Annotated in this window: 58 protein-coding genes (2 of these 58 cut by a window edge); 31 read left to right on the top strand and 27 right to left on the bottom strand. The window is 40.8% G+C overall.

What is annotated here, in order from left to right; all coding sequences use genetic code 11:
- The 6 genes from ACE3G9_RS00545 to ACE3G9_RS00520 all read right to left on the bottom strand — a co-directional run.
- Nucleotides 1-273, bottom strand: the start of a protein-coding gene (locus ACE3G9_RS00545; protein ID WP_449218143.1) for an ATP-grasp fold amidoligase family protein. The gene continues 615 nt to the left of window position 1, outside the view; 273 of the gene's 888 nt are visible here — the first part of the coding sequence; the start codon lies at nucleotides 271-273; the stop codon falls past the left edge of the window.
- Nucleotides 257-1,468, bottom strand: coding sequence for an oligosaccharide flippase family protein (locus ACE3G9_RS00540; protein ID WP_449218142.1), 1,212 nt, complete (start codon nucleotides 1,466-1,468; stop codon nucleotides 257-259). Before ACE3G9_RS00540 ends, ACE3G9_RS00545 begins: the two co-directional genes overlap by 17 nt.
- A 288-nt stretch (nucleotides 1,469-1,756) precedes the next feature.
- Nucleotides 1,757-2,755: an NAD-dependent epimerase gene (locus ACE3G9_RS00535; RefSeq protein WP_449218141.1), complete on the bottom strand. Its 999-nt coding sequence runs from the start codon at nucleotides 2,753-2,755 to the stop codon at nucleotides 1,757-1,759.
- Between the two features lie 617 nt (nucleotides 2,756-3,372).
- Nucleotides 3,373-4,527 carry an aminotransferase-like domain-containing protein gene (locus tag ACE3G9_RS00530; protein ID WP_417880921.1) on the bottom strand — a complete coding sequence of 385 codons (1,155 nt, stop codon included), beginning with the start codon at nucleotides 4,525-4,527 and terminating at the stop codon, nucleotides 3,373-3,375.
- A gap of 136 nt (nucleotides 4,528-4,663) precedes the next feature.
- Entirely contained in the window at nucleotides 4,664-5,113 is a 450-nt protein-coding gene (locus ACE3G9_RS00525) for a DoxX family protein (RefSeq protein WP_449218140.1), read from the bottom strand.
- Nucleotides 5,114-5,171: 58 nt separating this feature from the next.
- Nucleotides 5,172-5,951, bottom strand: coding sequence for a dioxygenase family protein (locus ACE3G9_RS00520; RefSeq protein WP_449218139.1), 780 nt, complete (start codon nucleotides 5,949-5,951; stop codon nucleotides 5,172-5,174).
- Between the two features lie 133 nt (nucleotides 5,952-6,084).
- Here ACE3G9_RS00520 and ACE3G9_RS00515 point away from each other — a divergent pair, with 133 nt between their 5' ends.
- The 3 genes from ACE3G9_RS00515 to ACE3G9_RS00505 all read left to right on the top strand — a co-directional run bounded on the left by ACE3G9_RS00515 (nucleotide 6,085) and on the right by ACE3G9_RS00505 (nucleotide 8,076).
- The gene (locus tag ACE3G9_RS00515) at nucleotides 6,085-6,978 is read left to right on the top strand and encodes a LysR family transcriptional regulator (RefSeq protein WP_449218138.1); all 894 of its coding nucleotides are present in this window, start codon (nucleotides 6,085-6,087) and stop codon (nucleotides 6,976-6,978) included.
- Between the two features lie 151 nt (nucleotides 6,979-7,129).
- Entirely contained in the window at nucleotides 7,130-7,540 is a 411-nt protein-coding gene (locus ACE3G9_RS00510) for a ribosome recycling factor family protein (RefSeq protein ID WP_449218137.1), read from the top strand.
- 203 nt (nucleotides 7,541-7,743) lie between these two features.
- Nucleotides 7,744-8,076, top strand: coding sequence for a hypothetical protein (locus ACE3G9_RS00505; RefSeq protein ID WP_449218136.1), 333 nt, complete (start codon nucleotides 7,744-7,746; stop codon nucleotides 8,074-8,076).
- Nucleotides 8,077-8,318: 242 nt separating this feature from the next.
- On the opposite strand, the gene ACE3G9_RS00500 is transcribed toward ACE3G9_RS00505, so the two are convergent.
- A complete protein-coding gene (locus tag ACE3G9_RS00500) occupies nucleotides 8,319-9,512 on the bottom strand; it encodes a DEAD/DEAH box helicase (protein ID WP_449218135.1) in 1,194 nt (397 codons plus the stop codon).
- A 358-nt stretch (nucleotides 9,513-9,870) separates the two neighbouring features.
- Here ACE3G9_RS00500 and katG point away from each other — a divergent pair, with 358 nt between their 5' ends.
- On the top strand, nucleotides 9,871-12,093 hold the full coding sequence (gene katG, locus ACE3G9_RS00495) for a catalase/peroxidase HPI (protein WP_449218134.1): 2,223 nt from the start codon (nucleotides 9,871-9,873) through the stop codon (nucleotides 12,091-12,093).
- Between the two features lie 104 nt (nucleotides 12,094-12,197).
- On the opposite strand, the gene ACE3G9_RS00490 is transcribed toward katG, so the two are convergent.
- Both ACE3G9_RS00490 and ACE3G9_RS00485 read right to left on the bottom strand, forming a co-directional pair.
- The gene (locus ACE3G9_RS00490; protein ID WP_449218133.1) at nucleotides 12,198-12,995 is read right to left on the bottom strand and encodes a Cof-type HAD-IIB family hydrolase; all 798 of its coding nucleotides are present in this window, start codon (nucleotides 12,993-12,995) and stop codon (nucleotides 12,198-12,200) included.
- 37 nt (nucleotides 12,996-13,032) lie between these two features.
- Complete coding sequence (locus ACE3G9_RS00485) at nucleotides 13,033-14,226, bottom strand: YcbX family protein (RefSeq protein WP_449218132.1); 1,194 nt, start codon at nucleotides 14,224-14,226, stop codon at nucleotides 13,033-13,035.
- Between the two features lie 213 nt (nucleotides 14,227-14,439).
- Here ACE3G9_RS00485 and pyrC point away from each other — a divergent pair, with 213 nt between their 5' ends.
- Nucleotides 14,440-15,468 carry a dihydroorotase gene (gene pyrC / locus ACE3G9_RS00480; RefSeq protein ID WP_449218131.1) on the top strand — a complete coding sequence of 343 codons (1,029 nt, stop codon included), beginning with the start codon at nucleotides 14,440-14,442 and terminating at the stop codon, nucleotides 15,466-15,468.
- 108 nt (nucleotides 15,469-15,576) lie between these two features.
- On the opposite strand, the gene ACE3G9_RS00475 is transcribed toward pyrC, so the two are convergent.
- The 4 genes from ACE3G9_RS00475 to ACE3G9_RS00460 all read right to left on the bottom strand — a co-directional run bounded on the left by ACE3G9_RS00475 (nucleotide 15,577) and on the right by ACE3G9_RS00460 (nucleotide 19,197).
- Nucleotides 15,577-16,302 carry an amino acid ABC transporter ATP-binding protein gene (locus ACE3G9_RS00475; RefSeq protein ID WP_449218402.1) on the bottom strand — a complete coding sequence of 242 codons (726 nt, stop codon included), beginning with the start codon at nucleotides 16,300-16,302 and terminating at the stop codon, nucleotides 15,577-15,579.
- A gap of 58 nt (nucleotides 16,303-16,360) precedes the next feature.
- Nucleotides 16,361-17,308 carry an amino acid ABC transporter permease gene (locus ACE3G9_RS00470; RefSeq protein WP_417880932.1) on the bottom strand — a complete coding sequence of 316 codons (948 nt, stop codon included), beginning with the start codon at nucleotides 17,306-17,308 and terminating at the stop codon, nucleotides 16,361-16,363.
- A gap of 86 nt (nucleotides 17,309-17,394) precedes the next feature.
- Nucleotides 17,395-18,189, bottom strand: coding sequence for a transporter substrate-binding domain-containing protein (locus ACE3G9_RS00465; RefSeq protein ID WP_449218130.1), 795 nt, complete (start codon nucleotides 18,187-18,189; stop codon nucleotides 17,395-17,397).
- 132 nt (nucleotides 18,190-18,321) lie between these two features.
- The gene (locus tag ACE3G9_RS00460; RefSeq protein ID WP_449218129.1) at nucleotides 18,322-19,197 is read right to left on the bottom strand and encodes a LysR family transcriptional regulator; all 876 of its coding nucleotides are present in this window, start codon (nucleotides 19,195-19,197) and stop codon (nucleotides 18,322-18,324) included.
- Between the two features lie 157 nt (nucleotides 19,198-19,354).
- Between ACE3G9_RS00460 and ACE3G9_RS00455 the strand changes: the two genes are divergently transcribed.
- Nucleotides 19,355-20,191, top strand: a complete 837-nt coding sequence (locus ACE3G9_RS00455; RefSeq protein WP_449218128.1) for a bifunctional allantoicase/(S)-ureidoglycine aminohydrolase — start codon at nucleotides 19,355-19,357, stop codon at nucleotides 20,189-20,191.
- Between the two features lie 254 nt (nucleotides 20,192-20,445).
- On the opposite strand, the gene ACE3G9_RS00450 is transcribed toward ACE3G9_RS00455, so the two are convergent.
- The 5 genes from ACE3G9_RS00450 to ACE3G9_RS00430 all read right to left on the bottom strand — a co-directional run bounded on the left by ACE3G9_RS00450 (nucleotide 20,446) and on the right by ACE3G9_RS00430 (nucleotide 25,772).
- Nucleotides 20,446-21,891, bottom strand: coding sequence for a sensor histidine kinase (locus ACE3G9_RS00450; protein WP_449218127.1), 1,446 nt, complete (start codon nucleotides 21,889-21,891; stop codon nucleotides 20,446-20,448).
- Entirely contained in the window at nucleotides 21,891-22,568 is a 678-nt protein-coding gene (locus ACE3G9_RS00445) for a response regulator transcription factor (RefSeq protein WP_449218126.1), read from the bottom strand. The genes ACE3G9_RS00450 and ACE3G9_RS00445 overlap by 1 nt, the downstream gene beginning before the upstream one ends.
- A 46-nt stretch (nucleotides 22,569-22,614) precedes the next feature.
- Nucleotides 22,615-22,956: a diacylglycerol kinase gene (locus tag ACE3G9_RS00440; RefSeq protein ID WP_449218125.1), complete on the bottom strand. Its 342-nt coding sequence runs from the start codon at nucleotides 22,954-22,956 to the stop codon at nucleotides 22,615-22,617.
- A gap of 62 nt (nucleotides 22,957-23,018) precedes the next feature.
- On the bottom strand, nucleotides 23,019-24,665 hold the full coding sequence (locus ACE3G9_RS00435; RefSeq protein WP_449218124.1) for a phosphoethanolamine transferase: 1,647 nt from the start codon (nucleotides 24,663-24,665) through the stop codon (nucleotides 23,019-23,021).
- Between the two features lie 54 nt (nucleotides 24,666-24,719).
- Nucleotides 24,720-25,772, bottom strand: a complete 1,053-nt coding sequence (locus ACE3G9_RS00430; protein ID WP_449218123.1) for a glycosyltransferase family 9 protein — start codon at nucleotides 25,770-25,772, stop codon at nucleotides 24,720-24,722.
- A gap of 274 nt (nucleotides 25,773-26,046) precedes the next feature.
- Here ACE3G9_RS00430 and ACE3G9_RS00425 point away from each other — a divergent pair, with 274 nt between their 5' ends.
- The 12 genes from ACE3G9_RS00425 to ACE3G9_RS00370 all read left to right on the top strand — a co-directional run bounded on the left by ACE3G9_RS00425 (nucleotide 26,047) and on the right by ACE3G9_RS00370 (nucleotide 37,457).
- The gene (locus ACE3G9_RS00425) at nucleotides 26,047-26,835 is read left to right on the top strand and encodes a ferredoxin--NADP reductase (protein WP_449218122.1); all 789 of its coding nucleotides are present in this window, start codon (nucleotides 26,047-26,049) and stop codon (nucleotides 26,833-26,835) included.
- Between the two features lie 413 nt (nucleotides 26,836-27,248).
- A complete protein-coding gene (gene pstS, locus ACE3G9_RS00420; RefSeq protein ID WP_449218121.1) occupies nucleotides 27,249-28,292 on the top strand; it encodes a phosphate ABC transporter substrate-binding protein PstS in 1,044 nt (347 codons plus the stop codon).
- 240 nt (nucleotides 28,293-28,532) lie between these two features.
- Complete coding sequence (gene pstC / locus ACE3G9_RS00415; protein ID WP_449218120.1) at nucleotides 28,533-29,489, top strand: phosphate ABC transporter permease subunit PstC; 957 nt, start codon at nucleotides 28,533-28,535, stop codon at nucleotides 29,487-29,489.
- On the top strand, nucleotides 29,489-30,376 hold the full coding sequence (gene pstA, locus ACE3G9_RS00410; RefSeq protein WP_449218119.1) for a phosphate ABC transporter permease PstA: 888 nt from the start codon (nucleotides 29,489-29,491) through the stop codon (nucleotides 30,374-30,376). Before pstC (ACE3G9_RS00415) ends, pstA (ACE3G9_RS00410) begins: the two co-directional genes overlap by 1 nt.
- An 82-nt stretch (nucleotides 30,377-30,458) precedes the next feature.
- Nucleotides 30,459-31,256: a phosphate ABC transporter ATP-binding protein PstB gene (gene pstB / locus ACE3G9_RS00405; protein ID WP_449218401.1), complete on the top strand. Its 798-nt coding sequence runs from the start codon at nucleotides 30,459-30,461 to the stop codon at nucleotides 31,254-31,256.
- 251 nt (nucleotides 31,257-31,507) lie between these two features.
- The gene (locus ACE3G9_RS00400; protein ID WP_449218118.1) at nucleotides 31,508-32,329 is read left to right on the top strand and encodes a phosphate ABC transporter substrate-binding protein; all 822 of its coding nucleotides are present in this window, start codon (nucleotides 31,508-31,510) and stop codon (nucleotides 32,327-32,329) included.
- Nucleotides 32,330-32,488: 159 nt separating this feature from the next.
- Nucleotides 32,489-33,454, top strand: a complete 966-nt coding sequence (gene pstC, locus ACE3G9_RS00395) for a phosphate ABC transporter permease subunit PstC (RefSeq protein ID WP_417880943.1) — start codon at nucleotides 32,489-32,491, stop codon at nucleotides 33,452-33,454.
- A 5-nt stretch (nucleotides 33,455-33,459) separates the two neighbouring features.
- Nucleotides 33,460-34,341 carry a phosphate ABC transporter permease PstA gene (gene pstA / locus ACE3G9_RS00390; protein ID WP_449218117.1) on the top strand — a complete coding sequence of 294 codons (882 nt, stop codon included), beginning with the start codon at nucleotides 33,460-33,462 and terminating at the stop codon, nucleotides 34,339-34,341.
- Nucleotides 34,342-34,432: 91 nt separating this feature from the next.
- Complete coding sequence (pstB, locus tag ACE3G9_RS00385; protein WP_449218116.1) at nucleotides 34,433-35,182, top strand: phosphate ABC transporter ATP-binding protein PstB; 750 nt, start codon at nucleotides 34,433-34,435, stop codon at nucleotides 35,180-35,182.
- 610 nt (nucleotides 35,183-35,792) lie between these two features.
- Nucleotides 35,793-36,260: a Panacea domain-containing protein gene (locus ACE3G9_RS00380; RefSeq protein ID WP_449218115.1), complete on the top strand. Its 468-nt coding sequence runs from the start codon at nucleotides 35,793-35,795 to the stop codon at nucleotides 36,258-36,260.
- Nucleotides 36,251-36,472 (top strand): hypothetical protein, encoded by a 222-nt coding sequence (locus ACE3G9_RS00375; RefSeq protein ID WP_449218114.1) that lies wholly within the window; start codon nucleotides 36,251-36,253, stop codon nucleotides 36,470-36,472. Before ACE3G9_RS00380 ends, ACE3G9_RS00375 begins: the two co-directional genes overlap by 10 nt.
- A gap of 16 nt (nucleotides 36,473-36,488) precedes the next feature.
- Nucleotides 36,489-37,457: a RelA/SpoT domain-containing protein gene (locus tag ACE3G9_RS00370; RefSeq protein WP_449218400.1), complete on the top strand. Its 969-nt coding sequence runs from the start codon at nucleotides 36,489-36,491 to the stop codon at nucleotides 37,455-37,457.
- 411 nt (nucleotides 37,458-37,868) lie between these two features.
- On the opposite strand, the gene ACE3G9_RS00365 is transcribed toward ACE3G9_RS00370, so the two are convergent.
- The 3 genes from ACE3G9_RS00365 to narQ form a co-directional block, all read right to left on the bottom strand.
- Nucleotides 37,869-38,567, bottom strand: a complete 699-nt coding sequence (locus ACE3G9_RS00365) for a riboflavin synthase subunit alpha (RefSeq protein ID WP_449218113.1) — start codon at nucleotides 38,565-38,567, stop codon at nucleotides 37,869-37,871.
- A gap of 74 nt (nucleotides 38,568-38,641) precedes the next feature.
- Complete coding sequence (locus tag ACE3G9_RS00360; protein WP_417880947.1) at nucleotides 38,642-39,277, bottom strand: response regulator; 636 nt, start codon at nucleotides 39,275-39,277, stop codon at nucleotides 38,642-38,644.
- A gap of 285 nt (nucleotides 39,278-39,562) precedes the next feature.
- On the bottom strand, nucleotides 39,563-41,305 hold the full coding sequence (gene narQ / locus ACE3G9_RS00355; protein WP_449218112.1) for a nitrate/nitrite two-component system sensor histidine kinase NarQ: 1,743 nt from the start codon (nucleotides 41,303-41,305) through the stop codon (nucleotides 39,563-39,565).
- 242 nt (nucleotides 41,306-41,547) lie between these two features.
- On the opposite strand from narQ, the gene napF reads away from it, so the two are divergent.
- From napF to ACE3G9_RS00320, 7 genes are all read left to right on the top strand, one after another.
- Entirely contained in the window at nucleotides 41,548-42,033 is a 486-nt protein-coding gene (napF, locus tag ACE3G9_RS00350) for a ferredoxin-type protein NapF (RefSeq protein ID WP_417880949.1), read from the top strand.
- A gap of 44 nt (nucleotides 42,034-42,077) precedes the next feature.
- Nucleotides 42,078-42,353 (top strand): chaperone NapD, encoded by a 276-nt coding sequence (locus tag ACE3G9_RS00345; RefSeq protein WP_449218111.1) that lies wholly within the window; start codon nucleotides 42,078-42,080, stop codon nucleotides 42,351-42,353.
- 62 nt (nucleotides 42,354-42,415) lie between these two features.
- Nucleotides 42,416-44,908: a periplasmic nitrate reductase subunit alpha gene (gene napA / locus ACE3G9_RS00340; protein WP_417880951.1), complete on the top strand. Its 2,493-nt coding sequence runs from the start codon at nucleotides 42,416-42,418 to the stop codon at nucleotides 44,906-44,908.
- A gap of 74 nt (nucleotides 44,909-44,982) precedes the next feature.
- Nucleotides 44,983-45,462 (top strand): nitrate reductase cytochrome c-type subunit, encoded by a 480-nt coding sequence (locus ACE3G9_RS00335; RefSeq protein ID WP_417880952.1) that lies wholly within the window; start codon nucleotides 44,983-44,985, stop codon nucleotides 45,460-45,462.
- A 69-nt stretch (nucleotides 45,463-45,531) separates the two neighbouring features.
- Nucleotides 45,532-46,107: a NapC/NirT family cytochrome c gene (locus tag ACE3G9_RS00330; RefSeq protein WP_417880953.1), complete on the top strand. Its 576-nt coding sequence runs from the start codon at nucleotides 45,532-45,534 to the stop codon at nucleotides 46,105-46,107.
- A gap of 27 nt (nucleotides 46,108-46,134) precedes the next feature.
- Nucleotides 46,135-46,272, top strand: a complete 138-nt coding sequence (locus ACE3G9_RS00325; RefSeq protein WP_083962801.1) for a TIGR02808 family protein — start codon at nucleotides 46,135-46,137, stop codon at nucleotides 46,270-46,272.
- A 252-nt stretch (nucleotides 46,273-46,524) separates the two neighbouring features.
- Entirely contained in the window at nucleotides 46,525-47,280 is a 756-nt protein-coding gene (locus ACE3G9_RS00320; RefSeq protein ID WP_417880954.1) for an SDR family NAD(P)-dependent oxidoreductase, read from the top strand.
- A 250-nt stretch (nucleotides 47,281-47,530) separates the two neighbouring features.
- On the opposite strand, the gene ACE3G9_RS00315 is transcribed toward ACE3G9_RS00320, so the two are convergent.
- Complete coding sequence (locus ACE3G9_RS00315) at nucleotides 47,531-48,064, bottom strand: glutathione peroxidase (protein ID WP_449218110.1); 534 nt, start codon at nucleotides 48,062-48,064, stop codon at nucleotides 47,531-47,533.
- Between the two features lie 191 nt (nucleotides 48,065-48,255).
- Here ACE3G9_RS00315 and nirB point away from each other — a divergent pair, with 191 nt between their 5' ends.
- From nirB to cobA, 4 genes are all read left to right on the top strand, one after another.
- On the top strand, nucleotides 48,256-50,838 hold the full coding sequence (gene nirB / locus ACE3G9_RS00310; RefSeq protein ID WP_449218109.1) for a nitrite reductase large subunit NirB: 2,583 nt from the start codon (nucleotides 48,256-48,258) through the stop codon (nucleotides 50,836-50,838).
- Nucleotides 50,838-51,200 carry a nitrite reductase small subunit NirD gene (gene nirD / locus ACE3G9_RS00305; protein ID WP_417880957.1) on the top strand — a complete coding sequence of 121 codons (363 nt, stop codon included), beginning with the start codon at nucleotides 50,838-50,840 and terminating at the stop codon, nucleotides 51,198-51,200. Before nirB ends, nirD begins: the two co-directional genes overlap by 1 nt.
- Nucleotides 51,201-51,365: 165 nt before the next feature.
- Complete coding sequence (gene nirC, locus ACE3G9_RS00300; RefSeq protein WP_417880958.1) at nucleotides 51,366-52,181, top strand: nitrite transporter NirC; 816 nt, start codon at nucleotides 51,366-51,368, stop codon at nucleotides 52,179-52,181.
- Nucleotides 52,182-52,314: 133 nt separating this feature from the next.
- Nucleotides 52,315-53,070 (top strand): uroporphyrinogen-III C-methyltransferase, encoded by a 756-nt coding sequence (cobA, locus tag ACE3G9_RS00295; protein WP_449218108.1) that lies wholly within the window; start codon nucleotides 52,315-52,317, stop codon nucleotides 53,068-53,070.
- A 13-nt stretch (nucleotides 53,071-53,083) separates the two neighbouring features.
- On the opposite strand, the gene ACE3G9_RS00290 is transcribed toward cobA, so the two are convergent.
- The 3 genes from ACE3G9_RS00290 to ACE3G9_RS00280 are packed head-to-tail and all read right to left on the bottom strand — an operon-like array spanning nucleotide 53,084 to nucleotide 54,259.
- On the bottom strand, nucleotides 53,084-53,356 hold the full coding sequence (locus tag ACE3G9_RS00290) for a GIY-YIG nuclease family protein (protein ID WP_449218107.1): 273 nt from the start codon (nucleotides 53,354-53,356) through the stop codon (nucleotides 53,084-53,086).
- Nucleotides 53,357-53,359: 3 nt separating this feature from the next.
- Nucleotides 53,360-54,016 carry a YceH family protein gene (locus ACE3G9_RS00285; RefSeq protein WP_417880961.1) on the bottom strand — a complete coding sequence of 219 codons (657 nt, stop codon included), beginning with the start codon at nucleotides 54,014-54,016 and terminating at the stop codon, nucleotides 53,360-53,362.
- Between the two features lie 33 nt (nucleotides 54,017-54,049).
- Nucleotides 54,050-54,259, bottom strand: coding sequence for a hypothetical protein (locus ACE3G9_RS00280; RefSeq protein ID WP_449218106.1), 210 nt, complete (start codon nucleotides 54,257-54,259; stop codon nucleotides 54,050-54,052).
- 562 nt (nucleotides 54,260-54,821) lie between these two features.
- Here ACE3G9_RS00280 and ACE3G9_RS00275 point away from each other — a divergent pair.
- Complete coding sequence (locus ACE3G9_RS00275) at nucleotides 54,822-55,145, top strand: DUF496 family protein (protein WP_417880963.1); 324 nt, start codon at nucleotides 54,822-54,824, stop codon at nucleotides 55,143-55,145.
- Nucleotides 55,146-55,253: 108 nt separating this feature from the next.
- Nucleotides 55,254-55,901 carry a DUF2057 family protein gene (locus tag ACE3G9_RS00270; protein ID WP_449218105.1) on the top strand — a complete coding sequence of 216 codons (648 nt, stop codon included), beginning with the start codon at nucleotides 55,254-55,256 and terminating at the stop codon, nucleotides 55,899-55,901.
- A gap of 149 nt (nucleotides 55,902-56,050) precedes the next feature.
- Here ACE3G9_RS00270 and ACE3G9_RS00265 read toward each other — a convergent pair whose 3' ends face one another.
- Nucleotides 56,051-57,379: a DEAD/DEAH box helicase gene (locus ACE3G9_RS00265; RefSeq protein ID WP_449218104.1), complete on the bottom strand. Its 1,329-nt coding sequence runs from the start codon at nucleotides 57,377-57,379 to the stop codon at nucleotides 56,051-56,053.
- Nucleotides 57,380-57,490: 111 nt separating this feature from the next.
- Nucleotides 57,491-57,671, bottom strand: the 3' end of a protein-coding gene (gene cra / locus ACE3G9_RS00260) for a catabolite repressor/activator (protein ID WP_417880966.1). The gene runs 815 nt beyond the window's last position; only the last 181 of its 996 coding nucleotides appear in the window; its start codon lies off the right edge, out of view; it ends in the stop codon at nucleotides 57,491-57,493.

The raw sequence follows: 57,671 nt of genomic DNA, 5'->3' as shown, positions 1-57,671 counted from the left end.
ATCATTAGTCAAATCAACACTGATGCTTTCTCCCGTATATAATGTTGGGATAACAATTTTAGAGCTAACTAACTTTTCAACGTGATCTTTTACAAGAATTTTATCCGCATACTGCGAGAACTTAGATGCATTTGAGTATTTTTTTCTATGAAGAACTTTCTCGTTATAAGTTTTAGGTCTAGAAATTTTTGGAATATAATTGTTAGCAAGAATAAACCTTTTAGCAAAAGCTAGACTTCTATATGTTTTAAATCTTCTAAGATAACTTTTCATTATAAATTCTTTTATAGCTCAATGTATAATTAAAAAACAAAATTGCTCTAGCAGTAAGCAATCCTAAAGCACAACCTATAACCGAAAATTTATAGATGAGAAAAAATACGATTACAGCTGACAGTATCGATGTTTTAATCGCTATATTTCGATATTCAACATCTAGGTTATTAGGCAAAAAATAACCAACACTAAAGGAGTTCGAGATTGCAACAAAGATCAAGCTAGTTGAAATTACTTTTATATATATATCACTCTCTAAGCTCACACCTAGAATAAATTTGATCAGGTCGGAACCAAAGAAAAACAATATTAACACACAAGGAATGACGATTAATAAATTCAAAAAAAGAGTAGGTTTAAATCCATTTTTGTTTCTTGAGGTAATTGGATATATTGATTTCGCGACAACATTTTGCAACATAAATATCACACCACATACTTTTAATGATATTGCAAAGTTCGCAAATTCTAACTTGTCCGCATAATTACCTAATAACATTAGTGGAATAGCATTATATAAATTGGGGACTAATAAACCAATGAATACGCTTAATCCATCATTAACTGTTCTTTTGATATTATTTAAAGAAAACAATTTAATCTGATAGCGACTTCTCAGAAAAAACAGCAATAATATAGAGGTAATAAAGATGGGAGTGGTTGTGAAAAGTACAAGAAGGAAGAAATCATCTTTACTTTTTATAAAAACAACAATTGCTATAAGAAGTAGGATCTTATTAGAAATCGATGCAATCGATAGATATTTGGTTAGTGCTGCTCCTTGGAAAAACCAAGCGGAAGTCAGAAGATATCCAAAAATATAAAGAAAAAGAGGGATCAAATACCATATAGAGTTAAATACATTTACAACATATAACGAGGAAAATAAAAAGAACACTCCAGATAAAACAAACCGCAACCCTTGATAATCAGCATAAGCTGTTTCTAAAGATAATTTATTTGCTCTATTTTTTGCAGCCACTCTAACACCTGAATATTGGACACCATAATCAATGATTGTATGACCAAATGTAAGCATTGTTACAAATAAAAGGTATTGTCCATACAACTCTAAACCAATAGCTCTTGTGATAATTGGCATAGTTATAATAGGTATCAACATGCCCAGAAAGTCAATTGCTCCTAGGCTAAGAACATTTGATAGAAGTTCTTTTTTATTTTTTTTTAACATTCATTTACCGATTATAAACCAACTGTATTTTTAAAATGAAGAGCCCACACTATTAATTACTTAATTTCAATTCATATTAGTGCTAATTTTTTGAACATAGGAATTTTCCATGATACTGATCTCTATATGAACAACAAGTAAATATAGTTTGTAATGTTCAATGATAATTGACCGCGACTTTAGACCTCATTCAATATAATCGAACGCTTGTATTAGAACCATCCTTGGGTAGTCTTTAGCTACCATTATAATCTACAATACTTGACACTAAATTTTTCATTTCATACCTTAATAAAACTCTCTAAACCACTCCACAAACTCACTCACACCTTCTTTCACATCCACTTTAGGTTGATAACCTGTCGCGTCAAACAATGCACTGGTATCGGCATAAGTTTGGTAAACATCACCAGGCTGCATAGGCATGAAGTTTTTCTTCGCCTCAATACCAAGTGACTCTTCTAATGCTTTGATGTAATCCATTAACTGGACAGGCTGACCATTACCAATATTATAAACTGCATAAGGCGCAGAACTGGTTGCTGGAGAACCTTCTTCAACTGTCCAATCTTTATTCTTCGTTGGAACTACATCTTGGATTCGGATCACACCTTCTACAATATCGTCGATGTAGGTGAAATCACGGCTCATGTCACCATTGTTGTAGATATCAATGGTCTCGCCTTTTACGATCTTATGGGTGAATTTCAATAGCGCCATATCGGGACGTCCCCATGGACCATACACAGTAAAAAAGCGTAATCCGGTGGTTGGAACATCATAAAGGTGGGAATAAGTGTGCGCCATCAACTCATTAGATTTTTTGGTTGCAGCGTATAAAGAGATAGGGTGGTCAACCGAATCATCGGTACTAAAAGGCACTTTACCATTTAGGCCATAGACTGAGCTTGAAGATGCATAAACAAGATGACCAACTTTATTATGTCGACACCCTTCTAAAATGTTTAGGTGTCCAATAAGGTTACTATCCGCGTATGCTAGTGGGTTATCTAATGAATAACGCACACCGGCTTGTGCAGCTAGATGAATAACGCGGTCAAATTGCTCTTTGGTAAACAATTCAGGAATAGCCTCTCTATCCGCGATATCTAATTTAAGGAAGGTAAAAAGAGGATGCTTAATGCGGTCTAAACGTGCGTACTTTAAGTTGATATCATAATAATCATTAATGTTATCTACCCCGATAACTTCATGACCTTGTTCAGTTAAGCGCTCAACAACCGCACTGCCAATAAATCCGGCTGCCCCGGTCACTAAATATTTCATTCGCGTATCATCCAATTTATAAAATCCATCTCATTGTCATTGAACTGACAACAAAACCTTAATTTAAAACACTATCATTCTTTATAGGCCCAATAGGCCCATACAAAAACTCACTTTTTTTAACCTCAACAGCTTGTTGCTACCTTTTAGGCACGCTACCGCCCAAGGCCTACATAGGAGGCCCTGTAAATTTATCGACATTGGGCGCGCTAGTGTTTCAATAACAAACAGTAACGGCAGTGCATTCACAATGTTTTAAACGGTGTAATGTTACAAAAAAACTGTTTTTAACCACCCCTACTGAAACCATGATCAAAGTGAATAATGACACGGTGGTAAGTGGGTAAAATCAGTCAATTATCGCTCAATAATTACACAACTTTTATTAATAAAATCAATGGTTTCATTACATTTTATTGTGACATCTATCACAGCACAACAAGTCTGAATAAAAACACGACTTAATTCAATAATAATATCATTTTTCATCTCTGAAATGATACATTTTGGTTAATGATTTTCTATATCGAATTTGCATACAAAATAAAAAAAGCCAAGAACGTTACTCAATTCTTGGCTTTCAATTTGAAATCATAGTGGACGATTCAATCTAAATTTTATTGACACTCTGCTTGAATTACCGCTACTAAGCGATCAACCGCCACCACTAATTCTTCTACCGTCGCATTAGTAAAGTTCAAACGAAGTGCTGGTGTCACTTTTTCACCTTGTTTATAAAATACCGAACTTGGTACTACAGCCACTTTGTTTTTCAATGCCGCTTTCGCCAAAGCAAAATCATCGCATTCTGGTAAGGTTAACCAAATAAACATGCCACCTTCTACCGGATTAAAGTGGCAACCTTGTGGCAATTTAGCGGTGAGTTGTTCTGCTAAACACAAGTAACGTTCTTGATAAATTTTACGCAACGTTTCTAAGTGGGCTGGAAAATCTTGATGATTTAACAAATCAAGCAACACCGCTTGCATTGGAATGCTTGAATGCAAATCAGCGCATTGCTTCACTTTTACAAGCGGTGCAATCCATTCAGCTTTACCGGTGACTACGCCCATTCGCATCCCTGGTGCGGCAATTTTAGAATAAGAACGCAATACTAATGCACTTTCAGGGCAGAAACTAGACACAAGAGGCAACATCTCACCCATAAAACGTAACTCACGATATGGCACATCTTCCACCAGCGTCACATTATATTGTTGACACAATCGCGCCACTTTTTGACGAACGTCTAAGCTCCACGATACGCCGGTCGGGTTATGAAAATCTGGCACTGCATAAAATAATTTTGGCGCTTGTTCAGCAAAACACGCTTCCAGTTCAACAAGGTTTGGGCCATCTGCTTGTTGTGACACGCTGATCACATTCGCTTGTGCTAAACCAAATACTTGCAACGCCCCTAGGTAGCTTGGCGCTTCCATCACGACTTTGTCATTTGGATTAACAAACGCACGCGCGATTAAATCCAGCGCTTGTTGAGAACCCGTACAAACTAGCGATTCATGATGTTCAGGAAGTTGAAATTGCGTACGGAAATAATCAAGTAGTGGGCCATAACCGGCCGTTTGACCATATTGAAATAAAGCCGGTTTTTGCGGTAATGAGGTTAACGATTCATCCATTAAGGCTATTGGAAAAGTATTGCCATCTGGTAATCCACCAGCCAAAGAAATGACGCCTTCCGCTTGAGCGTCCATTAAAATTTCACGAATATAAGAAGGTTGGATTTGTTGTAATGCTTGAGTAATTTCCATTTTACTGCTCAGACTATGATTAGATTGATCTATTGTACGCTTTCTTTGATTATCGACAATATTGTAAACATAAAAAATGCCCAGTTATTACACTGAGCATTCTTCTTTATGTGACAAATCACCACATATTATTCTGTTATGACTGGCCTTTGAATTTATCAGCAAGTAATTTATCGACGCCGAAACAACCAGAGCCCGATACCGCTAGCGATACCGCCATTGCTAATAATGCTAGTCCGAACTCGTAGCCACCATTTGCCAAGAACAAGCCATTCGGTAAGTGTACGCTGACTATTGCTACTACCATAGTAAACGCAACCACAATGGCTGCAGGGCGAGTGAACAAACCAAGCAATAAGAATAAGCCACCGAAAAACTCGCCAGAGCCCGCTAAGAATGCCATGAGTTCACCAGGGTTTAAGCCTAGTGACGCCATAAATTGACCAGTACCGGAAAGGCCACCACCGCCAAACCAACCGAATAATTTTTGTGAGCCATGCGCCATCAAAATGATACCAATAGGCACTCGTAACATTAAAGGCGCTAGGCTTGCTTGAGAGTGTAAAATTCGTTGTAAAACTGACATGAAAAATTCCTTAAAAATAAAATGTGTTAAATAGACCCAAGTGACTTGGGTATAAAACTTATTGCCACAAATAGGATTCCATTGATAAAGCGTGATGCTGGATCCCACCTTTAATCACTGAAAACTCATCACGACTGTTACTCGCGCCTAGCGCCACTAACAATGGTAGATAATGCTCATGGGTTGGATGGGCTCGAAAAAAGTTCGGTTGCAAATTTGGCGCATTAAGTAATGATTGCGCACGACGTTCTGTCATTTGAAAGCGAACCCATTGTTCAAACTCCACCACATAATCCGCCGCTTGCTTTGAATCGACGACGGAATCACGTAAATTGTGAGTAATCGAGCCCGATCCTATCACTGCGATACCTTGCTCACGTAAACAACCTAACTGCTTGCCTAAGTGATATATATCGTCACCAGATGCATGCGAATTAATAGAAACTTGAATGACTGGAATATTCGCGTTTGGCACCAAATGCATCAACGGTACCCAAACACCATGGTCTAACCCGCGCTGAGCTTGTTGCTGAACCTGAAACCCTTCCCTCTCAAGTAAACGATGAATCGCATTAGCCAATTCAGGCGATCCTTGAGCTGGGTATTCCAATTGATATAACTCCGTTGGAAAGCCTCCGAAATCATGAATGGTTTGCGGCGATTTATCTGACGTTACGCCTGTAAAACCATTAGTAACCCAGTGCGCAGAAACGACAACTATCGCCTTGACTTCATCAAATACTGATTGATGTTGTTCAAGTAAATCACGTGCATGGCTTTGCTCAATGGCAAACATTGGAGAGCCGTGACCAACAAACATTACCGGTGCTAATTTCACTTTCTCTCCTCCATTACTCATTCATAATCTGATGGAATGAAGTTTGCGCCTGTTGCGTTTATTTGACAATATCGTTAATAATGAACACATTGTTCAATAATATTTTACAGTGTAATCGCAAGGATTGAGCAACATGGATAAACTCAATTTAATGAACAGCTTCGTTCATGTGGCTGAAAAAGGTTCCTACACCGCTGCTGCACAGCATTTAGGCAAGACAAAATCCTTGATGAGTACTCATATCACTCAGCTTGAAACCCTCTTAGAAGTTCGGTTGATTCAGCGCTCAACACGCGGATTACAACTGACGGGTGCAGGTAAAGCCTATTACGAACAAGCGAAACGGATACTCGATGATATTTCGATGGTAGAAGTAGGCTTAAGGCGCGATCAGCAACAGATTGGTGGGCGACTACGCATTAGCGCGCCAACCACTTTTGGCGAATGTGTCCTCATGCCGTTTATTGCGCAATTTATTCAAACGCATCCGGATATTAATATTGATGTGGTGCTCAATGATCGCTTTGTTGATCTGGTATCAGAAGGCTACGATTTAGCGATTAGAATCGGTCATCTACCTGATTCTGACCTCATTGCCGTTCCGGTTGGTCACATGTCACTTAAAGTCTGTGCATCCAAGGCATTTATTGAACATTTCGGCGAGCCAAAAACGCCGCAAGATCTTTCCAACCTACCAGCGGTGTATGACAGTAATAATAAAAGCTCCAAACTGAGACAGTGCTACAAAGCTGGTGAAACTTTTAGCTTTCCAATCCAACATTCCGTCTCGGTGAACAATGCTCTTGCCTCGGCTTATCTAGCGGTTCATGCCAATGTTTTTACCATTAGCCCAGACTTTGCGGTTGATCCTTTTATTGAATCAGGACGGCTACAAATATTACTACCCAACTATGATTTTGGTGCCTACCCTATCAATGCGGTTTATAGCCATCGCAAATACTTACAACAAAAGATCAATGTGTTTAATCAGGCTTTAAAAGCTTATATGACGACAGAATGTCATTAATCTATTAACCAATTCAATAAACCTTAAGTTACACTGAGGTTTCAGATAGGAAACGTTGGCGGAAAATAATATGGATATGAGCGTTGGGGAGGTAGTCTATCTACAAGCTGCTGCCAAACTCAGCATAATACAAACACAATAAGCGAATCCGATGGCGAATAAGAAAACTCAGTCCGAACTTCCCTGTATTGCCCTCCCTTCGTTGATACATCGCATCGGCGGAGAAAACTGCAAATACGCAAAAGCCATCGCCGCACAATATCAATGTGAGTTAAAACGCATTCGTCGCTCGCGTAATTGGCAAATCACTGGCAACTCAGCGAACTTAGCCCATCTACTCACCGCACTACAAGCTGAACAAAGCCAAGGATTTGATTATTTAATCAGTAATCTAAATACAGGTTTACTTGCTCTCAACGATAAGTCGGAATCAAAAGCAGAACAATTAGCATCACTGATCGCTCAACAACCGGATATCACGTTAAATGAGCTCATGGCAGCCACCAACTGCACTATGATTGAAGCGAGAGTGGCAAGGTTTAATTCACAGGATTTCGAATGATGATAATACGCCCCTATCAACCGGAAGAGCCTAAATAACCCCTGTCATCCCAGCCGAGCATTACCTTATCTTGTCATCCCAGCCGAGCATTAGCGAGAGCAGGGATCTACTCACAGCATACCGAATCATTATTGCCATTAAGTCTACAACACATGATTAATCGATCCCCGATGTCGCCTAGGCTCCTCGAGGATGACGGTGGAATGTCATTTCAATTAGGCCGAGCATTAGCGAGAGCAGGGATCTACTCACAGTATACCGAATCATTATTACCATTAAGTCTACAACACATGATTAATCGATCCCCGATGTCGCCTAGGCTCCTCGAGGATGACGGTGGAATGTCATTTCAATTAGGCCGAGCATTAGCGAGAGCAGGGATCTACTCACAGCATACCGAATCATTATTACCATTAAGTCTACAACACATGATTAATCGATCCCCGATGTCGCCTAGGCTCCTCGAGGATGACGGTGGAATGTCATTTCAATTAGGCCGAACATTAGCTTATCCTGCCATCCCAGCCAAGCATTAGCTTATCTTGTCATCCCAGCCGAACATTACCTTATCTTGTCATCCCAGCCGAGCATTAGCGAGAGCAGGGATCTACTCACAGCATACCGAATCATTATTGCCATTAAGTCTACAACACATGATTAATCGATCCCCGATGTCGCCTAGGCTCCTCGAGGATGACAGCCTAATTGAATGAGTAACGTGCGGTAGGAGATCCTGAACCACGCTCCTTCGTCGCTATTCAGGATGACAGGTTTTCTATTATTCTTGCCTTTCGCGCTTATGCTTAGGCACATAATTTAAAATAGAAATTGGCACCGGTTTTCTAGGTTCAAAGCCTTCAATTACGCGACGTTCAATCAAATGCCCTAATCGACTTTCGATCATACATAAGTTCTTAAAGTCATCTTTCGACAATAAACCCACCGCTTCACCTTGAGCACCAGCACGACCAGTTCGACCAATGCGATGCACGTATTCATCCGCCGGATACGGCAAATCATAGTTAATCACGCAAGGCAGGCCTTCAATATCAATCCCGCGCGCTGCAACGCCCGTTGCCACCAAATACTTCACTTTGCCTTGCTTAAATTCATCTAATACGCGATCACGAGAAGCTTGATTGCGGCCACTGTGAATTGCCTCTGCTGCAATGCCACGTTTTTCTAATTGAGAAACCAACTTCGCCGCGCCATGTTTTGTGCCAATAAAAATCAACACTTGAGACCAATCTCGCTCTGTCAATAAGTGGCTCAATAAGGCTGACTTTTTATCTTTATCAACCGTTATTAAGTACTGGTTGATTGAGTCTTTCGAGGCTTGATGCTTGGCGATCACGATTTCTTCAGGATCGCTTATTGCCGTGCGGGCTAATTCTCGAACTGGATTAGACAAGGTTGCCGAGAATAATAGGTACTGAATGTTTTCCGGTAGGCGCGCTAAAATCTTATTAATGTCTTCAATAAACCCCATGTCTAACATGCGGTCGGCTTCATCTAGCACTAACATTTCAACTTCATCAAAATGTACAGAATGTTGGCCGTATAAATCAATCAAACGACCTGGAGTGGCGACCAAAATATCAACCCCATCAATTAATGCTTGTTTCTGTGGTGCGTAGTCAACACCACCGTACATGGCTAACGAGGTTAAATTAAGGTGTTTGCTATAAGCTTGAATATTTTCATTCACTTGAATAGCAAGTTCACGAGTAGGGACTAGAATTAAGGCTCGAATACGCTTTTTACGTTGAGTTTGACCACCGCTTAATCGCTGCAATATTGGCAAGACAAAACTGGCCGTTTTACCCGTACCGGTTTGCGCCGCGGCAATTAAGTTTTTTCCATCAAGGATGATAGGAATGGCTTTGCGTTGAATTTCTGTTGGTTTTTCATAACCTTGATCAGCAACCGCTTGCAGGATGGAAGGGCTTAATTCCAATGTAGAAAATGGCATCGAATATCTCAAAACGTTAAATAGATGTCTTATTGTAACTAATTTATGCCTAAGCTGTTTAAGGTTTTAGACTATTTTTTCAAGATAAGAGCAATGCTCGGTTTTATGTAATTAGTTATGCCACTCTTTTATCTCACGGCAATAAAGGATTGGATGATAGCTCTGAATTCTGCATCTTGAAGTGACTTGGGTATATAGAAGATCACTCATGCACTATCTTATAAGATTAGGATAACACCTCTGCATCTATATGAAATTTCCTATATGTGATATCGGTAATTCCGATTGGTAACGAATCACGATCAAGCGTAACTTGAATTGAACGCAACCATAATTCAAATCGACAGGGAGACACCTTATGTCTAGTGAATCGAAATGCCCTTTCCACAATAGCAACAGTGCAAATAATAACAATAATGTAAATAATAGCGGTAATACTGCTGCTACCGGTACTCAAAACAAGGATTGGTGGCCAAATCAACTTGACCTTTCCGTTCTTCATCAACAAGGACAAAAATCTGACCCAATGGACCCAGATTTTGACTACGAAAAAGAATTTCTAAGCCTTGACCTTAAAGCCGTTAAGAAAGATTTGCATGATTTAATGACCGATTCTCAAGATTGGTGGCCAGCCGATTTCGGCCATTATGGTCCTCTATTTATTCGTATGGCGTGGCACAGTGCAGGCACTTACCGTGTACAAGATGGTCGCGGTGGCGGCGGTACTGGTCAACAACGTTTCGCGCCACTAAACAGTTGGCCAGATAACGTGAACCTAGATAAAGCGCGCCGCTTAATTTGGCCTATTAAACAAAAATACGGCAAAAAAATCTCATGGGCTGATTTATTCATCCTAACGGGTAACGTGGCTCTAGAGTCTATGGGCTTCAAAACTTACGGTTTTGCAGGTGGTCGTAAAGATGTTTGGGAACCAGAGCAAGATGTTTATTGGGGTAAAGAAACCGAATGGTTAACCGATGACCAACGTTACTCTGGCGACCGTGAGTTAGATGATCCTCTAGCGGCAGTACAAATGGGCTTAATCTACGTCAATCCAGAAGGCCCAGGTGGCAAGCCAGATCCACTCCTTGCCGCACAAGATATTCGCGATACCTTTGCTCGTATGGCAATGAATGATGAAGAAACGGTTGCTCTGATTGCGGGTGGTCACACATTCGGTAAAACTCACGGTGCAGGTGATGCGGCCAATGTTGGTGCCGATCCAGAAGCGGCTGATATTGAACAACAAGGTTTAGGCTGGCATAACCAATTCGGTACAGGTAAAGCAGGCGATGCGATTGGTTCTGGCCTTGAAGTTACGTGGACACAAACCCCAACGAAATGGAGCTACTACTTCCTAGAAAATTTATTCAACTATGAGTGGGATTTAGTGAAGAGCCCAGCAGGCGCTTGGCAGTGGGTTGCAAAAACGGATGATGACAGTGTACCAGATGCATTTGAAGCCGGTAAGAAGCATAAACCCACTATGCTAACGACGGATTTATCACTACGTTTTGATCCTGAATATGAAAAAATCTCACGTCGATTCCTAAAAAATCCTCTTGAGTTCCAAGAAGCTTTTGCTCGTGCTTGGTTCAAATTGACTCACCGCGATATGGGACCAAAAGCTCGATACCTAGGTCAAGAAGTACCGGCTGAAGATTTAATTTGGCAAGATCCAATTCCAGAGGTCAAACACCCTCTGATTGATAAATCTGACCAAGCTGAATTGAAGAAGAACATTCTGGATTCTGGCTTATCCATATCGGAGCTTGCCTCAACTGCATGGGCTGCTGCTTCCACTTTCCGTGGATCAGATATGCGTGGTGGTGTGAATGGTGCGCGTATTCGTCTTGCTCCACAAAAAGATTGGGAAGCAAACCAACCACAACAAACAGCGAAAGTGATTGCGACACTAGAAACAATCCAAGCAGAGTTCAACCAAGCTCAATCGGGTGACAAAGAGGTCTCTATTGCAGACTTAATTGTATTAGCAGGTAACGTAGCCGTTGAGCAAGCCGCTAAAAATGCAGGCTTTGATGTTGAAGTACCATTTACTCCTGGCCGTGCTGATGCAACCCAAGAGCAAACTGAAGTGGATTCTTTTGAATACCTAAAACCACTGACTGATGGTTTCCGTAACTACAACAGCGGTAAGACAAAAGCGCCAGCCGAGTTCTTATTAGTCGATAAAGCACAGCTACTAACACTAACGGCACCAGAAATGACAGTACTTGTTGGCGGTCTACGTATGTTAGGCACTAACCACCAGCAAACTGACTACGGTGTGTTTACGGATAAGAAAGAAACATTAAGCAATGACTTCTTTGTTAATCTGCTAGATATGGGCACTGAATGGAAAGCCGTTGGCGATGAGAAGGAAATCTACCAAGGTACAGACCGTAAGACTGGTGAAACCAAGTGGCAAGCTACTCGCGCTGATCTAGTATTCGGTTCAAACTCTCAACTTCGTGCGATTGCTGAAGTATACGCATCAAATGATGCCAAAGAGAAGTTCGTTAAAGACTTTGTGAAAACATGGACTAAAGTAATGGAACTGGATCGCTTTGATCTTAAATAGTCTACTTTAAGTTAACCTACACAAGTAAAGTAACTTAAGTATCAATCCCCAATTCATTTAACATGAGTTGGGGATTTTCCTATGCTTAAGGAATTTAATCGTTGCTATCTAACTAAGCCTTCGATCACTTGTATTACCCCAGCCTCTCTATTACTTGGAGCAGTAAAACGAGCATATTTTTTAATGCCTTCATGAGCATTTTCAACCGCATATGAGTAATAACTTTGTTGCAGCATCTCAACGTCGTTGAAGTAGTCTCCAAAACTCATGGTTTGTTCATAACTAAAACCGAGTGTCTTTTGTAGGTGCTGAATGGCTGCGCCTTTTGATGCTTTGGCATTCATCACATCCAGCCAAATTTTACCGCTAACGACCACCTGATGAGTGTCACCAAAATGCTTATCGATAGTGGGTAATACTAATTCTTCCGTGCCATCAAAATGACAAATCGCGACTTTGATAAAATCATCGTCTACGGTTAAAACATCTTCTACGGATTCACGACGGTGGTAATATTTAGCGAATTCTTTTAAGGCTTGTGGATCTTGCGTTTCAGTATAAGCGGAACGTTTCCCACATAACACTAGGTGCACACCGTCAATGCTTCTGGCAACTTGAACAATCGCTTCCACTTCAGAACGTTCGATAGTGCAGCTATACAACTCTTGCCCTTTATGCATCACTAAGGTGCCGTTTTCAGCAATAAAAAACATACGATCTTTTAGTGGAGCAAAGGTTTCCACTAGGCTGTAATACTGGCGGCCAGAAGCGGCGGCAAACATAATTCCGTTGGCTTCTAACTTTTCGTAAATTTCATAAAACTTAGGGTCTAGCTGGCTATTTTCATCCAGCAAGGTGCCATCCATATCGGAGGCGATAAACTTAATATCTGGTTGGGTCATAAACCTCTCACTTGAGTATAAAACCGGGAACGAACAATTAGCTTACTAGCTCAACATCGGACTTCGGTACACAGCAACATGCTAATACTTTGCCTTCGTCAATTTCGCCGGGAAATAATGCTGGCATGTCTGGTTGATCGACCTTGCCAGATTCCAATGTCATTTTACAGCTACCACAAAAGCCAGAACGACAACTATTAGCAACGGGAACTCCCGCTTTTTCAGCTTGCTCGAGTAAAGTCGATTGGTTATCCCCTTCAAATAAATTGCCATCAATACTAATGGTCACTTTTTTTACTGGCTCTACTTCAACGACATCTTGGCTGGTATCGGCATAGAATTCTTTTTGTTTGGTTTCCAGTACTTCAACCACATCACCGGCGCGGATCATGCCTTCATTTTTTGCCACTACATTTTGACCAAAGAAAATGCCGCCAGTTTCATCAGCACGGAATTGAGATAAGGTATTAAGCGGCTCGTTCTTTTCGCTGCGCATGGCTGTTTTTGGGTTCACCGTCGTCAACACGCAACGCATGCAAGGTTTGACGATTTCAAACTCGACTTCGCCAATTCGAATGCGTTTCCAGCCATCTTCAGCAAACGCTTCGGTATCAGAAACCACAATGCTAGGACGAAATTGTGCCATCGAATGTTGCACTGGGCCACGTTCATTTAATTCATTAAGAGAAGCTTGGCTGATCAGCAATAATGGATAGCCATCGGCAAAGCTGACATTGGTTTGAATTTTTTCACGATGACGATTGGATTGCTCACCAGTAAACAGTAGTTGAACCGGTTTGCCAATAATAAAGCTAAACCATTGATTGGCTTTTTCATGGGTACTATAAGAGGTAAAAGTGTCCGACCAAACGGTGCACTCCACTTCTGCCATATCGAATTCTTCAAAACGCAGCACTAATGGTTCTTTCGCTTCTGGATAAGTCAGTACCAAACCGTTTGGATGCAACGCTGCTTTTACTCTCACCATTTGATGATGTTCGCGTGCCGTCACCATACGGCCAGTCGAATCGGCCACCATAAAGCGACGATCAAAACTTAGACCTTGTTTTTCAACCCATGCTGATGACAACTCAATACCGGTGATAGACTTCACTGGGTAAACATTAATCGCATCCAATATCGCATCTTGGATTGGCTCTAATCCTAATGTGGCTTCTATTTTAGCGAGTTTTTTCTCTAATTCAGACTTCCCGCACTCCGACTGACTCATCACTTTTCCCTTTTTTAAATCTACTTAGTTAAAGAATATCAGAATTAACCTTACCTCGATAAGTTATATACCCAAGTCACTTCAAGATACAGAATTCACTTGGATATACATACAGAAAATAGGATGAAAAAAAGCAAACTTTACTCTATCATTGCGCCCCATACGAAAGCGTTTGCTTTTTTAAATTGCAACTGATTAATGAGGTGGGAAACCATGACAACTTTGACCATTACACGCCCGGATGATTGGCACGTTCACCTACGCGATGGTGACGCCCTAGCCAATACCGTGAAAGATATTAGCCGCTATAATGGTCGTGCGTTAATCATGCCAAACACCGTTCCACCCGTTACCAACCTACAAATGGCGCTTGATTATCGTGAACGCATCATGGCGCATAACCACAGCGACACATTTGAACCGCTAATGACGCTGTATCTCACTGATAACACCACACCTGAAGATATCCGCGAAGCTCATGCCTCTGGCAAAGTTGTGGCTTGTAAGCTCTACCCTGCTGGCGCGACGACTAACTCAGATTCAGGCGTAACGGACGCTAAGAAAATCTACCCAATCTTAGAAGCAATGGCAGAAGTCGGTATGCTGCTGCTGATTCACGGCGAAGTAACCACTCACGATGTTGATATCTTCGACCGTGAAAAGACTTTCTTAGAGACTGTGCTTGCACCAATCGTTAATGACTTCCCACATCTTAACATCGTGTTAGAGCACATCACGACTCGTGAAGCGGTTGAGTTTGTTAACAAGACTGGTGATAACGTTGCGGCAACCATTACTGCTCACCACTTATTATTTAATCGCAACCACATGTTAGTGGGTGGTATTCGTCCTCACTTCTATTGCTTACCAATTTTAAAGCGTGGTAGCCATCAACAAGCTTTGATTGAAGCGGCAACGTCTGGTTCGAAAAAATTCTTCTTAGGTACTGACTCGGCACCACACGCACAAGGTAAAAAAGAAACCGCTTGTGGCTGTGCTGGCTCTTACACGGCTCACGCTGCGATTGAATTGTATGCTGAAGTATTTGATAAGGAAGGCAAACTAGAAAACTTAGAAGCCTTTACGAGTCACAATGGCCCAGATTTTTACGGCATTGCTCGTAATAGCGATAGCATCACGCTTGAAAAGTCAGCTTGGGATGTGCCGGCAACCATGCCGTTTGGTGAAGACGTTGTCGTGCCAATTCGCGCGAATGAGCAAATCGAATGGCAAGTTAAGTAACGTTATATCTAGATAAATTAAAATGACCCTTTAAAGTTGAACAACCAACCTTGAGGGTCCGTTCAATTGTTCAACTATTCAGGGTCTATACCCAAGTAACTTCAGTAATTAAAGCAACATCGACAAAAACTGCTGCAGTCTTGGATGTTCTGGATTATCGAAAAAGTCATCCGGGCTAGCATCAACCAATAACTCACCATCTTGCATGAACAACACTCGGTCAGCCACTTCGCGAGCAAAGCCCATTTCGTGAGTCACGACGACCATCGTCATCCCTTCATTGGCTAAGCTTTTCATTACCTCTAATACTTCGCCTACCATTTCAGGATCTAGCGCAGAAGTGGGCTCATCAAACAACATAATATGAGGGTTCATCGCTAATGCTCGAGCAATCGCCACACGTTGTTGTTGTCCACCCGATAAATGGTTTGGATAATTACTCATACGCTCAGCAAGACCAACTTTAGCCATTAACGCTTTAGCATCCGCTTCAACCTCTTTGCGTTTGCGCTTTGATACCACCATCGGCGCTAACATGACATTTTCAAGTGCTGTCTTATGTGGAAACAAGTTGAAGCTCTGAAATACCATGCCAACATTTTCACGTAAGGTATTAATATTGGTTGAACGTGCGTACATATCAACACCATCAATCACTATCGAGCCGTCACTAATCGTCTCAAGCTGATTAATAGCACGTAAAAATGTCGATTTCCCTGAACCCGATGGCCCAACAATCACCACAACTTCGCCACGCTTGACAGTTGCGGAAACATTTTTTAATGCATGACATCCATTTGGGTACACTTTGTTGATCTTTTCAGCCACGATCATCGGCTCGCCCTGCGCTGTTGTTGGTACAGATGACTGAGACGACTGGCTTTGATTAGAATTAATCACTGACTGATAACCTCTTTTCTAATGCTTGAATGCCCCAAGATAAACTGCCTGTTAGCAATAAATATAATAACGCGACAGTGATCCACACCTCAAATGGTGCAAACGTACCACTGACGACTTCTCGACCTGCTTTAGTCAAATCAGTAATTGCAATCACAGAGACCAAAGAAGAATCTTTAATCAGGTTAATAAACTGCCCTGCTAATGGTGGAAGGACTTGTTTAAACGCTTGAGGCAAGATGACATACGTCATTGATTGTGGATAGGTCATACCCAATGAACGTGATGCTTCCATTTGACCTTTGTGAATCCCTTGAATACCTGCACGGATAATTTCAGCTACATAAGAAGCGGTAAACATCGAGAGCGCCACGACACCGGAAGTAAAACGATCAAGGTCGAGTACTGTTCCGATAAAGAAATACACAATAAAGATTTGAACTAATAATGGCGTACCACGGATCAATTCAATATAACTCACGGCAAGTTTACGTAATGCGATATTGCTAGAAAGCCTCATTAAGGCAAGGAACATCCCTATCACAATCGCAAAGACTAACGAGATCACAGACAGCTGTATGGTAACAATCACACCTTTGCTTAAAGTGCCCAGCTTCCATTGCTTCTTTTCAGCCAAAGTATCGCCTTCAAACACTAAATCGCCGGCAGCCACTTTAAGGTGTTTAAATTGTGATAAATCCATCAATTCGTCACCGGAAACCGATTGTAGAATTAATGTTCCTTCAGCATTTTCAACGATATCACCATCAAGCGGAGCATTGATGACCTCTGGTTGAGTATCAATGATATAAGGAACAACGCGTTCCCAATTCCAATTGTAATTAATTCTAGACGTCGATAAATAGACGAGAGTAAAAAGCGCCGCAATAATGCCGACAAAAACAAGATTCCAAAAAACCGTATTGGGTTTAGACTGCATAGTAATCCTTTGAATAACAACGTAAAAGACAGATACAAAAACAGCCAGAAGATAGCGTTCACTATTTCTGGCTGTTATACAGTTTCTTACTGAACTTTATCTAACCAAGAAGCAGACTTAAACCATTTGTCGTAAATGCGATCATAAGTACCATCGCCTTTAATTTGATTTAAGTAGTTATTCAAGAAGTTAAGGAAATCAGGATCACCTTGACGAACCGCAAAGCCTAGAGGCTCAAAAGTAAATGGCTTATCTAGGTGAACCACTTCACCTTTATGTTGCGCGGTATAAATAGCATTAAATGGTAGGTCATAAACAAAGGCATCGGCTTTACCATTAGACACTTCAAGGGCTGCATCTGCCGTCGTTTCAAACTTGTTTTGTTTCGCATTTGGTAAGAAGCGGTCAGCCGCAATAATACCGGTCGTGCCGAGTTTAGTCGCAATAGTATATTTTTCGTCATTCAGATCACGGTAGCTAGTAATGTTACCAGCATGCTTAGCATTTAAAAGAATACTTTGACCAATCACCACGTAAGGTTGGGTAAAGTTAACCTGCATATTACGCTTAGCCGTAATGGTCATGCCACCCATGATGACATCACATTTATTGGTTAGAAGGGCTGGGATAATGCCATCCCAAGACGTGTTTACCGGTGTGAATTTTACATCGATTGCTTTTGCGAGCATTTTGCCTAAATCCACATCAAAGCCAATAAACTCACCATTTTTAGCTTTCATTTCAAAAGGCATATAACCCGCATCAAAACAAACACGAAGCTCACCTGATTTGGTAATATTTTGCAAAGTGGTATCAGCTAGCGTTGAAGTAGCCGTAAATAAAGTGGCTGAAAGCACAACCGCTTGAAGTAATTTTTTCATAAAACATCCGTATCATGATTATATTTATCGCCGCATCCCGCAGCCTATCGAAAAGACAAAACGTGTCTTTCTTAATTCATTTATAACAAAGTTGTCATTTACATTAAACCGTTAATTCAATCACAAGCAAGATCAAAAGCTCGAATTTCGAGAATAAATCCCATCACAAGCGTCGATTAATTTATCGACTAACAACTTACTTTGCTGACTCAGTAGCGTCTGCGCATGCAGGATTAACTCCAATGGTGGCACATCTGGCAAGTCATCTTTTGCATTTAAAACTTGATGCAGCGGTGTCACTAGGCGTGTAGGTAGTAATGAAACACCAAGGCCGGCTTCTACTGCGCAGCCTACCCCAGACAGGCTACTCGTGATGTAAGACATTCTCCAACGTTTACCTAGTGAATCAAAAGTATGTGCCATTTCACTGCGATACAACCCGGTACTTGGCAAACCCACCAACGGCACGGTAGCCTTTTGTAAATTATTAAACCCTTTCCCGTCGATCCAACTTAATGGTTCTTGCCATTTAGTAATTCCTTCGGCTTGACCGGGGCGATGTTTAACAAGTGCTATATCCAATTCATTATTTTGAAACTGCGTCCAAATTTCGCTACACATGCCACTTTTCACCTCCAAGCGTACTTCGGGAAAGGCTTGAGAAAATAGCGATAATGTCGGGACTAATTCGTGAGTGGCAAAATCTTCCGGCACGCCAAGTTTAATTGGTCTTTGCTCTGCTGTGCTCACAGTTTCTGCAATCGCTTCTTCCATCATGGTGAGAATTCGACGAGCATGGCTCACGATGCGTTCACCTTCTATTGTTGGCGTGGCGTAGCGTTTTTTACGTACTAGCAATTCACAATCAAGTTGTGCTTCGAGCTTGCGGATCTGCTGACTAATCGTCGATTGAGTTAAGTGAGTACTGTCGGCGGCACGAGTAAAACTTCCGGTATCCACCACCGCAACTAAGCTTCGTAATAACACAGGATCTAACATTGTATTCATATTTCATCTCACTCACTGATTCGCCGGATTCACTTACCACTCTAAACTAGTGGATAATCCACTAATAGCAATTAAATTATTTAATTTTTAAATTACAAATGTAAAGCGCATAATAAATCTATATTTCGTTTTCTCTCTTGTATGAAGGACCACAAGAATGACCAATAAACACACCTATTACTCTCCACAGGGAGGCTTACCACCTCAGACCCAACTATTGTCTGATCGTGCGGTACTGACCGATGCTTATGCCATTATTCCAAAAGGCGTATATAGCGATATCGTGACCAGCTTTTTACCATTTTGGGAAGGCATGCGTATGTGGGTGATCGCTCGTCCACTTAGCGGATTTTCAGAAACTTTTTCTCAATATATTGTCGAAATTGAAGCCGGTGGTGGCTCTAATAAACCTGAACTCGACCCAGCAGCTCAAGGGGTATTGTTTGTGGTTGCCGGTGAAATGGAACTGACTATCGAAGGTGAAAAGCACCATATGGCCGAAGGCGGTTATGCTTATCTGCCACCAAAATGCAATTGGACGGTACACAACAAGGGAAATGAACCTGTACGTTTCCATTGGGTACGTAAAGCGTATCAATACGTAGAAGGGTTAGATGCACCTGAAGCATTTGTGACCAATGAAAACGACATCGAGCCGATTCCGATGCCTGAAACCGATGATGCGTGGGCGACAACACGCTTTGTTGATTCAACCGATATGCGCCACGATATGCACGTGAATATTGTGACATTCCAACCAGGTGGCGTGATCCCATTTGATGAAACTCACGTTATGGAACATGGCTTATATGTTCTAGAAGGCAAAGCGGTTTATCACTTAAACCAACAATGGGTTGAAGTAGAAGCTGGCGATTTCATGTGGCTGCGTGCTTTCTGCCCTCAATCTTGTTATGCCGGTGGCCCTGGCCCGTTCCGCTACTTGCTGTATAAAGACGTCAACCGTCACATGCCATTTATTCGTCCGACTAATTAATTGGTTAGCAACAGACATAAAAAAACCTAGCTCACTTTATAGGCGAGCTAGGTTTCTTTCGTTATATATCACTTATGTCATGTACAGCTGCTGTTATGTAGTATTCCCAAAATAATTGACGTTGTCGGGAGGCGACAAGTAAATGAACGCCGTCAACAAAGCTCTAGCTTCAAGTACGATGGGTATAGGGGGCTACATAATAGAGCCTGATTAGTATCGGCTTTTTCAGCATAAATAAAAACAGAAGATTTACCTTAAGTTTCTTTCCTTATTTCCGCTCTATGACCTTCAATCCCTTGGACTCTAAAACAAATTTCACCACCTTGGTAGGCAACGTCAATTTGATAACCATTTAACCGACATAGGTTATTCACAATCGACAACCCTAGGCCATAACGATCATTAGACGTTCTGGATTGATCGGCTTGATACATTGGTTCCAATAGGTGTGCAATATCTTGTTCAGTCAATATCGTGTGTACTTGATTTCGAACTTCTAACACTACCTCTGCTTGTACTGGTATTAACGATACCGTGACTTGAGAGCCTTCTGGACTATAAAATAATGCGTTATCAATTAAATTCTGCAATATCGTATGTAATGAAAATGAATCACCAATTATCAAAGGCTTATCAATCAATATTTGAATGCGGTTATCGACATCAGAAAACTTAAAAGCCAACTCTTCTATCACTTCATTAACCAACTGGTATAAATCGATCGCTTCTAATTCAATCTGAATGGTCGCTGATGATGCCTTTTGTAATAACAATAAGTTATCAACTATTTTCTTCATTCTTTGGGCGATTTTAAACATATCTTGTTTATAAGTTGCCCCTATTCGCTCATCTTCAGGGTAGCGAATATAAATCTCACTCAAACTCATAATTTCTGCAATTGGCGTTTTCAGTTCATGAGCAATATCGCCTGTTAAGCGCTTTTCGTTCTGTAAAAATACTTGGTTCGCCTTAATAAAAGCATTCAATTCTTGGCGAATAGGTTCGATTTCATCAAACTGCAAATCAGGCTCAGGAATTTCTGTTACCGAACTTTGGTCAATGCCAATTTGTTTAATTTGAGCATTCATGGTTTGTAGTGGTTTCAAGCCTTTATCAACGATACGTATCGCAATATAACGCATCACTACGATAGACATAAAAAATGTCACGACCAACAAAATATCAATCAATACCAACATGCTCTCTGAAGAATGGTTGGACTGATATAAGGCGAAGTAAGCAGGATGTTCATGGCTGACCGACAGTTGTTCAGATTCAGGTAAAAAATAGGAAAGAAATGCTCTTCCCTCTTCCCCATTTGGCAAGGTGACATCGAGTAGTTGATTGGTATTTAACGGTAGGGTTAACTTAATAAGGTTTATCTTTGGATACTCTTCCAATGACTTTGAGCGTTTAAAACTTCGACTATTAGACCAAAACTGATAAAAGTGAGCATCTTCGTCTTCTTGAAATTCAGAGAGGTGGTCATCATCAAAACTTAAGCGATCACCCGAAACCTTAACAAGAGATTTCATATAATTTGCTTTATTGACGAGAGATTTATCAAATTGCTTATCTACCCAACTATCGATACTTAAATCAATCGATAAATAGACCGCAAAAATGATGATACCAAATACCCAAGAAATTGAATTGACTAAATTTCGCTTAATTGAGGATGTCTGTGATTGCTTATACATTAAGAGGTCTCTTCGACAAAATAGCCAAAGCCACGCTTATTTTTAACGGGTAGTACACCACCTAGTGCTCTGACTTTTTTTCGTACTGAAGACAAGTGAGATTCAATGGTATTTTTCGATAGATAATCAAAGTTTCCCACCACAGATTCACTGATCTTCTCAACGTTGACTACCCGCCCTTTGGCAGAAAATAAACATTCTATAATTTTAAACTCATTGCGCGTCAGTTCGATCTCTTGCTCTTGATAGCAAAATCTCTTCGTTTCAAGATCGAGACAAAAACCTCCGACTTGATGACGGTTTCCTTGTTGTAATAGTTGGCCTCTACGTAACAAAGCTAAAATTCGGGCATGTAATTCTTCAAAGGAAAATGGCTTGGTTAAGTAGTCATCTGCCCCCTGCATTAGACCATCAATTTTATCCTGAGGTAGTGTCTTGGCGGATAAGATCAGAACCTTAGTTTGAACCCCTTGCTGGCGTAGAGATCGCAAAATACTCATGCCATCAACATTCGGAAGCATTAGATCTAGGACAATCACATCATACTGCTGGTTCAAGGCCATGGTTAAACCAACGGAACCATCACCCGTTTCATTAACGGTAAAACCAAGATTGTTTAATCCAACACTCAATCCGCGACGCAATGCTTCAGAGTCTTCAATGATCAATACTTTCATTTTTGCTACTCTCTGCTCAAATTCGATCTAGTCTGTATTCATGCCATTAAAATAGCGGGTAAACAATCACACCCCACACCATGGCAGACATAATCATGCTTAAGGTGACGACGGCTGAACCAACATTTTTCGCCACACCAGATAACGTGTGATATTCCAAACCCACTCGATCAACAACCGCTTCAATAGCGGTATTGACCATTTCCGCAAATAGCACAAACATCATAGATAAAATTAAGCATACCGATTGCACTGCGCTAACATCAAGGTAGCAAGCCAAAACAGTTAATGGAATGAATAAGACTAACTCTTGCTGAAATGCAGCCTCATTTTTTATCATCCACTTCAAACCATTAAAACTGTGCTTTAACGTAAAAATGATACGCATAATCCCAGTTCGTTTTACGACAACTTTTTCATTCATCTTTTTTTGGGCCACTCTATTCAATTTTATACGTGACAGTTAGAAAATAAATCTAAGTCTGCTTGTTTAGCTTTTGTTTCTACACCATACAACCCAATCAAACTATGAAAAAAGTTATCATGTGTATAGCGAGATTTCTGAGCTTCCTCTGCTATACAAGACTTATCAACCTGCTTTTGTTTTGCATATTGTTCAGGCAGCCATAACAACCAAGGAACGGTTTTCTGTTCTTTTGGTGCAATAGCATAAGGCGTACCATGTAAATATAAGCCATTTTCACCGAGTGACTCACCATGATCAGACACATACATCATCGACACATTATAGTCTTGCGCATAACTCTGTAGTTGTTTGATCACCTGCGCTAAGAAGAAGTCAGTATATACCAGAGTATTGTCATACACATTGGTAATTTCTTGATCGGTACATTGTTCAATATCTTTTCTATTGCACCATGGGGCAAACTTCGCAAGCCTTGCCGGAAAACGCTGAAAATAAGTGGGGCCATGACTGCCAATCGCATGTAAAACGATCAACTTATCTTTATGATCTTTTTCAATAAATTGCTGAGAAGATTTTAGCATCACCTCATCAAAACAAGTGTTTCCGTCGCATAATGCGTCATCTTTAGTCGGGTCGGTCTTAATTAACTGAGTATTATGAGCAACGCCTTTGTCTCCACCATCATTATCAACCCACAATGTTTCCACCCCTGCCTTGGCAATAATATCGACCGCATTATCTTGTGCATTCGCTTTCGCTTTATTGTAACCAGTGCGATTCATATTCGAAAACATGCAAGGTACCGATAGTGCAGTATAAGTGCCGCATGACGACACATCTTTAAATGAAATCAAACCAAGATCTTTAGTGTATGGCTGCGTGTCGCGAGAATAACCATTATCCGCAAAGTTCATTGCACGGGCCGTTTCCCCTAATACCATTACCACTAAGGTTGGCTTGCCATTTTTTGTTGGCAGCAATTTGGCATCATCGCCTAATGACGTATATGGCAAGGGTTGAGTTAAATAATTACGCTTAATGTACTTATACGTATCATACACATGCGCAGGAATTATCATCTTATTAAGGTAACGGTTATTTCTCCCAACGGAGGCATAATCTTTATAAGTGGTGATCGCAATGATGGTAATAAAAACAATTGAAACCAATATTAATATCACTCGGCTCACTAACTCACGGAAAACCGATGAATGAAATTCGACCTTAACCCAGACAAGTAACATGGTAGGAATCAAGCCAAAAATCAAAAAGTAAAATACTGACCGAATATTAAAATAAAACAAAGCTTCTGATACATTTGTTTCGACAATATTTTCAATCATTGAGGTATCAAATAGTATGTGAAACTCTTGCACCGCATAAAAAGCTATCGCCGAGCTTAAAAACAGAAAACCGTACCAAGGCTTAAGGATGAATGGTAGTGTTAAAATTGAAAAAATAACAATAAAAGCAAAGAAAAGCACAAAAGGTCCAGTATAGGGGAACCAAATATCTGGAACATTTTTACCAAGTGCAAAAACTTTTGATGTGATTGGGTAATTTAGAATAAATCCAAAATAGAAAGAGACGACAAGAATAAAAGTACTTGTTTTCACCTTAGGACGAAACGCATTATCAAAAGTAAATAATCGAAATATAAAAGACGTCATTGAAAAACCTTGTTTAAGCCACAAATATGAATAGAAACCTGAATGACCGCACGACTATTGAGCTATTACTGGTAAATGCTCAGTAACATCCGTGTGATACCAATCATAAAGATTTAAAGACCGTCCATTTATGACACCATAAGTTTCTAAACTTGTATGAGTAAACAAGCCAATACAATTTACACCTGCAGCATCCGCCAAATGCAAAGGCCCTGTATCACAAGAAATAAAGGTATCTACATTTTTCAAAAAACTGGCAAGCAAGCGCAAATTATTGTTTTGATATATTAGTGATTGATTAGACAGTGGCTGATTAATATCACTGCTCAAGATTTCGACCCATTGAATAGGTTCTATGGACTCTTCTTCGAATTTAATTAATATGTTTTTCCATTGTTGATCGGATAATTGTTTTTTCCCTCTGGCTCCTCGGAAAAAGGCAACCAATCTTTTATTTCCATCATAAATTAAAGATCTGTCTTTCATACCTAGCAACTCTTCACTCTCACTAAAAACCAACTTATGGCACACATTGGTCAATTCTTCATTCGTTATGTTTTTAATAAGAAATAGTTTATTAAATGCCATATGTGAAAATTCAAAATCACTTTTAAATGTATGCGTAAAACATATATTTCTATTTTCACTATGAGATGAAATTTTGTTTTTAGCTGGTAACACTGATGCGATAAAACTATCTTCAGAAGAAGAGTAAGGAATTAACATCAAATCCATGTTTTTTTGTCTTAACGACTTTATTAACTTTAAACATGACACTACTTTCGAAAATGAGAAGTTAGAAACCAAAATTTCATCTATGCCGATATTTTCAAAAATAGATTTCTGCCATGATTGAGATAGTAGCAAAGTGATTTTGGCATCAGGATAGGCAGATCTTATTTGTTTAATAAAAGGAATTAAAAATAAAATGTTGCCGATTCTTTTGTTATTTCTGATTATCAATATTGAACTCACCTCTTCCTTTTGTAAGAGGCGAGATTGATTTTGGCTGCTATTCAGAAACCATCGATACAATAATGGCTCTAGTGTTGCCATCTTACGTCGACGATATCGATCAAAATTCCGTAACCATGTTTTAATGCTCATACAGTACCTACTTCAATTCTCTTCATTAACCACGACTTTAAAGGGTCAAACTGAAGATTGACTGAAGATGCACTGAAACTTAGCGCAAGATAAAGTCACAACAGATTTGCCAATCTATTAGAATCACTATGATCATATTCAATTTGTCTTGCCTAAAGCTTGTTTTATTCTTGCTGAAACTCGCACCTTGAAGTGACTTGGGTATATACTGAAAGTGTATGCTGGAATTGTTAATTTTTATCTTAAATACCCAAGAATAAACAAGGAGATGCAGATGAAAGAAGTACCACTCGGATTTGTTACTAGTACTATTATCAAACGGATAGATTGGGCAAAACATTTATTTTCTCTTCGCGTGCAAGCCCCTATCAATGCCTTTCCTACTCTGGCTTTCACTGCGGGTCAATTCAGCAAACTTGCCGTACTCAATGAACAAGGTGAATGGGTAAGACGCGCCTATTCAATGGTCAATAAACCTTGCTTAAGTGGTGATAAAATTGAGTTGGAGTTTTTAGTCATCGAAATTCCAAATGGTCAACTTACCCCATTACTTGAACACAAACAGGTTGGCGATGAGGTACTCGTCGGCACTCTTCCTGCTGGCTTTATGACGATTGATGAAGTACCTGAAGGGCCGAAAGATTTATGGATGTTATCAACTGGCACTGGCATCGGGCCATACTTATCGATTTTAGAAGAAGTTGAACAATGCCAGCGTTTTGAGCATTTAATTTTAGTGCACGCGGTACGTACCAAGGAAGAGTTGGTTTATAAAGAAAAGATCATGGAACTGATGAAAACGTATCAGGGTAAGTTACGTTATGTGCCGATTGTCTCTCGAGAAGAGGTCTCTGGTGCCTTATCTGGGCGAATTCCACAAAGGTTGCAAGATGGCTCACTTGCTAAAGCTGCGCACGTAGAACCAAGTATAGAAAGCAGTTTCTTCTATTTATGTGGCAACCCAAACATGGTGCATGACACAAGGGATTGCTTGCAGCAAATGGGTTATAAAAAACACCTACGTCGGGAAGCTGGCCAATTTAGCTTTGAGAACTACTGGTAATTAAAGCCCCACCTATCGCCTACTTAACTGGTCTTCTTATTATCTCAGTAATGCACTTGGGTGTGTTATTCATTGTCATTCAGCGTGATCAAAGTATTAACTCACCCATAGTCAAACAATGATTTTTCATCCCTATATACACTACTTATAAATCATCAATATTTAATTGTTACAAATATTTCCAATGTTAACACTTGGAAATTTCGATTTTAAAAGAAGAAACACGCTCTATCACCTAAATTCCCGCCCTCACAAAATAAAAATATTAACCTATATATCAGAAGGTTAAAAAAGCCCCCACCTAATCAACAAAAGAAAAAATAAAAATACCCCACACTGTCACACAAATGAAATGTAGGCGAGTTAACTTACCAAATGAAAACACATTTACTTACAATTTTTAGGATAAAAAAATGAAGAAGTACGCTTTTCTTTTAGCCTCTCTTGCGGTTGTTTCTACCTCTGGCATGGCAGCGACAACGATCAACGGTGCTGGTGCAACATTTCCTTACCCTGTTTACGCTGATTGGGCAAAGGCTTACAACCAAGAAACGGGTGTTAAGCTGAACTATCAATCTATTGGTTCTGGCGGTGGCATTAAACAAATTGAAGCAAAAACTGTCGACTTCGGTGCATCGGACGCGCCTTTAACAAAAGAAGAACTGGATCAAAATGGCTTAGTTCAATTTCCAGCGGTAATGGGCTCTATCGTTCCAGTTATTAATGTGAAAGGTATTGCAGCTGGTCAGCTTAAACTGTCAGGTGAAGCTTTAGCAGACATTTACCTAGGTAAAGTTAAGTACTGGGATGACGCTGAACTAAAAGCATTGAATGATGATATTCAACTTCCCCACCAAATGATTGTTTCTGTTCACCGTTCAGACGGTTCAGGCACAACATTCAACTTCACTGATTATCTCAACCGTGCAAGCAAATCTTGGGCTGACCAAGTAGGCATGGGTAAAGAAGTGGCATGGCCTAAACTGGCAACTAACCTAGGCGGCAAAGGTAATGCTGGCGTTGCTAACCTAGTAAAACGTACTCCAGGTGCTATTGGTTATGTTGAATACGCTTATGCAGAGCAAAACGACCTAATTTACACACAAATGAAAAATAAAGACGGCAATTTCGTTAAGCCAGAACTTACTGCATTCCAAGCAGCAGCTGCGAATGCAGATTGGGCGAACGCTCCAGGCTTCAGACTCATGCTAAACGACCAACCTGGCGCACAGTCATGGCCAATGACAGCAGCAACATTCATCTTGATGCACAAAGAACAAGCTAATCCAGAAACGGCTAAAGAAGTACTTAAGTTCTTCAAGTGGGGTTACGAGCACGGCGATATGGCTACGAAATTGGGTTACATTCCAATGCCAGAAAGCGTAGTAGATATGGTTGAGACTATGTGGTCTACCGATATCAAAGACTCAAAAGGCACACAAGTTTTCACTAAATAAGTGAAGCAAAAAGAATAGGGAGGTGCTATCTAATGGCTAAGCACCTTTCATTGTTTACGAGCCACTCATCGTTAACAAGAAATCATTATTTGACAACGGGTTAGGTTTCCAATTGCTCAGATTTTAAGCTGTTAAGTTAACCAAACACGGAAATCAGTAATACCGATACCTTTTTCATTGGATGCTGCAGTGTCTAATGAAAAAGGTATTTGATTTCATTACATACATCAGGATATCACTTTGAGCGTTTTATCTTCTACTTCGGCAGCGCCATCAAGACGATTATCTCACTTAGGTGCAGATAAACTATTCCAAAAGCTCAGCTTTGCAAGTGCATTGCTGATCACTGTACTTATGGTGGCGTTATTTGCTTCATTAGTTGGTGGGGCATTACCGGCCATCTCTGAATACGGTTTCAGTTTTATTACTAGTACTCACTGGGATCCGGTTCAATCTCTTTTTGGAGCGGCGAACGCACTTTATGGCACCATCGTTTCTGCCCTCATTGCAGTATTACTTGCGACGCCTATTGGCATCGCGATTGCAATTTCTTTATCAGAATTAATGCCAAAATGGCTAGCAAAACCGATTAGTATTGCTATTGAGTTGCTTGCTGCGGTACCTAGTATTATCTACGGTATGTGGGGCTTATTTGTTTTTGCACCTTGGTTTTCTGAACATGTGCAAATGTGGTTACTGGAAAATATCAGCCCACTTCCAGTCATTGGCGTGTTATTTGAAGGTCCACCGATCGGCTTAGGCTTGCTCACTTCGGGCATCATCTTAGCGATTATGATTTTACCGATCTTAACTTCACTGATTAAAGATGCACTGACAACGGTACCAAATGTATTACGTGAATCGTCTTATGGCATTGGTGCACATTCTTGTGAAGTGATTTTGAAAGTCTTACTCCCTTCCATTAAAAGCTCAATCTTAGGTGCTTTCATCTTGTCATTAGGTCGTGCTTTAGGCGAAACCATGGCCATCACTTTTGTGATCGGCGGTTCACAAGATATCAACGCCTCATTGTTTATGCCTGCTACTTCAATTTCGGCCACGATTGCAGAGCAATTTAATGAAGCGACAAACCCTATGCACTTGGCATCGCTTTTAGAACTCGGTCTCGTCTTGTTCTTAGTTACTTTTATAGTGATGGGTTATGCCCGTATTCAGCTTAGAAAAGGAGCGAAATAATGACTCATTCTCCCTCCATGTCTCGAGCCAAGTGGCGCACAGTCAAAAGTAAAGTGTTCCGGACCTTATGCTACGCCGCAACTGGTGTAGGCTTATTGATTTTGGCTGTCATTTTATACAGTTTATTAAGTAAAGGTTTACACGGGCTGCATTGGACAACCTTTACCGAATCCATGCCAAGCCCTGGCAGTGAAGGCGGCTTAGCTAACGCCATCGTCGGCAGCTTAATGATCAGCTTAGTCGGTATTGCTATTGCAATTCCGGTTGGTCTGCTCGCTGGCACTTGGTTGTCGGAATATGGTAAGGACTCAAAACTTGCCGATACTATTCGCTTTTTAAACGGCATGTTAATGAGTTCCCCTTCTATTTTGATTGGTCTATTCATTTACGAAATTTTTGTGCAACCATTTGGTGGATTTTCGGGTTGGGCGGGTTCTATCGCACTTGCAATCATCGCGCTGCCTATGATCATTTCTACAACAGAAGAGATGTTGAAATTGGTGCCGAAAACCATTCGTGAAGCTGGTGCAGGCATCGGGTTACCGAAATGGAGAGTGACGTTATCGCTCAGTTATCGCAGTGTGGGTGCAGGTATTTTAACTGGCATTTTATTGTCATTTTCTCGCATTTGTGGCGAAACCGCTCCTTTGCTCTTTACCGCATTAAATAATACCTTTATGTCATTTGATATGAATGGGCCGATAGCGAACTTGCCTGTCACCATTTATCGCTTGGCAATGAGTCCTTATGACACATGGAATAATTTAGCCTGGACTGGTGCGTTGATCGTCACGGTTACTATTTTATGCCTAAACATTATTTCTCGATTTTTACCGGCTTGGTTAGCGAAATTTACCCAACGTAAAAACCTAAAGCAAAACGGATAAACCCATTATGAATGCAACCACTCAAGTTAAAGTTAGTCAATTTCCGAACAAAACGGCCGTATCTGACCGTAACATAATTACAATGAATACCACTATGACCAACAATAAAGAAGTGACATCACGCAGCAAGCGCATGGATATTCAAGGCTTAAACTTTTTTTATGGCAAAGGGAAGCAAGCGTTATTTGACATTAACTTGTCCATTTATAACAAGCAAGTCACCGCAATTATTGGCGCGTCAGGTTGTGGTAAGTCAACTCTACTTCGCACCATGAACCGTATTTATAACTTATACGATGAACAATACGCGGAAGGCAAAATTTTACTCGATGATGAAAACATTCTCGCCAGCGGTATCGACCGTTACGGCTTACGCAGCAAAGTTGGTATGATTTTCCAAAAACCCACGCCATTTCCAATGAGCATTTATGAAAATATTGCGTTTGGTATTCGTTTAAATGAAAAGCTATCGAAAGCAGAAATGGATACGCGAGTACAAGATGCATTAGAGCACGCTCGTTTATGGAAAGAAGTAAAAAATAAACTGCACGTAGATGCAATGGGCCTATCGGGTGGTCAACAGCAACGTTTATGTATTGCACGAACCATAGCGTTAAAACCAGAAGTGATCTTGATGGACGAACCGACTTCTGCACTTGACCCTATTGCTACTCAAGGCATCGAGAAGCTGATCACCAAACTCCGCAAATCATTTACTCTCGTGATCGTGACGCACAACATGCAACAAGCGAAGCGAATTTCTGATTTTACCGCTTTCATGCACTTGGGTAAATTGATCGAATTTGGTGAAACCGAGCAAATTTTCATCCAGCCCAAACAAACCATGACAGCAGAATACATTGGTGGTGAATTCGGCTAACCATTATCCTAATCTGCTATTGAAGCGGTTGTTAACTTAAGGCTACCGCTTCAAATTCAGAAGATTTGTCGTTCGACACTCTATTTGACCATACACATTCTTCAATTCTTTTCTCTTGCAGGTCATCAACAAGATTCACCTCTGTCATTTATGTTTCAAATTAATGTAACACAACTGTCATATTCCAACCCTAAAGTGGCTTTCGTCAACTGAACGACTTAACGGCATGAAGCCATAAAGGAAACGAAAGTATGAAAAAGACAGTAATCAGCGCTCTAGCAATCCTAAGCGCGCTATCAGTAAACCCAGTATCAGCCAAAGAAACTATCTCTGCGGTAGGTTCAAGTAGTGTTACTCCGTTAATGGAAGTCTTTGCTGAAACATACATGAAAACCAACTCGGATGTATTTATTGAAGTTCAAGGTCCTGGTTCTTCGGCTGGTATCAAAGCTGCAAAAAATAATTCAGCTGACCTTGGCATGTCTTCTCGTGCTTTAAAGGCGGAAGAAAAAGAGCCGACATTAATAGAAGAAGTCGTTGCACGTGATGGTATCGCCGTTGTTGTTAACCCAAAAAACTCATTGAAGGGTTTAACTTCTGAGCAGATCACGAAAATTTATAAAGGCGAAATCACTAACTGGAAAGACGTTGGTGGTGAAGACAAGCCTATCGTCGCCATTACACGCGATACTGCCTCTGGTACTCGTGGCGCATTTGAAGACATCATGAATTTAAAAATGAAAGTGAACGATATGAAAGTATCGGCTATTTCTCAACGTGCTCAAGTTGCTAACGGTAACGGCGGTCTAAAAACAATGGTCGCAAGCAACCCTTACGCTATCGGTTACATCTCATTAGGTACGGTTGATAACACGGTTCACCCACTCACAGTTGATGGCGTTGAGGCAACCGTTACAAATGTTAAGAATGATACTTACAAAGTTGCTCGTCCTTTCCTAGTGCTTTACCACGAAGGTCGTCCAACACCAACGGCTCAAAAATTCCTAGATTGGATGCTAACTAAAGACGCTCAAAAGTTAGTAACCGAACAAGGCTATATTGATATCCACTAAGCAACACCTTTCACTTTAATTGCTCGGCTCGCAAGAGCTGAGCTTATTTTCCATCTCGGATACTTAGCATACCTAAAGTCATTGTAGTTGCCGTGAACACAACAAAACTGCAACAGCATGTTAACAGGTATAAACATTTTCGATATGTGAGTTTTGATTATGACCATCGCCACTTATAGTGACCAAACAACAAATAGTGACAAGCTTATGAATACTGTCGCCAATTCGGAAGACCCAACGTCTGAAAACAATGGCAACTTACGCCAGAAAAAAGGTATCGACTGGAAAGAGAAAATTTTCCACGGCTTATTTTTAGGTAGTGCCATTATAGGTATCGTGTCTCTTGCCCTCATCGCTTATTTCATCATTGCTGAAAGTATCCCTGCATTTAAAGCCGTGGGCGTTTCAGGCATTGTATTAGGTGATAACTGGCTACCACCGGCGTTATATGGTGTGTACACCATGATCGTCGCGTCAATTGTATCAACCTTTGGTGCTGTCCTTGTTGGAGTACCAGTCGGCTTATTAACCGCTATTTTTATTGCTGAAATTGCCCCTAAACGTGTCGCCGATGTCATTCGTCCTGCGGTTGAATTATTAGCGGGTATTCCCTCCGTCGTGTACGGCTTCTTTGGTCTGGTGATCATCGTGCCACTCATTCAGCAAATCTTTGAAGTTCCAGCGGGTAACACCATTCTTGCCGGTATTATTGTACTTGGTGTGATGATTCTACCAACGGTAATTACGGTTTCAGAAACCTCTATCCGTGCGGTACCCCATGCTTATAAAGAAGGTTCGTTGGCACTCGGGGCTTCAAAAACCTTCACGATATTTAAAATCCTCTTACCTGCTGCTCGCTCAGGCATTATGACTGGTGTCATCCTAGGTATCGCCCGCGCTTTAGGCGAAACCATGGCCATTATTATGGTGATGGGTAACGCCCCTGCGATGCCAGAAGGCATTCTTGATTCAGCTCGTACCTTAACCGCCAATATTGCCATTGAAATGTCTTATGCAAGTGGTATTCACGCCAACGCGCTTTATGCAACTGGTGTGGTGTTATTAGTCTTCATCATGATTTTAAATGCAGCTCTTCTGTACCTTAACCGTCAGAAAGCGAGGTAAGCACTATGGATTTCTCAAAAGACTCAGAATTACTCAAACTGAAAAAACAACGCCAAAATAAAGATCTTATTTTAAATGTATTTATCTGGATTTCGGCTGGTCTAACCGTTGGTTTCTTGTTCTGGATTATCTGGTACATCTTATCCAATGGCCTACAGCACGTAAATTGGAACTTCATCACCGATGACTACACTCGTACGGGTGAGGAGCACGGTATTTTCCCGATGATCGTGTCTACCATCTATATGGTAATTGCTTCCATTGCGGTGGCTGCTCCACTCGGCATTATGACGGCGATTTACTTAACCGAATACGCCAAACCGGGTAGTAAATTGGTTAAAGTGATCCGTTTTTGTACTGAATCATTAGCCGGTATTCCATCGATCATCTTTGGTCTATTTGGTATGACATTCTTCGTTGCGGTAATGGGCTTTGGTTTCTCAATCTTGTCTGGTGCTCTTACGCTCAGTATTTTGATTCTACCTGTGATCATTCGTACAACTGAAGAAGCATTAATGGCGGTATCACAAACTTACCGTGAAGGTTCTTACGGCCTTGGTGCATCAAAAATCTATACTATCTGGCGCTTAATTTTACCAAGTGCTATGCCAGGTATTTTAACGTCGGTCATTCTAAGTATTGGTCGTGTCATTGGTGAATCTGCCCCGGTGTTCTTAACCGCAGGTATGGTTGCTCGTATTCCAGAATCACTACTTGATTCAGGCCGTACGCTAACCGTTCACCTTTATAAATTAACAACCGAGTTATTTACTGTAGACGAATGGAACCAAGCCTACGGAACCGCAACGGTGTTAATCGTATTAGTACTTCTCATTAATATGCTAACGAAACTGATAGCAAGCCGCTTCAATAAAGCGAATTACTAACTTACAAACACGAATTTAACTTTAAACAGAATGATAGGTAGTGGCTAAGTACACAAGTGGCGGCTACCTCGACAAATTAGAGAATAAGACAATGAATAAATTTAATATCGAAAATCTAGATCTTTTTTATGGTGATAACCAAGCACTTAAAAACATTAATTTACCGATTCCACAAAAGAAAGTGACGGCTCTCATCGGCCCATCAGGTTGTGGAAAATCCACTCTATTACGTTGTTTAAATCGCATGAACGACTTAATTGCAGGGGTTAAAATCACGGGTAAAGTGTCAATGGATGACAACGATATTTATGGCAACATTGACGTATCAGATCTACGTATTAAGGTGGGAATGGTATTCCAAAAACCGAATCCATTTCCAATGAGCATTTATGAAAATGTCGCATACGGCCTACGTGCTCAAGGGATTAAAGATAAAAAGCATATTGATTCAGTAGTAGAAAAATCACTACGCGGCGCAGCGTTATGGGATGAAGTGAAAGACCGTTTGAAATCACATGCGTTTGGCCTATCTGGTGGTCAGCAACAACGTTTATGTATTGCTCGAACCATTGCCATGCAGCCTGATGTGATTTTAATGGATGAACCAACCTCTGCACTTGACCCAATTGCCACTCATAAAATTGAAGAATTGATGGAATCCCTAAAGAAAGAGTTCACCATCGTTATCGTGACTCACTCAATGCAGCAAGCACGTCGTATTTCAGACCGTACCGCCTTCTTCTTAATGGGTGAACTGGTTGAGCATGATGAAACACAAATCATCTTCAGCAACCCGAAAGATGACCGCACACAAGGTTATGTGAATGGTGATTTCGGTTAAAAGGTAAGTAGGTCGTTAGGCTCTAAAAAACGGCGCCTAACACTAAGAATAACTATAAAAAAGCGATGGAACGTTTGCCCCTTACTGAGGGGCTTTTTTATACCCATAAAAACATACATTTAACTTTAAAAACAGTAAGTTAACACATATTACTAACGCATAAAATACAGGTTTTTTAGCATAGTTTTGGTCAAATTGTGGACAGGGGATTAAGCGTGAGTGCTTCATTGAGGTAGTCAGGAACCATCGTTCAATAAGCTCAGCTAAAGAGCGTTGACCCTGTGGTTTCTCCTGACCATTCTCGTTGTTACAAATAACTAATAAGTGACGCTCGTACTATTGAGATTCGGGTTTAGTAGAGAGTGATTTTTACGATAGCACTTACTCTCTCAACCGGAGGATGGCAATCGACTTAATAGCCAGTTTTAATAGATTTGATACTCATTGATTTTAACCATATATAATTATACAGTTTCCCACGAAGGGAGCTGTATAAAAACACAGTAACAATAAGGCAACTTATAGCAATATGTCGCATATTGTATTAATATGAGTATCTAAACTGCTAAAAAATTCGTATCGTAAACTTACATAACTAATTGGATTAAAAATGAAAGCCTATCATACCTACAGCGCTGTTGATGTTGCGTTTCGCTTACTCGCTCATGCGAAAAAGCAAGGTAAATGCTTCACCAATTTGCAACTGCAAAAGTTGACTTATGTATGTCATGGTCTGTCGCTATCTCACTTTAAACGACCATTGATTATCGAAGACGTTTACGCATGGCAGTATGGACCAGTTGTACCTTCTGTTTATTTTAGATTTAAAACATTTGGCTCAACGGTAATAACCGAAGAAAGTGATACATGTCTTGATGCTGAAAGCGATAGCATCATTCGAGATGTAGTAACCAAATTAGGCGATTATTCTGGTCCTCAGCTTGTTGAATTAACACATAGAGATGGTAGCCCATGGAAAATAACGTGGGATAAAAACCCACAACAAATTATCCCTGATGCGCTAATTCAAAAGCACTACGACAACATTCAAAAAACAGGACACACTACGTGTCTATAGATGATAAAAAGAAGCATAATTGCGAAACAGATTTAGGTGTCATTAACTTTAAAGTTGATGGCACTTTTTCTTTAGATGAAGACTCTATTACTGAGGTTGAGCAATCCCTCGAAAGCTTCATCCAAGAACAAGATTTAGTTCCTGAAAAGTTCACTTATTCAGGTAAAGATATAAAGCGAGTGATGCTTACAGAAAACAAGAAGGCGACTTAAAAAATCTTTAGCCGTTATCCAAGCCTTTCGTGAAGCTCATGAACAGCCATTAAAAACTATTTCATATTTTTTATCACAATGCTGTGATCACTTAGAATTAAAAATAACGCCTGTTGGCCGCTTAAAACGTACTGATACCATCATTAACAAGTTACAACGCCCTTCTCTTGATGGAAAAACACCAAATAAAACATGTGTAAAGACCATGGTTGATATTGCTGGATGCCGTTTGATACTTCCAAACATGGAGATATTAAGGCAAATAACCAACTACATCGAAGAAAAAGTGGCTGGTATTCAGAGAATTGAAATAATTCGATCGCGAGATTATATAGCAGATCCTAAGGATAACGATTGTCGCTATCGAAGTCTCCATATTCATTTTAAATATCACACGAATCAAAGCAAAACATTTAAAGTTGAAGCTCAATTAAGAACCGAAAACCAGCATGCCTGGGCAACTACAGTTGAAATAATTGATTTATTAGAGCACACAAAAATCAAAACACACTCGCATGATGAGTTATATAAACCTCAAGTACAAAAACAATGGGAACAATTGCTTATTTGCATGAGCGACTATATTGCTGATAAGGAAAAAATCATTGTACTAACCGATCAAGAAAAACAAGCAATCAATCATCGATTGATAGAGTTAAACCATGAATTACATGCAATTCATAGATTAGAATCATTTCAGATGATGAATAAGAAATTAGAAACCCTTATTAGTGACAGCAAGCACCAGCATGTTTTATTTCTGATAAATGAGGCTGAACAAGAAATCTTTCTAGAAGAGGTTTACGATAAAAAAAAGCAAGCCATTGCACGGTATAACTTAATAGAAAAGACTTTCACAGGCTTTGAGCATCTAAATGCTTTACTTGTTTCAACAGAGAAAATGAGCTCTATAAGTCAAGCATATCCCAATTATGCTGGTGACTGTTCCGAGTTTATAACCTTACTCAATGAGGCTATTAAGTAACACTGGCCTTACAGACTCGTTTTCTTATACGTTAGGCTCAAATATAAAACGTTAAGTAAAACATGTTATGTGTTAGGCTAAAATAACTAACCTAACGCATAAGACTAAGCTAAATCTCAACATTTATTTAAACATGTTGAATTAGGCTACGCTACTAACTTCTTCAAGCTCTTTTTCTATAGCCAGTGATTCACGATATTCACTTGCTTCTGCTTTCAGCAAGAATGTTGTATATAAGACGCTGGATAAAAAAGAGAGGAAGCCTTAGCCTACCCTCTCATATTCACTATTTTTATCACCTTAGCTTAACCTTTTAAGCTAGACATAAAATACAACTCATAAGCATGTAAACGATTGTTGATCACACACTCATCATGGTTAATGTCACGGAATAGAATAAACCGTTCGTTATTACTTATTTTTCATTTTTGCTAATTGGTCTAAGTGAATATTATTTTTCTCTAATAATTTCTCTAAAGCAGGGAATAATTCACCTAGGTTCTCTTCTAGAGTATCGCGCACCGTATCCACTAGAACTTGGGTACTGCGTTCGATTTCGATGTTTAACTTAGAACCGGCTTGCTTCAATTCAAACGTCGTCATTCGGCGAGTTTCAGGGATCAGCCAAACATCAAACCAGCCTTGTTTTTTATCAACATCAGAGATAGTTAAGCTCGCGCCATTAATCGCAATATAACCTTTCGGGAAAATATAACGTAACCATTGAGGTCTTACCCCAATACGGATGCGGTAGTTTTCTTCAATATGCTCAACACTGACGACTTGAGCGCAAAAATCAACATGGCCAGAAAGTGGATGTCCACCGATCTCAGCACCATCTTTCGCGGCACGTTCTGCATTCACTGTATCGTTTTCTACCACTTCACTGAGGGTGGTAATTTGCAGGCTTTTTAGCATCACATCAAAACGCAAAATGTTAGCGCTTACTATTTCAGTCACCGTTAAGCAAACACCCTCAATGGCAACGCTAGCACCAATTTCAATTTCCTGACAAAAGCCTTCAGGGAAAGCAATATCAAAGCTACGAATACCCTGATGATCGGTAACTTTTTTCAGTGTTGCAACGGCTTGAACAATACCTGTAAACATAAAACATCCAGCATTAAACGAAAGGAGTGACTATATTGTCAAAATTGTAGCTTGATACCAAGACAAAGAAGTGATTAATCTCGGCCATAAGTATCTAAGTACAAGACTGTCGCGGCCGTTCTTGAGGCAACATTCAGCTTCTTTAACAAGCTTTTCATGTGCACTTTTACTGTCGACTCTGAGATAAATAGGCGATCCGCAATTTGTTTATTACGATAACCTTTTGCGACTTCTTTCAAAATTTGCATTTCACGGTCAGTGAGCTGATCCATTAAGTTATCGCCTTCACCACGCGTTTCTAAATGCTCTTTTACTAGGTGACTATAAACTGGCTCACCTTGCTGTGCTTGCTTTAATAGTTCGATCAGTTCTTCAGGCTCACTATCTTTTAACAAATAACCATCCGCTTGTGCTTTGACTAGTGCATCAATGTCCGCTGGATTATCAGATACGGTTAAAATAATAATCTGACTATCAATATTTTCTTTGCGCATCGCTTTTAAAGTATCTAAACCCGACATGCCCTTCATATTTAGGTCCAACAAAATAATGTCGGGATCAAATTCATTGGCAAGCGCGATAGCATCTACCCCATTACTGGCTTCTCCTACTACTTCAAAGCAGCATTCTAAATTCAGTAGTTGACCAATACCACGACGCATTAATGGATGATCATCAACCAATAAAACTTTTGATACTAAATTTGTCATCTCGTTATTACCTACTAATCTATGTTCAAAAAAGAAGAAGAGTATTTATACCCAAGTGACGATGATATTACTCTTCTTCGTCGCTCTTATTATCATTGTTATTCGTTAACCTGAACTGCGGATAAGAAAGTGAATTAATTTTGTATATCAACACGTTAGTTAACTCTGTACCAGAGTGCCTCTATTTTTGATAGATAACTAGCAAAATCATAAGTCCATAGCTGGCGTATTGCGTTAATTTTAACGACGTTAGACGCAAAAAGAGGTGTGCTGGTGAGGCTTAAATTATCCAGGGTTCAGATTAGTTAATTCCATTTGTAAGCTTACTTTACTACCTTGTCCTCGCTCTGAAGTAATCTTAAAATCTGCCTTTAAACGAGAAGCTCTCTCTTTCATAATGCTCAATCCGTAATGGTTGAGCTTAGGCTTATTAATATCAAAACCAACACCGTCATCATCAACATTAATATGGATAAGATTATTTTCATGGTAACAATTCACATTAATGTGATCGGCTGATGAGTGTTTAATTGCATTGAGTACAGCTTCTCGTATAAATTGCAGTAAATGTACTTGTTGTTGTGCATCTAAATCAATTGAAAGCAATTGATTATCAACGATTAACTGAGCTTTTGTATGTGCTTTAAGTGGCTCCAGTAGCTGCTTCAATGCTTCGCCAAAATGAGCCTCTTCAATTTTAAGGCGGAAAGTACTTAAGAGCTCTCTTAATTGAGTATAAGCTTGGGCTAATACTTCATCAACGTCCTGAATGATGTCTGTTGCAACCTCGCAACGTTTAGCACAAAGATCTTGATTTAAACTCCGCTTAAGTAAAGTGACTTGAATTTTTAGGTATGACAATGACTGCGCTAATGAATCATGTAACTCCCGTGCAATAGTCGCACGTTCTTGCATTAAGATCAGTTGTTCGGTTTGCTTTTGATTATGGCTAAAATACAAAGCTCTAGCAATAATATGACCTAAGCTCTCCATCACTAAGTTCACGGCTTTATTTTGTGTTTGTTGCCATTCGAGCTTACCTAATGGCATACCATTTTCTTCTAATGAAAAACTTTTCCAACTTGAATATTGATCACAATGACCAGAGACGAGTTGAATTTGGCCCCCTTCATTTTCATCGATCGATAAACGACAAGCCTGTATTCCATCCACTCGTTTAAAAGTGTCCAATACCAACTGAAAATCATGAATTGTTAACCGCGAACTCGACAACGCTTCTGAACAATTATATAAAATTTTTAATGAATCATTCGCTTGCTGTAATTCTCTGGTTTTCTCATCAACAGCCAACTCTAAGCCATGATAAAATAACGCCAACTCTCGAGCCATCGACTGGTAGCATAGATTCAATACATCTAATTCAGTTTGATTATTCATATCTAACTGAATATCAAAGTTTTTATTTTGAATCGATTCGCTCGCTGCAACCAATTGGGCTAAAGGCTTGACGACTTTATTTCGGGTAAATCGAACAATTAAAACCGTGATTCCAAAAATCAAAAACAGACATAATGCACCAGCCAGAGCAAACATCTTTAGTTTATTTTCAGAAAAGCGCTGCAAATTTAATACGAACAAATCAAGCTCATCGACCAATGTGCTCACTTGATGTAAATACACATTTTGATTACCAGATTGAATTTGAGATGAAAGCTGAGACCATCGCTCTACAATTTTTTGGTATTGTTCACGAATAGTGTTGGGTACTAATACATTATCAAGTGATTGCATACTCGATGATCGAAGCGATTTATCCATACTTACCATATGTTGTGTAAGCTGCGGAGATTGACTTTGAATATCATACGCTAAGCGATAACTTTGCATCCTTAACGATCCTGCTACATTGATCACTTCAGCATCTTTTAAACTATAGGTGATAGTGAACATCGCAACAAATATCGCCACAAGGGCTAATATAATAATTGAGCCGAGTCCCTTCGCTATCGTTGTTGCAATCGGTTTTTTTGGGGCCACATAATGGTCTGAATTAACGAGAATATTCACCTATCACCTAGTTTTTAATCGAAATAAACCTTTCTTCTATAGGTAATATTACTTGAACGATGGAAAATATGTGAGCTTTCTACAAGTGATTAATTGATCTAGAACAACCCTACCCCTCAATTACCCCTTTGTAGGTATTTCAGCTTTACCTATAAAAACTACAATTTTCGTGTGGGAAATTAAAATATTTAACTGAACTATTATTGGTCATGATAACGGGTTCGTTTTACAAGGTATCTGGCGTGTCTAACTCTCAAGTAAACCTCTCAAGGCGGCAATTATTTACTCGCCGTAAAGATGCCGATAAACCCAATTTACCTTGGGTGAAAAACCATATTTTTACCGATGCGTGTATCCAATGTGGAAAATGCATTCAAGCATGCCCTGAAAAAATAATAAAAACCTCAGATGGTGGCTTTCCTCGGGTTGATTTTAATTATGGTGAGTGCACTTTTTGTTATCAATGTGCAGAAAGTTGTCCCGAGCCTTTATTTCACCCTAAAACAGACCTTCCTTGGCAGGTCAAAGCGCACATTACTGATGAGTGTTTAGCCAAAAAAAATGTTGACTGTCGTTCATGTGGTGACAGTTGTGAGCCTCAAGCTATTCGTTTTAAATTGGCGATAGGCACAGTCGCTCAGCCCGAAATAGATACGCATCTCTGTAATGGTTGTGGTGCCTGTATATCAGTCTGTCCAACATCAGCCATTACCATTAAAGAGTCGTAAATTAATTGGTTTGAATAAACCTAATAACAATATAGAGAGCTGTAATGTCGCTTAATGAAGTTCATATCTCAAGTTTAGTCGTTCATGTTATACCCGAACATTTAGCATCCATAAAAACGGCAATAGAGTCTTTTGAAGGAACCGAAATCTACGGCGAAAGCGAAGAAGGGAAATTGGTTGTCGTAATTGAAACTGAAAATCAGGGTTACATTACCGACACCATTGATGCGATCAATCAACTTGATCACGTCTTAAGCACCGCATTAGTTTTTCATCAAATCGAGGACAATCTCGATGATGAAGCAGAAATAACGGAATAATAACAATTAAGTACTTAATTATTTTTAAGTAAAACACTGGATTAAAAACCCGAGGGTGATGTATGAAAATGACAAGACGTGCGTTTGTTAAAGCAAATGCAGCCGTTTCCGCCGCCGCCGTCGCAGGGATAACCCTCCCCGCTTCTGCTACTAACCTGATCGTAAGCTCAGACGAAACCGCCATCAAATGGGATAAAGCTCCATGCCGATTTTGTGGTACTGGCTGTTCGGTTTTAGTTGGTACGCAAAATGGCCGCGTTGTGGCAACACAAGGTGATCCTGAAGCGCCAGTAAACAAAGGTTTGAACTGTATTAAAGGCTACTTCTTATCGAAAATCATGTACGGTAAAGACCGTTTGAATACGCCATTATTGCGTATGAAAGATGGGAAGTTCGATAAGAATGGTGAGTTTGCACCTGTTTCTTGGGATCAAGCTTTCGATGTAATGGCTGAGAAATTCAAAAAAGCCCTTAAAGAAAAAGGCCCCACCAGCGTCGGTATGTTTGGCTCTGGCCAGTGGACAGTCATGGAAGGTTACGCGGCTTCTAAATTAATGAAGGCAGGTTTCCGATCTAACAACATCGACCCGAATGCTCGTCACTGTATGGCTTCTGCGGTAGTTGGTTTCATGCGTACTTTCGGTATTGATGAACCAATGGGTTGTTACGATGATTTCGAACATGCGGATTCTTTCGTACTTTGGGGTTCAAACATGGCAGAAATGCACCCTGTACTTTGGACTCGTATTACTGACCGTCGTTTAAGTCACCCACATGTGAAAGTAAACGTTCTTTCAACTTACTATCACCGTTCTTTTGAATTAGCTGATCGCGGCATGGTTTTCCACCCTCAATCAGACCTTGCGATTGCTAACTTCATTGCTAACTACATCATCCAAAATGATGCAGTAAACTGGGATTTCGTAAATAAGCACACCCACTTTAAACAAGCAGTAACCGATATTGGTTACGGCCTGCGTGATGACGACCCTCTACAGCTAAAAGCGAAAAACCCGAACTCAGGCGACATGTCTGATATCAGCTTTGAAGCCTACAAAAAATCAGTGGCGCCATACACCGTAGAAAAAGCCTCTGAAATGTCAGGGGTACTACCAGAAGACCTCATTGAACTAGCCAAGCAATATGCGGATCCAAACCGTAAAGTGATGTCACTTTGGACGATGGGTATGAACCAACATACTCGTGGCGTTTGGATGCAAAGCTTAGTGTACAACCTACACTTGCTGACAGGTAAGATTTCAGAACCAGGCAACAGCCCGTTCTCACTAACTGGTCAGCCATCGGCGTGTGGTACAGCTCGTGAAGTAGGTACCTTCTCACACCGTCTACCAGCAGATCTGGTCGTTGCCAATCCTAAACACCGTGCGATTGCTGAGAAAATTTGGAAACTACCAGAAGGTACTATTCCACCAAAACCTGGCTTCCACGCAGTACAGCAAGATCGCATGTTGAATGACGGCGTACTCAATGCTTACTGGGTAATGTGTAACAACAACATGCAAGCCGGTCCAAACATCAATACTGAACGTCTTCCTGGTTACCGCAACCCTGATAACTTCATCGTATGTTCAGACCCATACCCAACAGTCACCGCGCAAGCATCTGACCTGATTCTTCCAACGGCAATGTGGATTGAAAAAGAAGGCGCTTACGGTAACGCAGAACGCCGTACTCAAGCTTGGTACCAACAAGTATCACCTGTTGAAGGGGCAAGATCTGACCTTTGGCAAATCATGGAATTCTCAAAACGCTTCAAAATTGAAGAGGTGTGGCCTGAAGAGTTGATGGCGAAAGCACCAGAGCTTCGCGGCAAGACCATGTACGATATCTTATTCCGCAACGGTAATGTTGATAAGTTCCCGCTAGAAGAAGCGCAAGAGCTTAACGATGATGCTAAATCAGCTGGTTTCTACGTACAAAAAGGCCTGTTTGAAGAATACGCTGAATTTGGTCGTGGCCACGGTCATGACTTAGCACCTTACGATGTTTACCACACAGTACGTGGTCTACGTTGGCCGGTCGTCGATGGTAAAGAAACCTTATGGCGCTTTAACCCAGAATATGACCCATACGCAAAACGTGCTGGTCGTGACTTCTATGGTCAAGCTGATGGTAAAGCGCTAATTATTTCAGCGCCTTACGAAGCACCACCGGAAGTGCCAAATGAAGAATTCGATTTATGGTTATGTACTGGCCGTGTTCTTGAGCACTGGCATACCGGCACCATGACTCGTCGTGTGCCGGAGCTATATAAAGCTGTACCAGATGCGCATTGCTTCATTCATCCCGATGATGCAGAAGCTCGTAACTTACGCCGTGGTGATGAAGTTCTTATCCAATCGCCACGTGGTGAAGTGCGCGCCCGTGTTGAAACTCGTGGTCGTAACCGTCCGCCACAAGGCTTGGTTTTCGTACCGTTCTTTGATGCTCGTATCCTAGTCAACAAATTGATTTTAGATGCGACTGACCCACTATCTAAACAGACTGACTACAAGAAATGTCCTGTGAAGATCACGAAAGTTGGCAGTGTTTAAGACTGATTTAAGCACGAGCAATAAGAAATGATGGCCATTCGACATGAATGGCCAACAAAGAATCGGAGAAGATTATGAAAAAAATCATCATGGCATTGATCGCCGCAAGTGCATTGATCATAGGTGCCGTACAAGCTGAAGATGGTGACATCATTACCCCCGCTAAAACCAATCCAGGTGGTATCGGTGGTGTTCAATCATTACGTGGTAGTGCCGAACTTGAAGCAACACGCCCTGCCGACGACTTTAAACGTTTCCCAAAAGATCACAAAGTCGATAGCAACTATGTGTACCAACCACCATTGATACCACATACGATTCGTAACTACGAAGTGTCGTTAAATGCTAACAAATGCCTTGCTTGTCATAGCTGGAAAAATGCTAAAGAGATGGGGGCGACAAAAATCAGTGTAACGCACTATGTAAACCGTCAAGACGCGGTATTGTCTGACGTATCACCTCGTCGTTACTTCTGTTTGCAATGTCACGTACCTCAAGCAGATGCAAAACCGTTAGTTGAGAACAAATATGAGCCAGTAGACTCATTAAAATAAACGCTGCGCCTAGGTGAACTGTAAATCAATATGATGAAAGAGTGAACCTAGGCCAAAAGAGAGACGATTATGAAAATCTTAAAAAACTTTTGGAAGCGTTTATCCACCCCAAGTAAAGCAGCAGCAGGCGTTATCCTGTTTATGGGCTTTATGGGTGGTCTACTCTTCTGGGGCGCATTTAACACTGGTATGGAAGCAACCAACACAGAAGAATTTTGTTCTGGTTGTCACGCACCTATCGTGAAAGAGATTCGTGAAACTATTCACTACTCTAACCGCTCTGGTGTTCGTGCCATTTGTTCAGACTGTCACGTACCACATCAGTGGACAGACAAAATTGTACGTAAAGTACAAGCATCAAAAGAGCTACTTTTCCACTTTATCGGTACCATTGATACTGAAGAGAAATTTAAAGCGCGTCGTGGCCACCTTGCTCACCGTGAGTGGCAAAGGATGAAAGAGAACGACTCGAAAGAATGTCGTAACTGTCACCAATTTAACTACATGGATTTCTCAGAACAAGGTCCGCGAGCCATAAAACAGCACTCGACAGCACTGGCTGATGGCGATAAAACATGTGTAGATTGTCATAAAGGCATCGCACATAAATTGCCTGACATGAGAGATGTGGAAGGCTGGCAATAAACCACCAGATAAAAAGGAGAAAGATTTATGGGTACTCTAGAATACGTTATCTGGCATATATTAGGTTACGCAGCCATGCCTGCGATTATCCTAGGTGGATTTGCTGCTGTGGCGGCCATTTGCATCGCTATTTTATCTTTCACTAAAGATAAGCAAATCGACTAGCCTGTCGTTTACTAGCTTTTATAGCCAAAGTAACTGGGTGTATATCAATCGCCTGAATATCTAATTATTCAGGCGATTTTTTATCCTTTCAAAAATCGCTTACTGGCGTTCAGCCAAGTAACTTCAAAATGAAGAATTCAATAAGCCATCTATTTCTTTGTTATGCCTCATTTATCTCGGTATGATTAACGGCAATAGGACAGCTTCTCGCTATTCCGCCATTCTTTATCACTTTCAAACAAGGAACGATTTATGACAAATATCGCTTTTATCACGGGTGCCACTTCTGGATTTGGCCGAGCGGCTGCGCGTCGTTTTGCTCAAGATGGTTGGTCTTTAGTTTTATCTGGCCGTCGCATGGAACGTTTAATTGAATTGAAAGAAGAATTAAGCGGCGTTCCGGTACATATCATGCAGCTCGACGTTCGTGATGACCAAGCGGTGAAAACTGCCGTTGCCGAACTGCCTGCTGAATTTTCTCAAATCAAAGTATTGATTAACAATGCCGGTCTTGCTCTTGCACCACAAAGTGCTGAAAAGGTCGACCTTAAAGATTGGCATACTATGATCGATACCAACATTACTGGTTTGGTCAATGTGACTCATGCCCTACTACCAACCCTAATTGAAACGGGTGCAGGTTCAAGCGTAATTAATATTGGTTCAATTGCGGGTGAGTGGCCATACCCTGGCAGCCATGTTTACGGTGCGAGCAAAGCCTTTGTAAAACAATTTAGCTATAACTTACGTTGTGATTTATTAGGCACCGGTGTGCGTGTCACAGATATTGCCCCTGGCATGGCGGAAACCGAATTTACACTAGTTCGCACTAAAGGCGATCAGGCTGCCTCTGATAATCTATACAAAACCACCACTCCGCTAAGCGCTGAAGATATTGCTGAGCAAATGTTCTATGTTGCGACATTGCCAGATCACATCAACATCAACCGATTAGAAGTCATGCCAACTCGTCAAGCTTGGTCGCCATTTGCAGTTGATCGTGATTAATAGCTATCTTACCTAGTCGCTACCTTATTAAGAATATTACCAATCACAATCAATAATTCAGCAGCACATACAAAAAGCTTCTAGTAAATTGGAAGCTTTTTTATTGGATTTATCCGCAGACTATCTATAGCCAAAGTAATTGGAGTTGCAGTGAGGCGACAAGTGAATGAAGCCCCATGAGCATAGCTCGCCTATGTGATTGGGGTGAATGAGTGCAGTCAACAAAGCTGCATCTTCAAGTACGAAGGATTTAGAGCAACTTTTCAATATCTTCAGCAAGCTCTTCTGCCAAATAGGTTGGCGAATAACGCTCAACCACTTTCCCCTCTCCATCGACAAGAAATTTGGTGAAGTTCCATTTGAGTTCCCCATCATCAAAGACTTGACCAATTGAGGTGAGCTTTTCAAGTAAACTTTCTGAGGCATCATTGGATTTATCGTCATGCCGCTGCATTTTCAAATGCTTAAATAATGGATCGGCATCTGGGCCATTGACTTCAATTTTAGCGAAGTTGGTAAAGCTCACGCCATAGTTCACCTGACAGAAATCCATAATACCTTGATCATCTTCTGGCGATTGCTCCAAAAATTGATTACAAGGAAAACCCAGCACTTCAAATCCTTTGTCTTTATAGGCTTGATGTAGCGTTTCCAAACCTTCTAGCTGCGGTGTTAAACCACACTTGGTTGCAATATTAACAATCAATAATATCTTGCCGTGATACTTAGACAAGCTAACTAACTCACCCGACACTGCTCTTACTTTAAAGTCATGTACATTCATCTTAATCACTCCTTAAATTATCTTCTTCCAAGTGCTATTTACACCTTACACTTTTACCTACTCTTTGGTACTACCATTTTAGGGCTACCACTTTAGGGTAGTTTTAGTTCAGAATTGATTTGAATCAGTATTCTTGCTCACCGTTTCGCCATGATAACCCCAGTTAATTTATTTTTATGGGCGAAATATATATGAATAAGATCAAACTCGTCGTCATCGGTAACGGCATGGTTGGCCACCGTTTTATCGAAGATATCGTCGAAAAAGGTGATTTAAACCAATACGAAATCACGGCATTTTGTGAAGAACCCCGCGTCGCTTATGACCGAGTTCATCTCTCTTCATACTTCTCCCATCACACGGCTGATGAGCTATCCCTTGTTAAAGAAGGCTTCTATAAAAAACATGGCATTAATGTCTTAATTGGTGAGCGTGCCATTAATATTAGTCGTGAAAACAAAACTGTGTATTCAAGCTCTGGTCGTGAAGTGCAATATGACAAGTTGATCATGGCGACCGGTTCTTACCCATTCGTGCCGCCAATTAAAGGCAACGAAAGTAAAGACTGCTTTGTATACCGTACGATTGAAGATTTAAAAGCGATTGAAGCGACCGCGAAGAAAAGCAAAAGCGGCGCGGTAATCGGTGGTGGTTTACTGGGTCTTGAAGCCGCTGGCGCATTAAAAGCACTCGGTGTTGAAACTCATGTCATCGAATTTGCGCCTGTATTAATGGCGGAGCAGCTTGATCTACAAGGCGGCTTGAAACTACGCAACAAAATCGAACGTATGGGTGTGCAAGTTCATACCAGTAAAAACACATTAGAGATATTACCCCAAGGTGACAGCGCCCGTAACACGATGAAATTTGCTGATGGCACCGATTTGGAAGTCGACTTTATCGTGTTCTCTGCGGGTATTCGCCCTCAAGATCGTCTATCTCGCCAAGCAGAATTAGAAATTGGCCCACGCGGCGGTATCGCCATTAATGACCATTGCCAAACCTCCGATCCAGACATTTACGCAGTGGGTGAGTGTGCTTCTTGGAATGGCGTTTTCTTTGGTTTAGTGGCTCCGGGTTACAAAATGGCGCAAGTGGCGGTTGACCATCTGTTAGGTAATACAGAAAGCCAATTCACTGGCGCTGACATGAGTGCCAAGCTGAAATTACTTGGCGTAAAAGTGGGTAGTATTGGTGATGCCAATGGCCGTACACCAAACTGTAAGAGCTTTGTTTACCAAAACGATGAAGAAGACGTGTATAAGCGCTTGATCGTTTCTGCAGACAATAAAAAACTGCTAGGTGCGGTATTAGTCGGTGATACATCAGATTACGGCAATTTACTGCAATTGCACTTAAATGATATGGATCTACCTGAGCATCCAGACACCTTAATTCTTCCTGCTCATGCTGGCGCAGAAAAACCATCAATGGGTGCCGATGCACTACCTGATTCAGCAGTAATCTGTTCTTGTTTTGATGTAACGAAAGGCAAAATTGCGGCCGCGGTTGCTGAAGGCCACACCACACTCGGTGATATCAAAATGGTCACCAAAGCCGGTACTGGTTGTGGTGGTTGTGTTCCAATGATCACGCAAGTACTGAATGCTGAGCTAGCTAAAGCCGGTATTGAAGTTAAAAATCATATCTGTGAGCATTTCGAATATTCTCGCCAAGAGCTATTCCACCTATGTCGTATTGAAGGTATTCGTTCATTCGATCAACTGCTTGAAAAACACGGCCACGGTTATGGCTGTGAAGTATGTAAGCCAACTGTCGGCTCTATCTTAGCGTCTTGCTGGGGCGACCACGTCTTAAAACCACAGCATGTTGGCCTCCAAGATACCAATGACAACTTCCTTGGTAACCTACAAAAAGATGGCACTTACTCTGTTATCCCTCGTATGGCCGGCGGTGAAGTGACCCCTCAAGCTCTAGCAGTACTTGCTAATGTGGCGGCCGAATACAACCTGTATACCAAAATCACTGGCGCACAACGTATTGGTTTATTTGGCGCGCAAAAAGATGATCTTCCAGCCATCTGGAAAACACTCATCGAAGCGGGTTATGAAACCGGTCAAGCCTATGCTAAAGCACTGCGTATGGCGAAAACCTGCGTAGGCAGCACTTGGTGTCGTTTCGGCGTGCAAGATAGTGTTGGCCTAGGTTCTTACCTAGAAAACCGTTACAAAGGCATTCGTACCCCTCACAAGATGAAGTTCGGTGTATCTGGCTGTACTCGTGAATGTGCGGAAGCTCAAGGTAAAGATTTAGGTATCATCGCCACCGATGCAGGCTGGAACATGTATGTCGGTGGTAACGGTGGTATGAATCCTCGTCATGGTGACCTACTGGCTTCTGATTTAGATAAAGAAACCCTAATCAAGTACATCGACCGTTTCATGATGTTCTACATCCGTACCGCGGATAAATTACAACGTACATCAGTATGGCTAGAAAACTTAGAAGGCGGCGTAGACTACCTACGCAAAGTCATTATTGATGATACCTTAGGCATCAATGATCAGCTTGAAAAAGATGTACAAACACTAATAGACAGCTACACCTGTGAATGGACTAACACGATTAATGATGAAAGCCAGTTAACCCGTTTTGCTCATTTCATCAACAGCGATGCGCGCGATGAAAACGTGGTATTTGTTCCTGAGCGAGAACAACACCGTCCAGCGACATTTACAGAGAAGCACCCACACTTACGTGGTGACATTCTACACACCGACCTAAACGATAAAAAAGTAACGGAGGAAGCGTAATGACTAGTCAACCAAATACGAATCAAAAAAGTCATAAACCTAGTTGGGTAAAAGTCTGTGCGCTCAGCGACATTACGCCAAAAACTGGGGTTTGCGCCCTAGTGAACGGTAAGCAAGTTGCGATCTTCCGTCCACGTTTTGATGAGCAGCTCTTCGCCATCAACAACATGGACCCATTTGCTCAATCGAACGTGTTATCTCGCGGTTTAATTTGCGAGCACGATGGTGAACTTTGGGTTGCCAGTCCACTTAAAAAACAACGTTTCAACCTAGAAACTGGTCGCTGTCTTGAAGATGAAACCATGAGCGTACAAGCTTATGAGATTCGTGTAAAAGGTAATGAAATTGAGGTGAAGGCGTAAACGACTTTCGAAATCTCGTGACTCGTTTCTCGGACTGCCCTTTCGAGAAACGAGATTCGATAACCGCGCACCGTTAATAAGTTTCCATATCCATAGCGATTCCCTTTCCATCCTGAATCGCTATTAGTATTTAAACTTTAATTTTAACTTTTGTAGGAAATCATTATGTACGCAGACACCATTAAAAAGTGCTCGAACAACGCGGCTCGTATCGTCAAGCTTGCTGATAATAACCCTCTGGGTTTTTGGATTAGCTCAGCGATGGCAGGCGCTTATGTCGGCATCGGCATTATTTTAATTTTCACTTTCGGAAACCTTGTTGATCCTTCTATTCGTCCAATTGTCATGGGCGCAACTTTTGGTATTGCATTAACACTGGTGATCATTGCTGGCTCTGAACTGTTCACAGGTCACACTATGTTTTTGGCATTTGGCGCATTAACTGGCCAAATTTCTTGGAAAGATAATACGCGCATCTTGCCACAAACTTGGCTAGGTAACTTAATCGGCTCCGTATTAGTTGCTTACCTATTCTTCCTTGCTGGTGGCGGAAATCTTCTACCAGATGCAAAAAGCTTCTTACACGCAGCAGCACTAGGTAAAACAGCAGCGCCTGCTAGTGTACTATTTTTTAAAGGCATTCTATGTAACTGGTTAGTATGTTTAGCAATTTGGATGTGTCAACGTGTTGAAGGCAGCAGTAAATTCATCGCTATTTGGTGGTGTTTATTGGCTTTCATCGGCGCAGGTTTTGAGCACTCAATTGCTAACATGACTATTTTTGCACTTTCTTATTTTGGTAACCATTCAGATGCCTTCACACTAGTGGGTATCGGCCACAACCTACTATGGGTATCATTAGGTAACTTGGTTTCTGGTGCGATCTTTATGGGCGTTGGTTACTGGATTTCAACACCAAAAGCAGAGCGTCCGATTTTTGATAAAGAAGACGTTGAGAGTGTACAGGAAGTAAAAGCGTAAACGTTCCTCGGCGACTCGTGGCTCGTTACTCGGCACTGGTTTTGATGAAATCTTGTTCGAGCAACGAGTCACGAGAATCGCTACACTAAACTCAATCATTGTCTCCTACTTTATTCGGTTTTCGGAGTTCACTATGCAGGCCACCTCTTTTAACGCTCGTCCATTCGTTTCCCTTGTTGGCGCTGGTCCTGGCGATCCGGATTTACTGACCATGAAAGCTTATCGCTTGGTTCAATCAGCGGATGTGGTGGTTTATGACCGCTTAGTTTCAGAAGAAATCATGGCATTAGTGAATCCTAATGCAGAGCGATTGTTTGTGGGTAAAAAGCTGAATCATCATTGTGTGCCGCAAGATCAAATCAACCAAATATTGGTCGACAAAGCGCTGGAAAATAAGCATGTGGTGCGTTTGAAAGGTGGTGACCCATTTATCTTTGGTCGTGGCGGTGAAGAGCTAGAAACTCTTGTCGAAAATGGCGTTGAATTTGAAGTCGTGCCGGGGATTACTGCAGCATCAGGTTGTAGTGCTTATGCCGGAATTCCGCTAACTCATCGCGATCATGCGCAAAGTGTGCAGTTCATTACTGGGCATTTAAAGAAAGAAGGTCAAGATATTCAATGGCCGAGTTTGGCGCAAAATAACCACACTTTAGTCTTTTATATGGGACTCAAACAAGCACCCGTAATTCGCCAAAACTTAATAGCAAATGGACTACCGCATGAAACCCCATGTGCAATTGTGGAACGAGGCACTACTCCTCAACAACGCGTGTTAACAGGCACATTAAAAGAGTTAGAGTCACTAGCAACTCAAGCCATCAGCCCATCACTCATCATTGTTGGTAGCGTGGTTTCACTGCACCACCAACTACATTGGTTTGAGCGATAATACGAGATGATAACTATTGAGTGATAAAACTTTCTTTTGCCGCTTTACTCAGTTTTTTAATGCGAATTTCTTCTTTAAGCGCCGCACTTTTATCTGCCACTTGTTGTGACCAGACTAGTGAGAGCGGCCCCTTCCCTCTTAAATACTTAGCACCTTTACCCGTTTGATGTTGCTCAAACCGACGTTCAAGATCATTCGTAATACCACAATAAAGCGTCTTGGTTCGTGTACGAATTAAATACACGAACCAAGATTTTTCTGTTGGTTGAGAAGATGTGGTTGGCATACGTTAATCTACGATCAAGGCTTTCAGTTCTTCAACCTGTGCTTTCAATTCAGCGACTTGTTGCTCTAAAGTGCTGATACGTTCTTCATATTGATTGCGGCTAGAAGAAACGGATGTTGGTGCTGTATTAGCATAAGATTCAACATCCACCTCGCCACAGAACAAATGTTGATAGCGTGATTCACGTTTACCCGGCTCACGTGGCAATTTCACTACTAAAGCCCCTTCTTCACGTGATGCCATTTGCTCCAATAACGCTTCAACTTGTTTCACATCAGTAAATTCACATAGGCGATTGGTCCGAGTACGGATTTCACCGGGAGTTTGCGCACCACGCAATAACATGCAACATACGATGCCACGCTCTTGGTCTGTTAACTTCAATGAGCCAAATTCGGTATTACAAAAACGATGACGAAATTTAGACACGCGACTATTAAAACCACTTTCATCTGTCATTAAGCGGCGATCAATCAAAGCGTTTGCAGCATCCATCACTTCCGCTTCGCTCAATGCCATCACAGGATCACGGTTGCTTTTTTGATTACAAGCGGTGGTAAGGCTATTTAGAGTGAGTGGGTAGTAATCAGGAGTCGTCACTTCTTTTTCAATTAAACAACCAATGATTCTGGCTTCAATTGGGGTGAGTTCTATATTCATATTGTTTATTCCTTGGGCCTGTTACTCATAACATCAATGATCCCAGCGATAAGGGCGATAGATCTGGCGACCATTATCTGCCACGACGACAATTTGACTTCGATTCAAATCTAAATCGATTCTTTGCATCATCTTACGTGACTTTAAATAGGCTTTCCTAAAACGCTGCTGTGCAGTACCTTGGTCGCAAGATTCGGTCGTGACTGACGCTTTATTGTCTGCTGTTGAATTATTCTCTGTCATTCTTAATCAGATTATCTATAAAGTTACTTGGGTATAGATCAACATATTATTATTAAGATATTGGTTTTGTATGTGAATAAATCAAGGTCACACCTCACTCAACTAAAATTTAACCTGCCCAAACATCATAATTGATGAATTTTTCATCTAGTAAGTATCAATGAATTCAATTCATCACAATGTAAGACTATGCTTTTAGGCTTATCCTTATATACCCAAGTGACTTTAAGGTGTGAGTTTCAGCAAGAATAAAACAAGCTTTAGGCAAGACAAATTGAATATGATCATAGTGATTCTATCTCTGTTCAATTTAACGCAGCATAAAGCTTGTTTTAACTTGCCCTTCGGGAGCTTCATCCAAACCTGTATACCGCGTCAGATTGGTTTGAAAGGTGTCTACATTCCTTCGCCAATCTTCCTTGCCTAAAGGTTTGGATGATAGCTCTGAATCCTGCACCTTGAAGTCACTTGGGTATATTTTTTTGATCTTAACTCTGTTTTGTCTGTTAGGTATATGGTTTAATTTGAAAAGTTAATTAATCATCAGAATTAGGAAGAAACTATGGCTAACGTATTTGAAATCGTAAACCAAGCTCGTCGCAAAAATAAACTTAAACGCGAAATTATTGATAATGAAAAGAAAATTCGTGATAACCGTAAACGTGTTGATTTACTAGATAATCTACTTGATTACATTCACGCAGGAATGACTCACGAAGAAATCGTGGAAATTATCAAGAATATGAAAGCTGATTATGAAGACCGTGTTGATGATCACATCATCAAAGGTGCTGAAATTTCTAAACAACGCCGTGAAATCAGTCGAAAAATCCGTGAACTGACTGAAGCAGACAAACTACAACACACAAACGCAAAAAATAAGTAATGGTTTAATATATAAAAGGGCCTCTGTTATGAGGCCTTTGTTTTGTTACTAGAGATTTAACTTTACCGCGCTTTATGTGAAATCACTTAAATCTACAAGGAAATAATAATGACTCTGAAACGTGTGCTTTTAAAACCAATAACACTTTGTGTCTTACTCGGCTTAAGTTCTTCCGCTTTCGCTAATGTTGTCATTAATATTCCTTCTGAAGTTGATGTATTAGCAGCCAATAGCCAAAAAGCAGAAATTGAAGGTGGTTTTTTCTCAAGCACTAAGTCTATCACTTTACCGAATGGTGAAAACCAAATCGTCTTCCGTTACAACCCAGTATTCAAACAAGGTAATGATCAAATAACCGTTACTACTGATGCTATCATCACCAAATTTACTGCCTCAGATACTGAGTTAAATTTTGACCTTCCTAAATACCGTAATGCCGATCTCGCACGAGACTTTGATCATAACCCAGATTGGAAATTGGTTAAAAAAGATGGAAATGCTATTGAAGTAAAACAAGATAAGTTGTTAAAGCCGGGTGTTCAACTTGGTCGTAACTACGATCAAGAATCCGTTGCTTACAACAAAACCGGTGGCGTAGCAGCCATCATGCCAGCAGCAACGGCTGCAGTCGCACTAAAAATGCCGGCTAACAGCCAGTACAAAACCACTGAAGAACAAATGTTGCACTACTGGTATGAGAAAGCCGACAGTGAAACCAAGCAACGCTTCCTGCAGTCGATTATTCAAGCGAAGTAATACCCCAACCAGTAATTAAAGTAACATTAAAGCGAAAGAACGCCGTTAACAAAACTGCGGCTTCAAATACCAAGGGTATAAAAAGGGCTTATCTACTCTTCCTAGTTAAAAGTAGATAAGCCCTTCTTTTATTTGGCTAAGCCAATGTTTTATTCATCATCAACGATTGGTTTCTTTTTCTTCTTGATCATGAAAACTTGTTCGCCAACATCGACATTCTTATAGAAGCTCTTATCACGTTTGACTGGCTTCTTAACCGTATTAGATTTCTTAGTCACTTTCTTCGTACTCGCCGCCCCTTTTTTCACAAAAGGTTTACGTGGCTTAATACCTTTAAATTTACCTTTCAAACCTTCAAGTACTGAGAAGGTCAAATCTTGCTGTAGGTAGGTTTCGACATTCTTAAAACTCACCCAGTCTTTCGGGCCAACTAATGAGATTGCGGTACCTTTGTTGCCAGCACGCCCCGTACGACCAACACGGTGTACGTATTCTTCAGTATGTTTTGGCATATCAAAGTTAATCACGTGGGTTACGTTTGCAATATCAAGACCACGAGACGCAATATCGGTCGTTACAAGAATCTTATGAACGGCACGCTCAAACTGGCTCATGATGTTATTACGCTGAGTCTGATTTAACCCACCACTTAACGCCACCGCTTTGAGCTGTTTCTCATTTAGCTTAGTAGTTAAGCGTTCCGTATCACTACGAGTTGCGGTGAAGATAATCACTTGTTTGTATTCCGCTTCTTCAAGCAGTCGCTCAAGAATCGCTTCTTTATGATCGAGGTGATCACAAAGGTAAAATGATTGGTCGATATCTTTATGTTCTTCTGCTGATAAACCAATTGAAATACGTTTTGGATCGCTAAGCATTTCATTCGATAAACCGCTTACTTCGGCATGATCAAGTGTTGCTGAGAACATTAACGTCTGACGACGACGGTGTTTAGCTGCGTTATGAATACGGCGTAATTCTGGAGCAAAACCTAGATCTAGCATGCGGTCAGCTTCATCAAGAATCAGCGTTTCAACCCCTTCTAAATATAAAGAGCGATGCTCAAGGTGATCGGCTAAACGGCCTGGTGTTGCCACGATGAATTTCGGATATTTACGTAGTGCTTTCACCTGGTCGTTAAAGTTTTCGCCACCAACAATCAAAGTGCCAGTGTAGGAAAGACCGCCAAGCATGGCTTTTAGCTCACCGAATACTTGTTTCGCTAGCTCACGGGTTGGAGCCAAAATCACACCACGAGGATCTTTAGCAGAAAAGGCTTTGGTTTTTAACGCTTTATGCAGCATAGGCAAAACAAAGGCTAATGTTTTACCTGAACCCGTCTTGGATGAAGCCAATAAGTCTTTACCTGCAATCGCAACTGGGATCGCTTGACGCTGAATATCCGTTGCTTGTGCAAAATTGTAGTGTTGTAAGTTTTTCAGTAGACGATTATCTAAACCAAGATCTTTAAACTGCAAAGGGGTGCTCCAAAAGAAATAAAAATAAACTCATGTGCATAATAGCATAAGGCATCCGTGGCTCCCTCATACTTTTATCCTTAAGTAACTTCAAGGTAGTTTTCAATTCATTCAGGTCATTCTATTTCTGACATTCAACCTACGCGCCACCAGCTCTACTCCAGGCTTATAGCGTTTCGCGGAGGCATTCAAGGCAAGTTCTAACGCGCTGTCGGCAATGGTTTCAAAACGTTGAGATAGCGAGTTAATTTTAATCGGTAAGAAATCCAATAAACGATTATCACCATAAGTG

This window comes from Vibrio sp. E150_018, from assembly GCF_053544035.1.
This window is presented reverse-complemented; position numbering and strand designations above follow the sequence as displayed.

Excerpts from the sequence above, each read along its gene's own strand:
- ACE3G9_RS00320 (WP_417880954.1), top strand. The coding sequence starts at position 46,525 with ATGACAAATATCGCTTTTATCACGGGTGCCACTTCTGGATTTGGCCGA.
- ACE3G9_RS00505 (WP_449218136.1), top strand. The coding sequence starts at position 7,744 with ATGTCATTTCAATTAGGCCGAGCATTAGCGAGAGCAGGGATCTACTCA.
- nirD (WP_417880957.1), top strand. The coding sequence starts at position 50,838 with ATGACTAGTCAACCAAATACGAATCAAAAAAGTCATAAACCTAGTTGG.
- ACE3G9_RS00360 (WP_417880947.1), bottom strand. The coding sequence starts at position 39,277 with ATGACAAATTTAGTATCAAAAGTTTTATTGGTTGATGATCATCCATTA.
- pyrC (WP_449218131.1), top strand. The coding sequence starts at position 14,440 with ATGACAACTTTGACCATTACACGCCCGGATGATTGGCACGTTCACCTA.
- ACE3G9_RS00490 (WP_449218133.1), bottom strand. The coding sequence starts at position 12,995 with ATGACCCAACCAGATATTAAGTTTATCGCCTCCGATATGGATGGCACC.
- ACE3G9_RS00455 (WP_449218128.1), top strand. The coding sequence starts at position 19,355 with ATGACCAATAAACACACCTATTACTCTCCACAGGGAGGCTTACCACCT.
- ACE3G9_RS00325 (WP_083962801.1), top strand. The coding sequence starts at position 46,135 with ATGGGTACTCTAGAATACGTTATCTGGCATATATTAGGTTACGCAGCC.
- ACE3G9_RS00465 (WP_449218130.1), bottom strand. The coding sequence starts at position 18,189 with ATGAAAAAATTACTTCAAGCGGTTGTGCTTTCAGCCACTTTATTTACG.
- ACE3G9_RS00380 (WP_449218115.1), top strand. The coding sequence starts at position 35,793 with ATGAAAGCCTATCATACCTACAGCGCTGTTGATGTTGCGTTTCGCTTA.
- ACE3G9_RS00435 (WP_449218124.1), bottom strand. The coding sequence starts at position 24,665 with ATGACGTCTTTTATATTTCGATTATTTACTTTTGATAATGCGTTTCGT.
- ACE3G9_RS00330 (WP_417880953.1), top strand. The coding sequence starts at position 45,532 with ATGAAAATCTTAAAAAACTTTTGGAAGCGTTTATCCACCCCAAGTAAA.
- katG (WP_449218134.1), top strand. The coding sequence starts at position 9,871 with ATGTCTAGTGAATCGAAATGCCCTTTCCACAATAGCAACAGTGCAAAT.
- cobA (WP_449218108.1), top strand. The coding sequence starts at position 52,315 with ATGCAGGCCACCTCTTTTAACGCTCGTCCATTCGTTTCCCTTGTTGGC.
- ACE3G9_RS00400 (WP_449218118.1), top strand. The coding sequence starts at position 31,508 with ATGAAAAAGACAGTAATCAGCGCTCTAGCAATCCTAAGCGCGCTATCA.
- ACE3G9_RS00365 (WP_449218113.1), bottom strand. The coding sequence starts at position 38,567 with ATGTTTACAGGTATTGTTCAAGCCGTTGCAACACTGAAAAAAGTTACC.
- ACE3G9_RS00525 (WP_449218140.1), bottom strand. The coding sequence starts at position 5,113 with ATGTCAGTTTTACAACGAATTTTACACTCTCAAGCAAGCCTAGCGCCT.
- ACE3G9_RS00345 (WP_449218111.1), top strand. The coding sequence starts at position 42,078 with ATGTCGCTTAATGAAGTTCATATCTCAAGTTTAGTCGTTCATGTTATA.
- pstA (WP_449218117.1), top strand. The coding sequence starts at position 33,460 with ATGGATTTCTCAAAAGACTCAGAATTACTCAAACTGAAAAAACAACGC.
- ACE3G9_RS00275 (WP_417880963.1), top strand. The coding sequence starts at position 54,822 with ATGGCTAACGTATTTGAAATCGTAAACCAAGCTCGTCGCAAAAATAAA.
- ACE3G9_RS00335 (WP_417880952.1), top strand. The coding sequence starts at position 44,983 with ATGAAAAAAATCATCATGGCATTGATCGCCGCAAGTGCATTGATCATA.
- ACE3G9_RS00285 (WP_417880961.1), bottom strand. The coding sequence starts at position 54,016 with ATGAATATAGAACTCACCCCAATTGAAGCCAGAATCATTGGTTGTTTA.
- ACE3G9_RS00460 (WP_449218129.1), bottom strand. The coding sequence starts at position 19,197 with ATGAATACAATGTTAGATCCTGTGTTATTACGAAGCTTAGTTGCGGTG.
- ACE3G9_RS00510 (WP_449218137.1), top strand. The coding sequence starts at position 7,130 with ATGGCGAATAAGAAAACTCAGTCCGAACTTCCCTGTATTGCCCTCCCT.
- ACE3G9_RS00470 (WP_417880932.1), bottom strand. The coding sequence starts at position 17,308 with ATGCAGTCTAAACCCAATACGGTTTTTTGGAATCTTGTTTTTGTCGGC.
- nirB (WP_449218109.1), top strand. The coding sequence starts at position 48,256 with ATGAATAAGATCAAACTCGTCGTCATCGGTAACGGCATGGTTGGCCAC.
- ACE3G9_RS00540 (WP_449218142.1), bottom strand. The coding sequence starts at position 1,468 with ATGTTAAAAAAAAATAAAAAAGAACTTCTATCAAATGTTCTTAGCCTA.
- ACE3G9_RS00290 (WP_449218107.1), bottom strand. The coding sequence starts at position 53,356 with ATGCCAACCACATCTTCTCAACCAACAGAAAAATCTTGGTTCGTGTAT.
- napA (WP_417880951.1), top strand. The coding sequence starts at position 42,416 with ATGAAAATGACAAGACGTGCGTTTGTTAAAGCAAATGCAGCCGTTTCC.
- pstS (WP_449218121.1), top strand. The coding sequence starts at position 27,249 with ATGAAGAAGTACGCTTTTCTTTTAGCCTCTCTTGCGGTTGTTTCTACC.
- pstB (WP_449218116.1), top strand. The coding sequence starts at position 34,433 with ATGAATAAATTTAATATCGAAAATCTAGATCTTTTTTATGGTGATAAC.
- ACE3G9_RS00475 (WP_449218402.1), bottom strand. The coding sequence starts at position 16,302 with ATGATCGTGGCTGAAAAGATCAACAAAGTGTACCCAAATGGATGTCAT.
- pstB (WP_449218401.1), top strand. The coding sequence starts at position 30,459 with ATGAATACCACTATGACCAACAATAAAGAAGTGACATCACGCAGCAAG.
- nirC (WP_417880958.1), top strand. The coding sequence starts at position 51,366 with ATGTACGCAGACACCATTAAAAAGTGCTCGAACAACGCGGCTCGTATC.
- ACE3G9_RS00485 (WP_449218132.1), bottom strand. The coding sequence starts at position 14,226 with ATGAGTCAGTCGGAGTGCGGGAAGTCTGAATTAGAGAAAAAACTCGCT.
- pstC (WP_417880943.1), top strand. The coding sequence starts at position 32,489 with ATGACCATCGCCACTTATAGTGACCAAACAACAAATAGTGACAAGCTT.
- ACE3G9_RS00530 (WP_417880921.1), bottom strand. The coding sequence starts at position 4,527 with ATGGAAATTACTCAAGCATTACAACAAATCCAACCTTCTTATATTCGT.
- ACE3G9_RS00425 (WP_449218122.1), top strand. The coding sequence starts at position 26,047 with ATGAAAGAAGTACCACTCGGATTTGTTACTAGTACTATTATCAAACGG.
- ACE3G9_RS00270 (WP_449218105.1), top strand. The coding sequence starts at position 55,254 with ATGACTCTGAAACGTGTGCTTTTAAAACCAATAACACTTTGTGTCTTA.
- ACE3G9_RS00440 (WP_449218125.1), bottom strand. The coding sequence starts at position 22,956 with ATGCGTATCATTTTTACGTTAAAGCACAGTTTTAATGGTTTGAAGTGG.
- ACE3G9_RS00500 (WP_449218135.1), bottom strand. The coding sequence starts at position 9,512 with ATGCCATTTTCTACATTGGAATTAAGCCCTTCCATCCTGCAAGCGGTT.
- ACE3G9_RS00445 (WP_449218126.1), bottom strand. The coding sequence starts at position 22,568 with ATGAAAGTATTGATCATTGAAGACTCTGAAGCATTGCGTCGCGGATTG.
- ACE3G9_RS00450 (WP_449218127.1), bottom strand. The coding sequence starts at position 21,891 with ATGTATAAGCAATCACAGACATCCTCAATTAAGCGAAATTTAGTCAAT.
- ACE3G9_RS00315 (WP_449218110.1), bottom strand. The coding sequence starts at position 48,064 with ATGAATGTACATGACTTTAAAGTAAGAGCAGTGTCGGGTGAGTTAGTT.
- ACE3G9_RS00430 (WP_449218123.1), bottom strand. The coding sequence starts at position 25,772 with ATGAGCATTAAAACATGGTTACGGAATTTTGATCGATATCGTCGACGT.
- pstA (WP_449218119.1), top strand. The coding sequence starts at position 29,489 with ATGACTCATTCTCCCTCCATGTCTCGAGCCAAGTGGCGCACAGTCAAA.
- ACE3G9_RS00280 (WP_449218106.1), bottom strand. The coding sequence starts at position 54,259 with ATGACAGAGAATAATTCAACAGCAGACAATAAAGCGTCAGTCACGACC.
- ACE3G9_RS00535 (WP_449218141.1), bottom strand. The coding sequence starts at position 2,755 with ATGAAATATTTAGTGACCGGGGCAGCCGGATTTATTGGCAGTGCGGTT.
- ACE3G9_RS00515 (WP_449218138.1), top strand. The coding sequence starts at position 6,085 with ATGGATAAACTCAATTTAATGAACAGCTTCGTTCATGTGGCTGAAAAA.